We start from the raw sequence: 57,671 nt of genomic DNA, 5'->3' as shown, positions 1-57,671 counted from the left end.
ACGCTCACCCGCGTCCTGGTCGACGGCGACTGGGAGTTCTGGTTCCTGCTCGCCGTCCCGATGCCCGCCCTGATCGCGCTGGTACTGCTCCAGCGCGCCTACGCCGTCGGCCACTTCGGCGTGGCGTTCGCCGCCCTGCAGGTGGCCGACCCCCTCACCGCCGTCGCCTTCGGTGCCCTCCTGCTCGGCGAACCCCTGCCGACGGGTGCGGCGAGCGCGCTCACCGCACTGGTGGCCGCCGCCCTCGTCGCGGGCGGAACCGTCGCGCTGGCCCGTACCACCCCGATGTCCCCCCACATGACGTGACAGCACGACGAACGGAGCCTTGATGGCCATGTCAGCCACCACCCTGCAGCCCTCGGTAGCGGGTCCCGCCCTCCTGCCCACCCGGCCCCGCCGGGTGCTGATCGGGGCCGACACCTACCCGCCGGACGTGAACGGTGCCGCCTACTTCGCCCACCGGCTCGCCCAGGGACTGGCCGAGCGGGGGAACGAGGTCCACGTGGTGTGCGCCTCGGACGAGGGACCGGCCAGGACCGATCACCTGGACGGGGTGACCGTGCACCGGCTGCGCTCGGCTCCGGTGCTGGTCCACCCGACCATGCGGGTCACGGTGCCGACCCGGCTGGACCGGCTGATCGACAGGATCGCCCCCGACGTCGTCCACGTGCAGGCGCACTTCGTCGTCGGCCGCGCGGCCATCTCCGCCTCCCGGCGCGCGGGCGTCCCCGTCGTGGCGACCAACCACTTCATGCCGGACAACCTCTTCCAGTTCGCGCACATCCCCGGCCGCCTCCGCGAGGGGGCGGGAGCGCTGGCCTGGAGGGACTTCAACCGCGTCTACTCCAGGGCCGACCGCGTCACCACGCCCACCCGGATCGCGGCCGGGCTGCTCACGGCCAAGGGTTTCGGCCCGCCGGTGGAGCCCATCTCCTGCGGCATCGACCTGGCGAGGTTCCAGCCGCGCCCCGAGCCGAAGGCGTGGTCCCGCGGGGCCTTCGGCCTGCCCGACCGGGACACGATCGTGTTCGTCGGCCGGCTGGACGAGGAGAAGCGGCTGGACGAGCTCATCCGCGCCCTGCCGCACGTGCTCAACAACGTCGACGCGCAGATCGCGCTGGCGGGCACCGGAGGGCAGCGGGCCGCGCTCGCCAGGCTCGCCGACCGGATCGGGGTCGGGGACCGGGTGTCCTTCCTCGGGTTCGTACCCGACGAGACGCTGCCCCAGGTGTACGCCGCCGGCGACGTCTTCGCCATGCCGGGCGTCGCGGAACTGCAGAGCATCGCCACGCTGGAGGCGATGGCCAGTGGCCTGCCGGTCGTCGCCGCGGACGCGATGGCCCTGCCGCACCTGGTGCGGCCCGGCGAGAACGGCCACCTGTTCCAGCCCGGCGACGTCCAGGAGCTGGCCAGGCACCTGACCGCCCTGCTCGTCTCGCCCCGGGAGCGGGCCACGATGGGCGCCGCGAGCCGTTCCATCGCGCTGACCCACGACCACCAGGCATCCCTCGCCCGGTTCGAGAGGATCTACCAGGAGGTGGCGCGATGAGGTCCGGGGCGATCGCGCTCGGAGACGGTCCGCGGGGAGGCGCCGCGACGAACTCCACGTTCGAATTTCAGGAAGGCCGCGTGACGGACTCCGAGACGACCGGCCGGGGGGTGCGGCGGTGAACGAGCGCCCGCCGTCCGCCTGGCCGGGGGTGGCCGGGCCGCTGGTCGCTTTGGCGGCGATGGGCTACGCGCACCTGGTCGCGGCGGACACGGTGAACCCGATGGGTGGCCTGATCAGTGACTACGCGCTGCGTGACGGCAGCGCCTGGGCGATGGTGGTCGGCACGATCGCCCTGGCCATGGGCTGTCTGTGGGTCGCGTACCTGCTCGTCCGGGTGGAGCCGGTGCGCGGCGCGGCGGCGCGGGCGCTGTTCGTCGCCTCGGCGCTGGGACTCCTGCTCACCGCCGCGTTCCCCACCGACGCGGCGCCCGGCGTCGTCTCGGTCGCCGGGGAGATCCACCGCTGGTCGGCGGCCGTGGTCCTCACCGCGCTGCCCTGCGCGGGCTGGATGCTCGGCCGCCGGTCGGGGAACGGCCCCCTGGCGGCGGTCTCCGTCTTCTCGACGGGGCTGCTCGTCTGGTTCCTCGCCGCCCACCCGGGCTCGCTCGTCTCGGAGCTGATCGAGGGCGCCGACCACTACGGCCTGGCGCAACGCCTGCTGGTGCTCTCCCAGATGACGCTGATCCTGATGGCCGCCCTCTGGGCGGGTCACCGCGACGACGCGCCCGCTCACCGGCCGGCCGTACAGGCGCGTGACCTGGCGATTCCCGCCCAGCCCAGCCCTGGCGACAGCCCTGACGACACCCGCCGTCCTCGCCAGCCGATCGAGCTCGGCTGACGGCGAAGCGGCTCCCTTGAATCGCTCATGGTCGAGTAAACGAGACATGTGGCACGTACCGATCGCGACCTTACCTACGCTAACGTAGGTTACGGTTCCGTAGTCTTCGAGGGAGAAACCTGATGCGAGAGTTCAGTGAGACCGAGTTGCTGCTCGAACTTGAGCCTGTCGTCGCGGGGGAGCTGGACCGGCACCACAAGGTGGCCAAGGAGTGGTTCCCGCACGAGTACGTTCCCTGGTCGGAGGGGCGCAACTACGACGGCCTCTACGGCGGGGACGCCTGGGTCGAGACCGACACCAAGATCCCCGAGGAAGCCCGCATCTCCCTCATCGTCAACCTGCTGACCGAGGACAACCTCCCCAGCTACCACCACGAGATCGCCACCACCCTGGGCCGCGACGCGGCGTGGGGCACCTGGGTGCACCGCTGGACCGCCGAGGAGGGCCGCCACGGCACCGCGATCCGCGACTACCTCACGGTCACCCGCGCGGTCGACCCGGTCGCGCTGGAGCGCGCCCGGATGGTGCACATGAGCGAGGGCTTCACCAACTCCTACGAGGGCGTGCTCGCCTCGGTGGCGTACGTCTCCTTCCAGGAACTGGCCACCCGCATCTCGCACCGCAACACCGGCAAGGCCTCCGAGGACCCGAACTGCGAGCGGCTGCTCGCCAGGATCGCCGCCGACGAGAACCTGCACATGCTCTTCTACCGCAACCTGCTCAACGCGGCCTTCCAGCTCACCCCCGACCAGACCATGCGCGCGGTGACCGACGTCGTCACCACCTTCCAGATGCCCGGCACCGGCATCGAGGGCTTCACCCGCAAGGCGATGACCATCGCCAACGCCGGAATCTACGACCTGCGCCTGCACATCGACGACGTCCTGCAGCCGGTCCTGCGCCAGTGGGACGTGGCCAACATGAAGGGCCTCGGCGCCGAGGGCGAGAAGGCCCGCGAGGAGCTCTACGACTTCCTCGACCGGCTGGAGACCACCGCCTCCCGCTTCGTCGAGCGCCGCGAGGCCCGCCGCGCCCGCCAGGCCGCCGGCGCCTGAGGCGCCTTTTCTCCGGAGGGGCCGCCCCGGCGCGGTCCCTCTCCGCGATTCACCAGAGCCGCAGTCGCCAGAGCGCACTGACCGGCAACGCCTTCAGCCTGGGACCGAAACTCAGACGAGTGCTTCGTGTCCGAACAGCCGCATGATCCGTGTCCGATCAGACGCACTCACCGTGTCCGAACAGCCGCATGATCCGTGTCCCTCTGGACGCACTCACCGTGTCCGTTTGGACGTGTCTTCCCCGGCGCCGCTCAGCGGTGATCGCCGCTCGTCCCCGCCCGTCGAAGGTCCGAGGAGACGCTCACCCGCTGATCGGGCCGCCCCATCACTCCGGCAGGCCGGTCGCCGCAGCCCGGCACCCGGTCGATCGGCTAGGCGGTGGCCCGGCCGGCATCGACCGCTGTCGTTCAGTTGTCCTGACCGCTCTCTGCCGCGGCCTTCCTCGCCGTCACGGTGGGCCGGTACCGCACGTTCACGACCGACGTGGGGTCGCCCTCGCCCACTCGGTGAAGGCGTACCGGCTCACCGCCGGGGTTGTCGTACAGCCGGATGCCCTCGCCGAGCAGGACCGGCGCGATGTGCAGGTCGATCTCGTCGATCAGGCCGAGTTCGAGAAGCTGGCGGCCGATGGTCGGCGAGAGCACCTCAAGGTTCTTGCCGCCGGCCGCCGCCAGCCCGATCCGGACCGCCTCGGCCAGGTCGCAGCTCAGGAACGTGACCCCGTCGGCGGGCTCGGCGTCCTCGGGGTGGTGGGTGAGCACGAAGGTCGCCCCTTTCCAGGCGCCGCCATAGGTGTTGCCCGCGTCCGGGAAGGCGTCCCAGCCGTCTCGCCCTCCCAGCACGGCGCCCGTGGTCTCGACATACTCCTCGACCAGGTCAGGGCGGAACGAGATCCCGGTCATCATCCAGTCCATCTCGTGGTTCGGCCCCGCCACGAATCCGTCCAGGGACATCGTGAAGTGCCAGAGCACCTTCCCGCCCGCGGTCTGCGGCTCGGTGTCGCCCATTCTTCGCCTCCCGCATCTGCTTGCGATCTGCAATCGGTAGGCGAACGCTAGGCCAAACCGGTAGCAGATTGCAACCACTTCGGAGGCGGGGTTCGAGTCGACGCGTTCGGGTCGTGCGATCGATGTCGCGGCCGAGGCGACTGCGCGTACTCCCTCAGGCTTCCTCAGGCTCAAGCCCGCTCTCCGGCCGGTTCAGGCCGCCGCGACCAGCTCGCGGACCGGGGAGCGGTCGGCCGTCGGCCGCAGGCTGCGCAGGAAGACCAGCACGAGCAGGGCGGCCAGACCGGTCGTGACCGGGGGGACGAGGAAGGCGAACGTCGCACCGAAACGGTCCACGAGCTGGCCCGCGACGGCCGCTCCCGCGGCGATTCCCATGCCCACGGAGCCGTTGAGCCAGGTGAACGCCTCGGTCCTCACCTCGGCGGGCACGAGGCCCTCGACCAGGGTGTAGCCGGTGATGACGGCCGGGGCGATGACGAACCCGGCCACGGCGGCTCCGGCGTACAGCGGCGGGAGCGATCCGGCGAACGTCAGGGCGACGGTGGCCGCGGAGAGCAGCCCGAGGGCGGCGGCCAGCCTGGCCGGGGCGCCGATCCGCCAGCGGACCACGCCGTAGAGGAGGCCGCCGACGAAACTCGCGCCGGAGAAGCACGCGTACACCGGCCCTGCGGCACCGGCCTGGCCGAGCGCCGCGGTGTAGGAGGTGACGCCCACCTGGAGGCTGCCGAAGACGGTGCCCAGGGCGACGAAGGCCCCCGCGAGCACGGCCACCCCGCGCAGCCGCAGCACCCCGCGCCGGGAACGGACCCGGACCGGCATCGGCTCCGGCGCTCCGCCACGCACCCCCGCGAACACGAGCGTCCCCACCACGACCATGACCAGCGACCCCGACAGCGCCCACACCGGAGAGAACCCGGTCGAGATCGCGACGAGCAGCACCGGGGCGAGGGTGAAGGTCAGCTCGTCGGTGATGGATTCGAGGGCGAAGGCGGTGTCCAGCCTGCCCGACCTGCCGAGCACATGCGCCCAGCGGGCGCGGACCATCGAGCCGACCTGCGGCATCGTCGCCCCGGCCAGCGCCGAGACGACCACCAGCGAGACCGCGGAGGCGTGCGCCGAGGCGAGCACCAGCAGCGCGCCCAGCGCGACCGCGTGCACGACGACCTGCGGGACCAGCACCCTCGCCTGGCCGTACCTGTCGGCGAGCCGCCCGGTCCGCGGACCGACCAGCGCGGGCGCCACCGCGGCCACCGCGGCGGCCACCCCCGCCACACCGTAGGAGCCGGTGGACCAGTGCACGAGCAGCAGCACGCCGAGCTGGAGCATCGCGTTCGGCAGGCGCGCGGCGAAGGCGGGGAGGAGGAACCGCCAGGCTCCGGGCGTACTGAGCACGGCGAGGTACGACTTCAACGAATCTCCGTCCAACATCCAGACGGAGGCTCCGCCCGGCTCGGGAGCCCACCGGGGGTGGTGGGCTTCGACCGGGGTGATACCGCTCTCGCGGCCGCCGAGCGGTCATCGCTCGCGTCCCTGCGGAACGCGACAGCCATTTACCTTACGTCACGAACCGCCGCCTTCCGCAGCCGGCCTCTCTCCGGCCGAGGTCGCGGGTCAACCGGCCGAACGGCCCAGTGACCGTCGCCGGGAGGCGCCGATGCTGCCGAGCAGGGTGAGTGCCTGGGCGCTGGGACCACCGGGTTCGGCGTGGTAGATGATCAGTTGCCGGCCGGGCGCGTCGCGCACGTCGAAGGCCTGGTAGGTAAGGATCAGAGGGCCGACGTCCGGATGCATGAGGTGTTTCGCGTCCCGGGTCTTGCCCCGCACCTCGTGCGCGCTCCACAGGGCCGCGAACTCGCCGCTCCGCTCGGTCAGGGTCCGTACGAGCTCGCGGAGCCGGGGATCCTCGGGATCGAAGCCGGCCGCCTGCCGCAGGTTGGCCACGGTGGCCTGGGCGGTCCAGTTCCAGCGGGTGTAGAAGTGCCGCCCGGCGGGGTCGAGGAAGGCCATCCGTGCCAGGTTGTCGGCGGGCTCGAAGGGCGAGAACAGGGCATCGGCCAGCGCGTTGGCGGCGAGGATGTCCAGGGTGCGGTTGATGACGAACGCGGGAGTGTTCGGGTAGCCGTCCATCAGCTGGCGCAGCGCGGGACTGACCGTGTCCGGGATCCGGCCCGGCCGCTCGTCCGGCACGGCGCCCGCCAGCCGGTACAGGTGCGCGCGGGCCTCGGCGTCCAGGTGCAGGGCACGGCTGAGCGCGTCGAGCACCTGGGGGGAGGGACGGCGTTCGCGCCCCTGTTCCAGGCGGGTGTAGTAGTCGGCGTTCATACCGGCCAGAACGGCGACCTCCTCGCGCCGCAGTCCGGCGACCCTGCGGACCCCGTAGGTCGCCATGCCGACGTCTTCCGGCCGCAGGCCCGAACGGCGTGCGCGCAGAAAGTCTCCCAGCTCGTTGTTGGCCATGTCCCCAGGTTAGGCGGGCGGACGGCGGCCTGCCCGGGTGTGTCACACCCAGGACCTGCCCGGGTGCGCCGCAACGAGGACGCCCGCCGCCTGGGTGTGTCGCACCCGGGCGGCGGGCGTCCTGGTTGACGGCCCGCACCCGGCCCAGACTCGGTGCCGAAGAACAGATCACCACGTACGGGAGAAGAGCATGACGAGAACCACCGATGACGGAAAGGTGGACGTGGTCGGCATGTGGGTGACCGCGGACGGCCACATCCGCCAGGAACTGCGAGCGGACGGCCGGTACGACGAGGCACGCGGCGGTCGGCGCAGCGCGTACACCGGCCGGTACACGGTGACCGGCGGCCACCTGGACTACGTCGACGACACCGGGTTCACCGCCACGGGTGACATCCGCGACGGTGTGCTCTACCACGAGCACCTCGTGCTGTACCGGGAGAAGGAGCGGGCATGAGGGCATCGGCCAAGGTCATCGCGGTCACCGGGGCGAGCAGCGGGATCGGCGAGGCGACCGCGCTCCGCCTGGCCGCCGACGGCCATCACCTCCTCCTCGGCGCGCGGCGTACGGACCGGCTGGAACAGCTGACAGCGAAGATCACCACCGACGGCGGCAGCGCCTCGTTCCAGCGGCTGGACGTCACCGACGCCGCCGACGTGCGGGCCTTCGTGTCCACCGCGCGGGAGCGGTACGGGCGGCTGGACGTGATGGTCAACAACGCCGGCGTGATGCCGCTGTCACCGCTCGCGGAACTGAGGGTCGACGAGTGGGACCGGATGATCGACGTGAACGTCCGCGGGGTACTGCACGGCATCGCCGCAGCCCTGCCGGTCATGCGGGAGCGGGGCGGCGGGCACTTCGTGAACATCGCCTCCGTCGGCGCCTACGAGGTGTCGCCGACCGCCGCGGTGTACTGCGCCACCAAGTTCGCGGTGCGCGCGATCTCCGAGGGGCTGCGCCAGGAGTCCGCGGGCGACATCCGGGTGAGCGTCGTCTCCCCCGGCGTCACCGAGTCCGAGCTCGCCGACTCCATCTCGGACCCGGTGGCCCGCGAGGCCATGAGGACCTACCGGTCGGTGGCCATCCCGGCCGAGGCGATCGCGGACGCCATCGCCTTCGCGATCAGCCGGCCCGCCGAGGTCGACGTCAACGAGATCGTGATACGCCCGGCCGCCGGCGCCCAGTGACGGCGTCACGCCGGAGCCTGATCCGGAAACGGGCGACCGGGCTCCGGCGGCCGGGCGGGCGGGCGGATGGGGTGCACGGCGGCACCGAGGCAGAACTTCCGAGCGCCGTCCGGCCACCTCGAAATCTCGGCAGATCGAAAGGCAGACGTTCGGCAGATTGAAAGCCACCCCTTCGGCAGATCGAAAGGCAACCCTTCGGCAGATTGAAAGTGATGACCGGCAGTAAACGATCTTTTCCATCGAGCGCTCGCGTGCCAGGAAAACCTTGTACGCAGGCCGCGAGGGCGAATCGGCAGGGGCCGGACGGGCGTCATGGGGTTCGACCGCTGATCTTCTCCGTATGGTGAAGGTCACCGCGGTCCCACGGGGAGCCGGTGTGGACGGCCGTTCGCAGTGCGGGCCAGGACAGGGCCGCGAGGGCGATGGCGAGGGCGGCGACGGCCACCATCGCCCCTGACAGGCCGGTCGTCTCGGCCCAGCGCCCGACGTAGACGGGACCGGCGAGGAAGCCGAGGTAGGCCACGGTGGCCACCACGGACGTCGCCCTCCCCCTGGCGGCCTCGCCGACCTGGGCGGCGACGACGCCCATCAGCGTGGGAAAGAGCACCGCCGTACCGGCCGCGGCCAGGGCCAGCCCGAGCAGGACCACGGGAACGGACCGTGCCCCGGACACCAGCAGGGTCCCGGCCGCGGCCGCCACGGCGCCGGAGATCAGCACGACCGTGGCGTACCGGGAGCCGAGCGCGCCGGCGGCGAAGCGGGTGAGGGCGACGACGGCGGCGAAGACCGCGGGACCGGCCGAGGCGAGCGCGGGACCGGCGCCTGCCACGTCGGCGAGGTAGACCGCGCCCCAGCTCTGGTGGGCGTTCTCCACCGCGAAGGCGAGCGCGCCCAGGCCACCGACCACGAGCAACGGGAACAGGCGGATGACGTGCCGTCCTCGGGCGGCCCCCGCCGCGTCCGGGACGGCATCCTCGGCATCCTCGGCATTTTCCGCAGCCGAAGCGGTCCTCGCCGGAACCGGTGCGGTTTTCTCGTTGACCGGAGCGGCTTTCAGCGTGTCCGGAGCGGCACTCCCGCCAACGAAGGGAACCCCCGCCGCCTCCCGGACGGCTCCCTCGGCGACCGAGGCGGTTCGCCGGTCGGCCGCGACGGTGAGTGCCGCACCGGCCGAGGTCGCCGCGACCAGCAGGAACGGTACGACGACCGGCACCCCCAGACCGCCGAGCAGCAGCCCTGCGGAGAGGCTGCCGACCACCACCATCGCGGAGAAGGTGCCGTGCGCGCGGGTGATGACCGGCCTGCCCGACGCCCGCTCCGCCGAGGCCGCCGCCGCGTTGATCGCGACGTCGGCCGCCCCCGAAGAAGCCCCGAGCAGCGCCAGCCCCGCCGACAGGCTCCAGAAGTCGCGGCCCGCCACGGCCACCAGCGTCCCCACCGCGCCGAGCGTCACCAGCAGGAACGCGGCCACCCGCAGCCCCCAGCGATCGACCGCCCTTCCGGTGACGAGCATCGCGGGCAGCGCTCCCGCCCCCACGAACAGCAGCGCCGTGCCCAGCTGCCCGTCGCCGAGCTCGGCCTGGGCACGGATCGCGGGCACCGAGGCACCCCACACTCCCCAGAAAGCACCGAACGCGGCGAACCCCATGTAAGCGGTACGCGCCCGAATTCCGCCCTTTCCGCCTGCCACATGTGTAACGATACACAAATCATCTGTGTATCGATACACAGATACCCTCGGACCATGAGCGGACGGACGACACGACGCAGGGTGACCATGGCCGAGGTCGCCCGCGCGGCAGGCGTGTCGGTGATGACCGTCTCGTACGCCTACGGCCAACCGGGCCGGGTCTCCGACGAGGCGCGGGCCAAGGTCCGCGAGGCCGCCGAACGCCTCGGCTACCCCGGCCCGCACCCCGGCGCGCGCTCACTGCGCAGCGGCAGGACCGGCAACCTGGGCGTCGTTCTCGGTGAGCACCTCACCTACGCCTTCGACGACCCGCAGGCCACCCGTTTCCTGTCCGGCGTCGCCCAGGTCTGCGCCGACCACGGCATGGCACTCACGCTCGTACCTGTCACGGGAAGCCCCTCCGACGTCGACCGGGTCACCGAGGCCGCCGTCGACGCCTTCGTGGTCTGGACGACCGCCGACGACGACCCCGTCGTCGACGCCATCACCGCCACCGGTCTGCCCGCCGTGGTCCACGGCGGTCCGCGCCGCGACGGCCTCTCCTTCGTCGCCGCCGACGACCGCGCCGCGGCGGCGGCCGTGGGCCGCGAGGTCTTCGCGGGAGCGCGTCACCCGGGAGTGCTGAGCTTTCCCCTCGACCGCGCGAGGGTCTCCCGCGTCGCCTTCGGCGTCCCCGGCAGTCGTGTGCTTCCGGAAGCGGGCGACGCCCCCGGAAGCGGGCCTCCCCAGACCGCCGGCACCGCTTCCGGAACCGCCGTCAGCACTCCGGGCGTCACCGCCCCCGACTCCCGAACCACCTCGGCCGACGCGTCCCCAGGCATCGACCCCGACACCTCGACCTTCCGGGTCACCCGCAGGCGTCTGCGCGGCTACCGCGACGCCTGGGCGGAGACCGGCGGCGACTGGTCACAGGTCCGCGTGGCGGTCTGCTCCACCAACAGCGCACGAGAGGCCGAGACACTCGCGGCCGAGTTGCTCACCGGCCCGAACGCCTGCGACGCGATCGCCGCGATGAGCGACGAACTGGCCCTCGGCGTCCTGCGCGCCGCCGCCCGCCTGGGCCTCACCGTGCCCGGCGACCTCACCCTCGGCGGCTGGGACGACTCCGACGCCGCCGCACCTGCCGGGCTCACCACGATCGCCCAGTCCCTACGCGACCAGGGCGCCCGCTGCGCCCGCACCGCCCTCGGCCACCTCACCCCGGCCGACCGGGACACCGACGTCGCCTGGCACCTGATCAGCCGTACCTCCACCCGACGACCTTGAGTGGGCTTTTTCTCCCCGGACGACCCAGGAAACATGGCTTCTCTGTAGGAATGGTACGTAGGTGTCGTGTACGGATGACTGTTTTTTCTATTTTTCTTATTTCCCGACTTTTCCATCTCTTGCCCGCTACCATCGCAACCCGGAAACACCCAACAATTCCGAGGACGGAGTGTCGACGTGGGCGAACACACTGCCAACCCAATGCCGTTTAGGTAGGGGTTTGTGCTGGTAGCGTCCGCCAGGTGGCGAAGTGGATCAGTCGATACCCGTCGCGAGCTGTTCGGCGTGGAGCCGATCTGTGCCGTGCTGGAGTTCGCGCCGCCCATGTACTGGGCGGCGAAGAAACGGGAGTCGGATCCGTCGGCTCGTGTGGTCCGGGGCGAAGAGCCGAGAAAGGAGATCCTGATCGTTTGGAAAGGCGCGGGGCGTGGCTTGCATGGGGCGCGGAAGGTGTGGGGTCAGCTCAACCGCCAGGGTGTCACGGTCGCCCGGTGCACGGTCGAGCGGCTGATGCGCGAGCTGGGCCCGTGCGGGGCGGTGTGGTCGCGCAGACGGCTCCGGACCACCGTCCCCGGCGCCGATCGACCTGGTGACCTGCTGGAACGCGACTTCACCGCGGAGCGGCCGGGCCTGCGGTGGGTCGCGGACATCACCCACGTCGCCACCGCCTGCGGCTGGGTGTACACCGCGTTCGTCCAGGACCTGTGCTCCCGTTGGATCGTCGGCCGGCAGGTCGCCGATCACTTGGGTACCGATCTGGGCGCGTGGAGGCGTCGTCGATGACCTTGTTCACCATTCCGATAGGGGTGTTCAATACACTTCCATCCGCTATGCGGAACGGCTTGATAAGGTTGGTGCGGCTCGTTCTGTGGGCGGCAAGGGTGATTCGTATGACAATGCCGTCGCGGAGTCGCTGAACAGTCTCTGCAAGAAGGAGCTCATCGAGTTTCATGGCGGCCGGAAAGGCGTCATGGGATGCGACGATTGCCACCATGGAGTGGGTTGCCCGATATAATTCCGAAAGGCTACATTCTTACTACGGGAATGTTCCTCCGGCCGAGTACGAGGGGACGTTCCACCGGTCAACCCCCGACACCTGCCTGGCGATCGAAAACCAAGCGATCCAGCCTCCGACTTCGCCGGGGCGGCCCAGGTGCCAGGAGTTCCGCGAGTCGAGGGGAAAATTTATCCACAACCCACCAAGGCGCTATTTATTTAAAAGGCCCCATAAAGGCCCTGATCCACATTTGCAATATCGTGGCCTGTCGCCGATCTGCTTCCCGCAGAGGGAAGAGTTCATGCTCCTTCCGCCGCGGAGATGGCACGGATACCCGCATTTCGGAATCCACGTCATCATGCCGCCGAACTCAGCCCCCCTGCCTCGTATCAACGATCAGATCGACGCAGTCTCCATACCGAGTATCAGGCGCGACCGCTCGCGCCGACGTGGCGGTCGGCAGAGCCTGCAGGGGAGATCAGCGCGATGAAGGATTTGAACTCACAGGGGTCGGGGTGCACCCCAGGCCCGTCGACAAACCATCCGGCTGTTACCGCAGGCACCGATCAGCTGCGAGAACTGCTGGAGCAGCATTACCCGTCCTACTACCTTCAGATTGTCAAGTCACACCCGCACGGCGCTCGATACCAGCTTCTCCACAGAGGAAAGATCGCTCTGTACACCGCGTCGTACGGGGCAGAGATTCGTACCGGGACGTCGGAGTCGTTTAACTTCTACGCGATCATGCCGTTGCGAGGGGGCGGCGAGGTGACACTCAACGGAGGGGACGTCACCGCACCGATCTCCCTCATAGGCCCCCAGCAGAAGATCGACATGCATTGGAGCCTCGATCACGAAGTGATAGTGATGCAGATTCCTTCGGCATTCCTGCAGGAGGCGCTTGAGACCTACCTGGGTGATCCTCCCAAAGAGCGACTGCGGTTCGAACCAGGGGTGAATACCACCAGCGCGCTCGGTCACACGTTCAGAATGCTGTCGTCGGCCGGTACCGGCGGTACGCTGCCCTTCGCGGCCTCGAAGCTGGCCGAGCACCACTTCGAACAGTTCCTGCTGCACACCTTGCTCTCCTCCCAGTCCCACAATTACTCCCACGAACTCGGCGAGCTCCCCGCCTCGTGGATCCCCGCCGCTCTTCGGCGTGCGACCCGCTATTGCGAAGATCACGCCGGCGAACCGATCTGTCTTGGTGACATCGCCGCCGCGGCCAGGGTCAGCGTCCGCACCCTCCAGCTCGGCTTCCGCGAGCATCTGCAGACCACCCCGATGGCCTACCTCCGTTCCGTACGGCTGGCTCACGCCCATGCCGATCTGGTCCGTATCGCTGAGACGGACAGCCAGACAACCGTCACGGATGTGGCCCTCCGGTGGGGATTCACCCATCTCGGCCGTTTCGCGGCCCTGTACCGGCAGACCTACGGCCGACCGCCGTCCAGCACCCGGCAAGGACATCGGTGAGCGTGACAGCCGCTCCACCCGAGCAGGCCGGTCGGCCGGTGGTGACAGGGAACTCGGCGATCAGCGGCTTCATCCGCCGGGCACTTCGATCCGGTCGAGGCTGATCACCGTGCTGCCGGAAGCGGGGGCCTGGTTTGCTCGTTCGAGGTTGATCGTTACCGCTGCGATGGTTTGCCGCACCCTGATCATGGCCGCGATGTCGCCCAGTTGTTCGGCTGCTTTCAGAGCGAGCCGCTGGATGTCGGCTTTCGTGTGCCAGTCGCTCTGGTGATCGCACCAGGGCGTCAACGCCGCCGCCAACTGGATGACATGGGAGGGGAAGTCGTTCGTCAGCGCCTGGCGCAGAACGGTGGACAGGACCGCGTGCTCGGCCCGAAACCAATCCAGCGCCTGCCGGCGGTGCACAAGACGCTCCGGCCGTACGCCTGGCGCCGGAGGGTTGGGAACGATCAGGAGCGCCTCCGGCGCCAGGAGCCGCGCGGCTCGGCATGCGGTGTGCAAGTAGTGCTCGATCACCCGCCGTGCCGCCTGCTGACGGATCTGGACGCAGGCCAGATCATGCGCGTAAGTGCGAAGCAGGTTGTGCAGCATGAACCTGCCGGGAACGGCCTCGGCCACCAGGTGCGCTTCCAGGAGAACATCCAGAAGCCGGTCGGCCTGCAACCGGTCGACGGCCGCCAGACTGGCCACAGCCGCTCGGGCGATGTCCGGCCCCGGATGGATCGCCAGCAACGAGAACAGGCGGGCCGCATCGGAGGGCAGGAGGTCGTAGGAGCGCGAGAACACGGTGCGCATGTCGGTGCGGGCATCCCGGGTGGCCAGCACACTGACATCGGTACGGACACGACGCAGATCGGCCGAGAGCGCCGCGAGCGGGACGGACGGCGTCGCGGTCGCGCGGCCCGCCGCGATGGCCAGGGGCAGGGGAAGCCGCCCGCACAAATCGATGATCTCATCGGTGGCGCGCGCGTCGGCCTCGATGCACTCACGGCCCAGCCGGCGGGTGAGCAACTGCCGGGACTCGCGATAGGTGAGAACGTCCAGCGTGAGCAACGCAGCCGCGTGCTGGCTGACCAAGCTGCTGAGCCCCTGCCGGCTGGTGATCACAACCATGCATTCGGTACCCCCGGGCAGCAGCCACCGTACCTGCTCGGCATCGCGGGCATTGTCGAGCAGCACCAGCGCGCGCCGGCCTGCCAGCAGTGTCCGATACAGCGCGATCATGGCCTGTGGATCCACCGGGATCTGGGGTTTGGGCACGCCCAAGGTCTGCAGAAAACCGGACAGAGCCTCGTGCGGGTCCAGTGCGCTCTCGCCCGGCCCGAATCCCTGGAGATCGACGTACAGCTGGCCGCCCGGGAAGCGCTCAGTGGCCAGGTGTGCCCAGTGCACGGCCAGGCAGGTCTTGCCGACGCCGGCGGTGCCGGTGATGACGCAGACCCTGCTGCTCCCGCTGGGCAACCCGTCCAGCCGCTTCAGCTCCTCGTCCCGGCCGGTGAACTCGGCTACGTCCACCGGGAGCTGGCGTGGCGTGATCGGCACCCCCCACACCGCCCGATCCTGCAGCAGGTCGGCGTGAATACGCTGCAGCTCCGCGGATGGGGCGGTGCCCAGTTCCTCGCTCAGCCTGCGCCTGAGCCGCTCGTATGCCGACAGGGCTTCAGCTCGTCTGCCACAGCCGTCCAGCGTCAGGAGCAGGCGCCCCCACAACGGCTCGTGCAGTCGATGATGGGCTGCCAGCTTGCGGGCCTCGGGCACCAACGCGCTGTGGCGCCCCGCGGCCAGTCCCAGGTCGATCCACCGCTCCGCAGCCGACACATGAAGCTCCAGCAGGTGCGAGGCGTCGGCACCGTGCAGTGCCGGGGAGTCGATCCCTTCGAACGGCTGCCCCCGCCACAGGGCCAACGCCTGCTCCAGGGGCGCCAGCTCGGCTTCGGTGCCCCGCACCGGCGTCGCCTCGGCAAGCAGCCGGCGAAACAGCAGCGCGTCGACCTGATCATGGGCCACCTGCATCTGGTAGCCCAGTGACGTCGTCTTGATCACCTCGGCGCCGAGCGTGTTGCGCAGCCGGGCTATATAGGTATGGACGCTGCGCCGGACGTTGTCCGGCAGACCCCCCGCCCATACCACCGAGGCCAGCCGGTCCACCGACACCGTCTCGCCTGCCGACAGTGCCAAGACGGCCAGCAGCGTCCGCAGGCGGTTCGAACCCAGTTCGACCTGGTCCGCCCCTATTCGCACTTCAAAGGGACCCAGTACGGCCACGTGCAGCCCCCTCCCAGCGCCCGTGTTCATGCGAACCGGCCTTTCGGAATTCGACGACCCTCGGTCATTCGGTGGACGAGCATCCACTCATTGCGGCTCTTCGTCCCCAGGTGGTACGGGCGACTCTGTGGTCTTGACGGACGGTTACGGCCTCGCACGGGTGGTCGGCCTGCTGGAACTGCAGGACCGGAACCCGCGCCAGGCGCGCGAGAGACAGGGCAGGGCGGCACCGTGTGAAGAAATCCTTCCGCGAAGTCCTCGTCATGGAACAGCACACCCGCGCGTTCCGAATCCGGTGGTGGCGGAACGGATGCGGTCCCGATCGCGCGGGCCGTGCACCTCCTGCGTCGATTTCCGCCTCATCGTATGAGGTGCGCGGATAAGCCTAATTACGCACAATCACAGGAAATATCCATGTCACGTGCTATCCGCTGCGCGTTCGGGATAGCGGAAGCATCACCGGGGACGCTTTCAAGACGCACATGGTCACGCCGGTCCGCAGAGGTCGTCGCGCCATGTCACACGGAACCCGCCCCCCTGGCGACCCGGCAGCGGTCTCCTGCACGGGCGCGGGTAGGAGATGTCCTTTTCCTGGCGTTCGGATTCGCTTCATGGATGGACGGATTCACGCCTTCAGCAGCCTGGTCGAAGCAGGCGAGGGCGGAGGGGGAAAATCCAGGGTGCGGCAACGTCACGTTGCGCGGCCAGGAGGCGATCGCCGACACCGGTCGCACCGACCAGGGTGTGATCGGTGGATCAGCGGATGTGTTCAGCCTGCCGATCCACCGATCCGGGCCGTGCCAAGCCCGTACCGGGGCCGTCAGAAGACAGGCAGGGCGGGGGCCATGCCGAGGCGGACACGTCCGGCGGATTCGAAGAAGCCGGCGGAGTGGTTGTGGTGCTGGAGCGCCACCATCCCGTCGCGGAAGAGCCGCTCGACGGCGTTGCCCCGATAGATCGAGGTGGAGCCGCCGAGCTCGTACATGGCCGTCAGCACTTCACGGCTGACCTGCGCGGCGTGACTCATCGCGGCGCGCAGTGCGGCTCGTCGCTCGAGGGTGACGGGCTCGGCGTTCTCTCCGGCGAGGTCAAGGTCTCGCGCCGTGGACAGCAGCAGCAGCCGGGCGGCCCGCAGCGCGGCTTCGGACCGTGCGATGACCGCCTGGGTGTGTGCCGACTTGGCAAGCGTGCCGCCGGTCATCGTCCTTTTGGAGAGCGCGAGGGCCACCGTCTCCTCGATGGCGGTCTGGGCGACCCCGAGGACGACGGCAGAGCAGCCGGGGACGACGAGCGAGGGTATGTAGCCCTGGTAGCGGGGCCGTTGGACGCGGGCCGGCACGTCCACGCGCACGACCAGTTCGTCGGACACCATGGCGTCCTCGACCACGACATCGTGGCTTCCCGAGCCGAGCAGGCCGCCGGCATGCCAGGTGTCCTTGACTGACAGCTGCTCCCGGCGCAGCATGAAGAACCGTACGTCGAGCATGCCCTCCTCTGTCAGGAGCACGTCGTCGCCCTCTTTGATGTAGGCGGCCGCGGCGAACCAGTCGGCGTGATTGATACCGCTGACGAGCTTCCAGTAACCGGATAGCCGGTAACCCCCTTCGCACGGGACGGCGATCCCCAACATGCTCGATGCCGCGAAGACCGGCTCGGGACCCGGTCCCCAGATCCGGGCGTTACCCGGCTCGTCGAGCAGCGCGCCGATGAACCCCCAATTGGCATTCCACACGATCCACCCCGCGGAGGCGTCGAGCCGGCCGAACCCCTCGTACACCTTCAGTACGGTCTCCAGCGGGGCCTCGAAGCCGCCGAGCTCCCGCGGCGTGAGCAGGCGGAAGGCGCCGCTGTCCCGCAACTCCCGCACCAGCTTCTCGGGGAGATCCCGCCCGGCTTCCATCTCGCCGGTGGCCGCGCTGATGGCGGGCTCCAGTTGCGCGGGAAGATCCAGCAGGTGGGCTGTCTGCATGGTCATGTGCTCACTTCATTCGTGGGGGACGAAGAACATCTTCTTGTTGACGAGAGAGCCGAATTCCAGGGAAAACAGCGGATGAGCGACAGCCTCGCCGCCGCACCAGAGCACCTGAATCACACCGAATGCGCCTCGATCGGTTCTCGCGGGCGGCGGAACGGGGCGATCGGCCGCGTCACCGCCTTTTCACGACGTCAGGGCGCGGATCCCACGTTGTCCTGGAGGGTACGCGCCAGGATGTACGCCAAGTAGGCCTCGTCGGCTATCGGCAGGCCGAGCCGGTTGTTCGTCATGTGGATGTATGACGCGAGCAGGTGCGGCAGCAGGATCTCGGGATCGGAGATCACCTTGGGCGCTCTGGAGGTGCCTGCCTTGACGAAGGTGAGCTTGCCGGCGGTCCCGAGTTCCAGCACCTGTTCACGCAGGGTCTCCCAGTGTCGCGCCCACATCGCCCGGAAGCCGGTCAACCGGTCCGGCTCTCCTCGCTGGATGCTGTTGTGCGTGTCCATGAACCGGGTCGTGAGCACGTCCTTCATCGAGTCGTAACACACGCGGTAGCTGGCGGTACTGTCTTCGACGATGCGGGTCGTCGAGCTCCAGTAGTCGAGGCCGAACGACGAGTTCCAGTAGTCGTGATAACGCTCCAGGAAGCGCGCCATCTGACGGGTGTCCCGCATGAAAGTGGAAACACTGATCATCATGAGCTGGGCGGCCAGGCCCAGCAGCACCGGCCGGACATGCACGTTGGCCGTCTGCAGCAGTTTGATCACCAGGTCGCTCGAGAATTCGAAGTGCCGCTCCGCGAGAGGTATCCCGACAGGCCCGCCGTAGCGATCGTATTCCGGATGATAGGGGCGGTAGTGGAATGTGTTGTTGCCCTGGACGGGTATCCGGCCGTCCGGGTACATCCGGCGTCGTTCATTCTCGTCGGGATATTCCATGATGAACAGGTCTTCCTGCGCTTTCAGCATGTCCTGGTCGAACTCGTAAAGCGCCGGCCGGCTCGACAGGAACTCCTGTACGGCGGTCTCGGCCGCCGCGCGGACCGCGGGTGTGGCCGCCTCCGTGGCCGGCTTCAGCCGCAGCCGGACGTGCGGGCCCTCCATCCAGTAGTTGATGAAGAAGTACCTCTCCAGCAGTCCGCGATCACGAAGGTCACGCACCAGCGGTGCGACGCAGTCGGTGAGGATCGGCTGGGAATTGGCGCTGTAGAAGATGTGCAGCGCCTGCCACTCACCCGGCGAACGGGCAGGTCGCGCCCGAGGATCGTCGACGATGTACGGCTCTGATGTCATCCGTGTCTCCCCTGTCTGATCAATGACCGCGCAGCGGCCGGTTCGTGCCGGTGATCTCGATGGTCTGCTCGGCCACGTACCGCCCTTCAGCCGATTTCAGCCAGATCTGCTCGATGTCCGGCAGCATCTCTTCGAGGACGATCAGGCGATTGCCTTCACGCGCCAACCGGTCCAGCAAATGGAGTGAGAGAACGCTGCCGAAGTCGACGTACTGGGGTTTGAACGTCGGCATGGCGTTGCTCGCGTCGGGCCTGAGCGGCACTGCGCCGAGTGAGGCGAAAACCCGCTGCGGCAGACCGTGGTCCCGCCGCCAGCGCCGCCAGGCGAGGAACGACTCCGCGTCGCCGTCCGCGGTGGTGCGTGCGGGGAGGAAATCAGGGTGTACGGTCCACCTGCGTCTTGACACGATCAGGTCGCCGAAGCGGACTCTCGGCTGGCTCCTGATCGTCTTGATCCGCTCGTGCGCACGCGTGCCGCCCCACATGTCGATCGTGGCGAATATGGTCCGGGAGAACAGCAGCATCGCCCGCTGCACTTCGGGCAGTGCCGGTGGAATGATGAAGCCCAGGTAGACCGGGATGACCTCGCGGCCCAGGCGCCAGGAGTACAGCCGCAGCCTGCCGGTCTCCTCGTCGTGGAGCACGCTGAGCTCGTCCACCATGATCTGTTCGGACTCGCTCCGGAAACTCACATCGCCGGGACAGACCAGTTCGTACGGTGTGATCGCTGGATGCAGGTTCAGGTTCGTGGTGTCGTACCCGCCCGTGACCTCGGCGAACACCGCGTCGGCCGGTTGCAGCTTGGCGAGTTCGTCACGCAGTTCAGCGGCCAGTCCACCGCGTTCGACGTCGTCGAAGCAGTGCACGAAGCGAGAGAACAACAGGGTCAGACCGCTGTATGTCTGGTTCACCACGGCGAACGGTTCACCGTCGTCGTCGCCGAGCTGAACGAAAAAACTCCTCGGCTCCAGGTCAAGCAGATGATCGGGCACCAGGCCGGAGACCTCGTCGACGAACTCATCGTCGAGCATCACGTCGGTGTCGGATGCCGCTGCCAGTTTCATGCGGCGTATCAGTTCTTTCCGCGCTTCGGCCATCGCCTCCACCTCGGGCAACCGCAACCAGTTCGGGTCGGGGACGAACGCACCGTCCTCGTCGAAACTCGGCCGCGAGGTGACCTTCAGGTAGTAGGTGTAGTAGTCCTGGTGGAATTCGTGCACGAAGCGCAGCACGTCATCACAACGTCCACCGACTCCGTAGCGAGCGGTGAAGAATCCGTGCAGGCTCAGCCGTTGCGGCACCGTGGAGTCGAACAGCGGCAACAACCGCGCTACCTGGCACAGGGAGGGGGTCAACGACCGCTGCCACGCCTCCGGGTCGGCCACCGCGCCGGTGCCGGGGACGCACACGTCCTCGTACACCAGGTTGCTCGGCATGCTGGGCTTCACCGCGCCGAGCTCGCGTTGCGCCTCTTCCAAGATCGACCGGATCGCGCCGATCAGCTTTCTGCGGGCCTCGTGATCGGCTGACGGGTACTGCTTCACCAGCTCCGAGACGTCGCCGAGCCTGTCGGCAACCGCGTGCGCCCATGGCGTTTCCAGCCGTACCAGGCCATGCCGGAACGATTCCACCGGGTCGGTGCTGTGGACGTCCAAATGCACGGTCGGCGCCACGAGCAGGCCGAGCCGGAGCAGGCGCCTCAGATACTCGCGCACGTCCTCAGGGGAACGGTTCGGCCGGTCGGCCGCGCTGAGCAGCTCGGCCAGATGCCCGAAGGACACCTCTGTCCGCTCACCCAGGATGCGCATGACCTCCTGCAGCAGGTTGCCCTGAGGGAGGTAGAAGAGGTTCTCGCGCATGCTGTCCACGCCCATCGGGGTGTCGTCGTCACCGACCACCCGGACCCGCCGCACATAGCGCACCCGCTCCGTATCCGCCCGCGAGCCCGACGTCAGGCGCACCGGAAGTTCCGGACGTAGGGCGAGCTGGTCGACGATGACGTCTATCAAGCGCGCCAGCGCCGCGACGTTGAGGCGGGCGTGGCTACGCCAGACGACATCGAGGTCGATCTCCGGGAAGAGGGACCCGCTGCCGGGCACGAACCGCCCGAGCGCGACCGCGGTGAACGTGCTGAAAGGGCTCGTCTTGCAGGCGGTGCGGTACACGTACTCCAGCAGCGACCGCTCGATACGGCGCGCACGTTTGTTCAGCGGGCCGGCCCCGGCGTCGAGATAGGCCGGCAGGTAGCGGTCCAGCGAAGGAGACGCCAGCAAGACGCCGTTGCGCAGTCTCGGATCGCGTGCGAGTTCACGCAAGTGAGCGCGCGCCAGTTCGGTTTCCTCGGCCAGGACGGCGGTGCCTTGCCGGAGTTCCTCGTCATAGGCGGCGCGCTGATCCAGCCAGCCGAGCAAGGCGGCGCGCCCCTGATCGCCGAGATGCTCGGCGAGCGCCCTGGCCGATGCCATGTTCTTGGGGAGCCGTCGGTTGAAGACATCGCGCCTCAGCGTAAGGAGCTGACGACGCTGATGCTCGTCGTCGTTGTCCGCGATGGAATCCTGCAGTGCGTCGGCGATCACCTGCTTCGCCGTGTCCATGGCGGTCTCGGCCGCCAGCACGGCGTCGGCCCATCGCACCCCCCGCGGGTTGCCCAGAGGGGCCACGGCATCGATGGGCATCCCGGCCACCCGCAGCATGAACTGCGGTGTGACTATCCACTGCCTGCCGTTCTCCCGGCCCACCGGGGCACCAATGCCAAGCCTGAAATCACGGTCTATCACCGGCATCACCTCTTCGGGTCGGCGAGATCAACTGAGGCGGAAGTGGAAGTCGGGAGCTTTCCGGCGCTCGTGCCCCAGCATCACGATCAGCAACGGCCACTCCTGGTCGTCGTCGTCGCGGCTCAGGTCTCGCTGCCTGTCCATGTGCTCGACATACGACACGTTGTCGAAGCCCAGCGCGGCCCCGCAGCCGATGTTCGCCGCGGCCGCGGCGAGATACATGGCTTGGGCGGCGGCGCCGACCTCCGCGTTGAGGAACCGATAACCTCGCTGGCCGGTGGCGTCGATCACCGCATGCGGCCGTGCCAGCACCGTGACGACGGCGGCGACCTGTTCCATGTTGTAGTTGTTCAAGAAGTAGTTGCGCTGCAGGAATGATGTGCTCACCCCGACGCCGAGGGGGAGCAGCGTGTTGGTGGCGACGTCGTAGTCGTATGCGTCCGCGGGGACACCGTCGACGTGGTTGACGAGAACGGCCAGCCTGGTCAGCTCCGGTGTGCCGTCTGAATGTTTGACATCCGACACGAGCCGGGCTCCGAGTGTGCCCGCACGCAACACCGCACCCAACTCGGCCTGCCCAAGACTGTATTGCGCGCTGAATCTGCCGAAGCTGCTCCGACGACTGCGCAGGGCTTCCCGTACGGTGGCGTCGAGCGGAAGCGGATCGGCCAGCTTGATTCCGTCGCCCCTGCCACCGTCGTGGCCTGGCCTCGCCGCCTTCAACCGCTCAGCCGGTGAATCACCGGGCGACCGGGTGGTGACGGTCGAGGCGTGTACCCGCTCGACCGCGGGATGCCGGACGACGGTGCGTGACCTCTCCCTGGGGACGGCGGTGACTCGAAGTTCGTGCCGGCCCTCCGAAGAGGAGCCTTCGCCGCAGGGCAGCGGCACCACGGCGAACACACTTTCCTCGTGCGTCCGCACGCCCAGCAACCGGTTGAGTGCTTCCTCATCGAAATCGAGCAGCGGGCGCAGCGGAATTCCCGCCGCCCGTGACCACAACTGCCAGGTCCCCAGCGCCGTGCCCACGTCCATGGTGACCGCGTGGTAGCTGAAGGTCCGGTATTTGAAAGTGTTCTTCCAGAACTTGACGGTCACGAGCAGGAACTGGTCGCCCGCGGCCTCCGCCGGCGCGATCGCCCGACGCACCTGACTCGTCACGTCACCGATCAGCAGTCTCTGGACACCGTGCTGTGCCGGCGAGTAGTTGTAGACGCCCGGCAACATCGGTCCGCCAGGGCCACAGACCCAGTAGATCTCGAGCGGATACAGGCCGCCGCCGGACGCCGTGCCACGAGACCAGACCGCACGCGCGTAATGCGGCAGAGCCACTGTGTCGTCGTTGACCGTCACCGCCAGTCGCCGCCCGCCGTACGCGTAGGAGTCCCGCAGCATCTCGTAGAGCATCGGCATGGTGAACGCACCGCCGTTCTCGGGCACCTGCCCGGCCAGACTCCCTTCGAGAGAGGCGAGCGCGACCTTCGCGGCCGGTAACGGGATGGGGGTGACGCCGGGATAGACGTTGTGCATTCGTGGCTGGTCAGCCCAATCGGGTTTGAGGCCCCAGTCCTCCGTCGGCGATCGATTGCGGCGCATGATCGCGGCGACATAGTCGCTCGCCGTTTCGATGGCCTGCTCCGTGTCCATACATGACTCCTCAAGTCCGCGCCGTACCGGCGAGCCGGTTCATTGGAATGGATGCGGAGCCCTGTTGAGCTCCGAGGTTTCGAGATCGCTGTCGCGGAGTCCGACCCGGCGCAGGACGGTGCGGGTCCGCTTCATGTGCAAGGCGCGCTGGCGGCTCCACCCGAAGTCGATCGGCAATATGCCGGGGATCACCACGCTCGCCGTGCGAAGGGGGATTTCTGCTTGCTCCGGTGATGTCTGGTCCACCACGATCACGTCGAAGCCGGCCTCGACCACGGACCGAACGCAGAGCCTGAGGTCGTCGAGCAGATCGAGGGTTCGCGGCCGGTCGTGCTGCCAGCCCCGGAACACCGCCTCCACCGAGGGCAGATCGGCGGGACGGCCGTTGTCTCCGAGCAGATGCGCGGCATACCGGGCCATGTCGGGCAGCCCGTAGAGCGGGGCGTGATCGGACAGCGAAAGAACCCTGTCGAAGTCGGCCGCCTTCGTGGTGAGCTCTTCGGCGCGCAGCTTCGTGTAGTCGGCGAAATCCGGAATCGCGGACGCGACCTCGTACAGGCCGGAGGCGATCGCCTCCTCGGGATCAAAACCGGCCCCGGCACCGAAGAGCAGCCTGCCCATGCCGCCGTCTCTGCGTTGGGCGACAGCGACCACGACCGGTATCGGAAATTCGATTCTGGCGTCGAACAGCCGGATGTCGTACCCGTACATCGAGATTCGGTCCATCATCAGACGGCTGCGGACCGTCGCGCTGCTGTACGGGTCGATCTCGCGCAGCCGCAGCTTGGTGTACCAGGCGATCAGGAACGCGTCACGCTCGATCAGTTCGAGGATGGCATGGAGGATCGCCTCTTCCAGGCAGCTACCGGATGCGCACCCGTTTGAGCATTCCTGGACGAATCTGCCGATTTGGTCGATCAGGTGGTAATAGGTGATCGCCGCGGGGACCAAAAGGGGACGCTCATCGCGCAGCGAGAAGCCCCACACCCACGGAATCGCCAGATCAGGATGGTAGGGCGTGTAATGCCGGGTACTGGCGTAAAACTCTGCGGGGTACAGGCCACATTCGGCGGGATCCAGTGCTGAGCCCTGCAGGTTCCGGTACGTGTCGACCACCGGCTTCGAAAATCGTCGAGGCTGTGTGCCGGCGATCCGCTCGTGGGCTTCCAGTAGTCCCAGGATCGTGCTGCGGGCGTAGCTGTCGGAGTGACCGGCCCAGAACGTTTCATGGACGTACTCGCCACCTGGAATGTCGATACGGCCTTTCACATTCGCCGTCGTCGTGCTCGTCATGCTCAGGTCCGCACCGGTGCCGGCCATCCCGCAGACAGGGTTCGCGTACGCGTCCGGTTCCAGGTCGTAGTCAGCGGCCGGGTTGATCCGGAAGTCATTGATCGATCGTTTTGGTCGGCTGCGCAGAACGATGCGAGCGGCGTAGGCACTGTCTTCGGCCGGAACGCCGCATCGAGGGCACTGCGAGTCCGCGACGATCGAATGACGTCGCACTGTCAGGTCTTTCAGCCGTAGCTCGTGCACGAACGGATGGCCATGCCGGTCGGTGGGTTTTCGCCCTGGCGAAACCTGGACGATCCGCTGGACGGTCTGCCAGATCGCCTCCAACGCGAACCGTGCGAGGAACGGGGACGCGTGGTGCGCGACGACCGATCGTCCGCTCCCCAGCGCATCGCGTTCCACTCCGGTCCGCACCTGTTGCCACCGTCTTGCCAAGCAGTGGAAACAGGGGCGCTCGCTGTCGAACGGGCCGAGCAGTACGGCACCGCCGTGCAGATGGACAGGCAGTAAGCCTGCCGTGTCCGTATCCGGTGCGTCGAGCTGCCGCAGCATGTCCTGTGCGCCGAGGAGCGCCACGCGGATCGTCACGGGACGGTCGAGTTGCCCGGCGGTCCGGGTCAATCGGTCGTGAAGGTAGTCGGCGACCAGTCGTTGACCGTGCGCGAGCACCTGTGGGACCCGGTCATTCACTCTTGCATCGCCCCAGGAGGACCCGGCAGGTCACCACAGCCGCCTGAGACCTGAGCTCTGGGGGCGTGGTGTCGACGACGAGAACGTCGCGGCCCTCGTCGGTGAGTTCGCCGACGAGGGCGGCGACGTCGCCGGGCGGGTTGTCCGTCGTGGCCGGCAGCGGATCCTCGGATGCGTGCACGGCCCGGGCGTCGAATCCGGGCAACAGCGGCTCACCGAGGTCGACTTCATCTATCTTCGCCAGATGATGCATCTGAACCAGTCCGGCAAGATCTCTCAGGGCTCCGACGAGCGCGGCCCGCTGGGACAACGCGGCTTGTACGGTCCACAGGGGCCTGTCCGCGGAGTCCGGGGTTCGAGCGAGGACGACGCCGGCGTTCCGCCAGCGGGAGATCTCAAGCACCTCCGGCCAGACGTTCAGGTTGCCGAAGGTCCTCAGCAAGAACTCCAGCTCAGAACCGGTTTCAGGATCCCCGCAGTGGATCGGACGGGGTTCACCCCGTCCCGAAACGGCCTCACGCAGAGCCTCGAACGCGATCGCTGACAACAGGCCCGTCCGGACGGCCTCACCGATGCTCTCTCCGGCTCCATCACCCGCCCCGCTTCGTTCGAACAACGAGTCGGCGTTGAGCGCCGACATCGGGTGAACCGCTGCGGCGGGCACCAGCCGCTGCTCCCCGGTCACCAGAGAGGTCGCGGGAAGCCACGGGAGCGTCTCGCGTCCCTCGACCGCGAGCCCCGTGAAGGTGGACAGGCCGGCAGGGGCGAGCGTGTGCTGCGTCTCCATCGAACCGGTGACCGCATGCCGGACGTTCGCCACCTGGCCGACATAGGCGAGCAGCGCGGCGCGCAGCGCGCTTCGGCGCGCGACGGGCACATAGTGCAGATCGAACGCCGTGATCAGCCGGGTGCGCATGTCGGATCCGGCCTGGGCTCCGAGGCGGACCCTGCCGACCTTGAGCGGCGACTGGTCCAGTGCCACATCGTCGAACGACGACAGCACACCTGTGTAGAGGCCGACCAGTTCATCGGCCTCTTTCAGCAGTGTTCTGAGCCGCTCCTTGTCATCGTGATCGCCACCGAACGATCGCGGCGCCTCCTCGTGGACGACGGCCGGCGTGACGGGCGTGGCGACGTCGAGGTCCTGATGCTCCGCGCAGGAGGGGCAGAGCGGATGAGGCCACAGCCGCTCGCGCCTGGCCTCCAGCGTTGAGATGTCCTGGATCAGGACGCCGTGGTCCGTCTCCGCGTCGAAGCAACCGGTGACCAGCCGGAACAGGTCGAAGGCGAGCATGTTGCCCACCATCGCCGCGAGCTGCGGATTGAGCCTTGGAGCTTCTGGACCGAAAACTCCGCACGCGATGCCGCGCCACAGGGCGGCCGCATCGCGCGGCTCGGCGTTGGCTCCGTAGCGGAGCATGGAGCACATCCAACATCCCGCGGTCGCCGGGCGGGTGACCGGACCGATGACCACCTTCGAACCGATCGAGGTGGCGGGCAGCACCACTGGACCGCCGTTCACTCCGGCGTCGACCAGTCGCCGCAGCGCGGCCATACCGATGTCGTCGCCGGACGCGACCACGAAGTCGTATCCGATCAGGGCGTGCGGCGCGAGGGCGTCGTCCAGGGTGAGGTCCGACAGCCGAACCTGCGGGGGACATCCGGCCTCGGTCAAGTCCGCAACGCACTCGGCCAGTCCTGCCATGGCCACGGCGGTGTCCCCGGCCGCGCTCTTCGGCGAAGACGCGACCAGGCTCAGTGAACCGAGTCCGTTGCGCAGCAGACTCTCGGCCGCCGCCCGGTTCACGCGGCCGGTACCCAGCATCAGCACCTTTGCCGTACGGAAGCGCAGAAACCGCGCCTTGGCCTCGTCGACATAGTGCTCCACATAATTCAGCTGCGAGGCGAACACCTGCTCGACGGTGGGGTCCATATCGACGTCGCCCGCCCGGCGTACGTTTCGCGCGAAACCGCTGTCGATCAGCGAACGCACGAGTGAGACGACCATTTCCTGCCGTTCAGGCGCAAGGTCCGCGCACAGATCGGCGACCGTGTATTCGCCTGTCAAATACGGCGCGAGCGAGCACATGAAACGGTACGCCGACTGTCCTTTGACGACGTACACCTTCTCGGTGTTGCGCACCACGACTTTGTCTCCGACGTCGTAGAAAAGCACGTCATGGCCCAGCCTGGGCCGGACGGAGAAATCATCGGCCCTCGAAGGATTCCCCTGTCCCCCTCCTGGCCCGAGCTCGGTAGCAGTCATCGTCGAGATCACTTCCTTGGCATTTGATGTCGGGCGCCGTACGTCCCGCATCAGAAGTATGGCCGCAGGTCCTTTCACTTCCCTTTCCGCTGTCTCCGCGGGTGACAGCGGCGTGAAAGCAGCCGTTGTAATACTTTGCCTGTTCAGCCCAACCGTGCGAACGAAAGGAAGTCCACAGTGCGGACCATCGTCGAGAAGCCACTATCGGACTTGTTCCAGGAGCTGGAACAGCTGGGGTCGGAGACCTTCGAGGTTTCGGACTACACCGACGTCGACATTCACCTGTCCCCTGTCGCAGCCGCCACGAGCTGTTGCGGGTCCACCAGCACCACGAGCACGAGCTGCAGCAGCGGGACCCAGAGCGGAGAGTGCTAGTAATCTCTAGCAGGGCCGCCTGCGACACGGAATCAGTGCGACGTCGCAGATCTCGTCTCTGCCCGTTGAATTCTCGCTGATTCCCGTCGGCTACCTGTGGACTCCACAGGTAGCCGACTCTGCTCAATCATGGCGCCGGCGGCGGCGTACGCCGGAAGAACTCGTTTTTTCTCGTGTGAAAGGCGGAGCAGGTGGCATTATCGGCGGAGCACGACAATGAGGCCTGCGAATCGGCGCCGGGCAGGCTTCTACGCTATCTGAATTCGCGGCCGAGAAAGGGAGCGCTGCCCGACGTGGCGGTACTCGGCCTGCGCGACGCGACTCACCCGTACCCACCGGAAGTGGAAAAGGGTCACGGCCTCGTTCCGATCTATTTCGCTGCGGGGTCGGCGATCCTCGGACCGGTGGTCGCCGGACGTAGCCGCTCAGCCCCGTGCGGGCAATGTCTGGCCCTGCGATGGCAGCGCCTGCGCGCCGCACCGGAACGTGATGCGATCGAGCGTGGGCGGCAGCCGCGGTCGATGGCTTCCTCGCCATACCTGACGCCGTTCGCACTTGAATCGATCTGGCAATTATGGAACCTTTTGCAGACGCACGCCATGGAAAGCCGAAGTCAGCGCCCGGGGATCGCCCCTGTCTACGAGCTGAATCTGCGGACCCTGCGAGTGTCCCGGTTCGACCTGCTGATGGACGCCGCATGTTCCGTATGTCTACCGCGTGAACCGGATACTGCGACTCGCGCCGTCCTCGACCTGCGCTCGATATCGAAACCGGCTCCGGACCGCTACCGGGAACATCGCCTACAGGACTACGACCTGCCGATCTCGGCACTGACAAATCCAGTCTGCGGCGCGGTCGGCCGCTATGCGCACCGCGACGACCTGTCTCCTACCATGTCGCCGAGTTTCGGCATGTTCCGATTTCACGATGGTAACGGCCTGCAGGAGATCCAATGGAGCGGCCAGACCAGTTCGTTCGAGACCAGCGAGATCAGTGGGCTGTTCGAAGCACTTGAACGTTATGCCGGACTTGAGCAACGGCGTTGGACCACGGTCACGGTGAACACCTATGCCGAATTGTCCGCGGAGGCGCTCGACCCCCGAGAGTGCGGGGTCTACGCGGACAAGGTCTACGAATCGGGTGCGTACTCGAGATTCGACCCCGATCAGCCGATTCCATGGGTCTGGGGCTACTCACTGCGTGACCAGCGGGCGGTTCTGGTGCCGCAGCGCACCGTCTACTACGGCGGGGCGGATCGCACCCACAACTTCGTGATGGAGTGCTCCAGCGGCTGCGCGAGCGGCGCGAGTGTCGAGGAGGCGATTCTGCACGGGATGCTTGAGCTGATCGAGCGCGATTCTTTCATGCTCGCGTGGTACGGCAGAGCATCGCTGCCCGAAATCGATCCGGCCACGTGTCACGGAGAGTCCCTCTTCATGATCGACCGTCTGCGGCTCTGCGGCTACGACGTGCGCCTGTTCGACATGAGAATCGACCTGTCGGTGCCTGCCGTGCTCGCGGTGGCGGTTCGCCGAGATGGCGGTCCCGGTACGCTGACCTTCGCGTCCGGCGCGTCCCTGGATCCGGAGCAGGCTGTCGCGTCCGCGCTGTCAGAGGTCGCCTCTTTCGCACCGACCATGCCTGATCAGTTCACCACACGTGCTGACGAGGTCCGGGCGATGACCGAGGACTTCGGCAAGGTCCGCACGCTGATCGACCATCCGGCACTCTTCGCGTCGCCGAGGATGGCGCACCATGCCGGCTTCCTGTTGTCGAACAGACACCTGACCCCGATGGCCGAACTGTACCGGGAGTGGGAACAGACTCGGCCCGGGGGCACGGACCTGCTGACGGACCTGCTGTACTGCCGCGACCGGTTGGTCGATGCCGGTCTGGACGTGCTTGTCGTCGACCAGACGGCACCGGAACAGGAACTGCTGGGCCTGCGGACAGTGCGCGTGATCGCGCCGGGACTACTGCCCATGGACTTCGGCTGGTCGCGGCAGCGCGCCCTGCACATGCCCCGAACCCGTAGTGCGTTCCGCCGCGCCGGATGGCGAACCACCGACCTGGATGATTCGGAGCTGCATCAGGTGCCACACCCGTTCGCCTAGTGTGAGCTTCCCCGGGCTCGATGGTCTCGGAGGTCCGGCGGGAGGCTCGGTGGTCGTGGCCACCTCCGAACCCCCACGCCGGGACCGCGCTCGGCGCCATCCGCGAGCTCATCGATGCCCGCCACACCGTCCCCGCCGAACCGAGCGGGATCACCTGACTCCCCCGGCCGGTCCGGCGTGCCGGGCGGACGAGGTGAGGTTCATCCGCCGTGGTAAGGCGGGGCGACTCCCCAGCCCCAGCGGGGGACCGGTGCCTGAAGTGGCGGGGTGGCGCCCGGCTGGGAGTTCTCCACCGCGAGGCGGGTGCCCCACTCGATGTATCCGGCGAACGCCGCCCGGAACTCGGGGTCGGCCGGGAGCCCCACCTCGTCGGCCGCGTCCATCAGCAGGCTCACCCATCTGCGGCGCTGCCGCTCGGTGAGGCGCTTGCCGAGATGCTGGGAAAGCATGTGCGGATAGCCTCCGCGTTCGCGGGTGTAGCGGTCGGGGCCGCCGAAGACCTCCGCCAGCCACAGCGCGACGTACCGGGGATGGTCCGGGTCCATGTGCGCGAACAGCGGGCCGATCACCTCGTCCTCGCGGACGTGGCCGTAGAACGTCTCGGTCAGCCGCTCGAACGCCGACGCGCCGCCCGCCCAGTCGAACAGCGTCGGCTCGGTCTTCGTGAGCACCGGCTCGGTCTTTCCGATCACCGGTTCGTAGTGCCGCATCTCCTCGATGTCCGCCACGTACGGCTTTATCTCGGCGAAGAACTTCGTGAAGTGCTCGCTGCCCCGGAAGCCCTCCAGGTGACCCTGCGCCGAGGTCCAGACGATGCGCAGGATGTAGACGCCCGGCTCGTCGGCGCACTTCGACAGCTCGTAGTCCAGACACTGGGGCGCTCTATCCAGCGGCACCACCGCGCGGCGGTAGGCGGCCTCGAACTCGTCGGGCCGGGGGACGCGGTACCGGACATACTCAACGATCATCGTCTCCGCCTTCGAGTGATCAAGTAAGTATGTAATCATCATACGCGTCGATGATCGATCGGTGGAGAGCCGACATCCGGTTCAATCCGGAACCTACCTTCCTCCCGCGTTCTCTCACCCGCGCCGTTTCCGAGCGGTTATGGTGCGCCGTACTCGATTTGATCTAGGTCGCAGGAGCGTGCGCCGGTGAACGTGAGTGAGCCCGACTGGGCGTACGTGACCAGGTCCCTCGTCAAGGTCGTGGCCGTCGCCTCGGCGCTGTTCCTGGCCCTCGTCGTCGCCGATCGAGTGCTGTGGGTGTTCGTCGGTTTCGACGACGAGCGGACGGCTCTGGTGTACGGCACCGCGGCCCGCGTCGTGAATCCGGACAAGCGCCTGACCTACGGTTACAGCGATGGCGGAGGACAGCTGGGGACGACCTACACGTTGCGGGGCGAGCCGCGCCGAGCCGGTCCCGGCGAGGACCGGAAGGAGTACGAGATCACGGAGGACCTGTTCGGCGCCGTCCGGGCCCCCTCCTTCGACGGACCGTCCGGCAGCCTCGCCGACACGGTCGATTCGGTGGGATGGGAAGAACTCGGCGCCGACAGGCAGCTGACGGAAGAGGCCAGGAAGGCCATCGACGCGCTCCCCCAGACGCTTCGGGCCGTCGCGGTCCTGGAGTTCACGCACTCGATGACCACCGAGCAGCTCGTCGCCTTCAACCGGAGGCACGAACTCTGCGGAGGAGGGGACGTCTCCTACATCTACTCCCCGTACTACTACGACGACTCCAGCGGCGATCCCCCGTTGAGCGCGGTCGTCTGGAACCGTGGCATGCCCAAGGAGCCATGGGAGGACTTCACCTACGAGTGCGTGACCGAGCCGGAGGCGGCGCTGGCGGAGTTCCGCAGGTGGGTCGGGCTGCTCAGGTCGGGGGACGACCTCGAGGAGTTCGGGCTGAGCCACGGTTCGCTCACCGAAACGGCCAAGGAGGGCGTCGTGTACGGGCTCGTCATCGACGGCTGGACACTCGCCGACCTGCGCAAGCTGCTCGACGACCCGGAAGTGCGGACGGTCAACCTCACCGACGTCGCCTTCGACCTCGGCTGACGGAGGGAACGACCGGTCCAATGAGTCCCGTCCAATGAGTCCCGACACGATGAGATGACAGGCGGTCGCCGGCTATGAGCACCTTCGTTTTGATCCATGGCGCGGGAGACGTCGGCTGGTACTGGCACCTGGTGGAGGCCGAGTTACGGGCCCGTGGGCACGACGTGGTCGCTCCGGACCTTCCCTGCGACGACGACTCCGCGGGGCTGAACGAGTACGCCGACGTGGTGATCGAGGCCGTCGGTGACCGTGAGGACCTCGTCGTGGTCGGTCAGTCGTTCGGAGGGTTCACCGCTCCCCTGGTCGCCGCTCGGTTGCCGGTCGGTGTGCTGGTCCTGGTGGCCGCGATGATTCCGGCGCCCGGCGAGTCGCCGGTGGAGTGGTGGGAGAACACCGGCTTCCAGGACGCGAAACGGGAGCAGGCACGAAGTGACGGTGAAAGCACCGGCGGCACCGGGGATCCGTACGCCGACTTCTATCACGACGTGCCGCGTGAGCTGGCCGAGGAGGCCATGCGCAGGGAGCGCCCGCAGGCGGAGGCCCGGATGGGTGAGCCCTGGCCCCTCGACGCGTGGCCGGACGTGCCGACGAGATTCGTGCTGTGCGAACAGGATCGTTCCTTCCCGCCTGACTTCTTCCGCCGCCTGGCGGCCGAACGCCTGAACATCACCCCTGACGAGATCGCCGCCGGGCACTGCGTCGCGCTCAGCCGGCCGAGGGAACTGGCGGAAATCCTGGAAGGCTATGCTGCGGCTCGTCGAGCCGGCGGATGACGCCAAAGGTCACGCCTCGCCCGTCACCTCCGCCGGTACGGGACGGGCACGACGGTTTCGACGGCGCCGCACCAGGGCGGGCGTCCAGGGAGCGAGACCGATGACGAGCAGCAACGCCAGCAGTGGTGTGCGCCACCACGGCGAGATGGTCGCCGGGGGCGGTGAGGGTGATGGCGTCACCCATGGGCGGGCGGTCTTCGCCCAGGCCAGGAAGGCGTCGCCGATCGGGAGGAGGCCGAAGGCGTACCTCTTGGTCCAGGGGGTGTCGATCGGCAGGCCGGCCAGCTCGCCGTAGTTCGCCAGGGCCTCGGCGAGCGGGGCGTCGCCGTGGATCTGGGCGGTGCCGAGGGCCACCGCGGTCGCCGACAGGCTCACGCCGAGCGGGAGCGGGCCGGAGTCGACGTCACTCGGGCCGTCCATGCCGACGGGGTACTCGCGTACGGCCGGTCCGAGGCCGAGCGGGGAGACGACGTAGAGGTCACGGAAGCGCCGGTACTGCTCGGCGGCGAAGGCCGGGTCGATCTCGACGAGGAAGCGCTGGCCGAGGCTCTGCGAGCTGCCTCTGGCCACCTCGGCGGGGGCGCCGGTGCCGGGGTCGGCGCGGTGCGGGAGCAGGCCGGTGCGGGGGTCGAGCCGCTGGCGTACCGCCTGGAGCCATCGGTCGGCGGTACCGGCGAACCGGGGTGGCAGCAGCGTGTCGTGCAGCCGCAGCGACGCCATGGCCACGATCGAGTCGACCGGCCACGCCTGCCCGGGGTAGGCCTCCAGGTAGGGCGACTCGGAGGCGCCGAACGCCTCGCCGAGCGCGGCGGAGTCGTCGGCGAACCGGCGCAGCTCGGCCGGGTCGCGCCGCTCGGACGGTTGCAGGGCGAGCGTCCCGCCGCGCAGCCAGTTGGTCCAGCCCCGGTAGAAGACGCCGTGCGGCGGGGTGAGGTCCGCGCTGAACGGGGCGCGGCCGGACGGGGACTCCAGCCGGGCCAGCGCCCAGCGCGCCTCCCGCAGCGCCGCCGACCGCTCGCCGGCCGGTTCGCGCATGCCGAGCTCGACCCAGCTCAGGCCGTACAGCACGTGCAGGAAGACGTAGCCCTCGGGGAACAGGTTCTGCGCCTGGTCTCCGGCGCCGCCGTCGAGTGCCGCGCGCAGGAACGTCAGCTGCCGCCGGACCCCGGGCGGCTCGTCGGCCGGGCCCGCCGTGGCGGGCACGACGAGCCGCACCGCGCCCAGCAGCGCGCAGACACCGACCGCGACGGCGATCACTCGTCGCAGCACCCGGCGCACCGGTGCACGCGTTCTCTGAGGCGGTGTCACCCGCGCTGCGGAGGGCGGCCTGAGCATTCGATGATCTTAGTTCGGCGCGGGGCGGAATGTCCGTCCAGGCGAACGTCCCACCGAGGGTGACCGCCCGCGCTACGAAACGTCCCTCAGGAGACTGTTCGGGGCGTCATCCGAAGTCCCCGAACGCGGGGTAGCCCGGCAGCGGGGGGACGTCCCAGCCGTCGGCCACGTCCCGGAGCAGCAGCCGCATCGTCTCCGCGAAGGCCGGGAACTCCTCCAGGGTGCTCGCCGTCTCCCAGCGGTGTCTCAGCAGCTGCCGCAGCGTCGGGACCGGACGCCGGGTCCTGTGGGCCGGCTCGTCCTTCGCCATGCGCGGGATCAGGTTGGCCGTCATATACACCGTCCAGAGCGCGACCGCCCGCCGGATCCCTGGCTGCCAGATCTCGTCCTCGACCAGCTGCGGGTACACCTCGACGACCTCCGCGCGGTAGGTCTCCTCGATCTTCTCCGCCAGACCGGCGGGCAGCGTGAAGACGCACCAGCAGGTGGCGAAGGGCATCCGGCAGTACGCGGCGGTCATGAAGACCGGCAGGTAGCAGGCCGACTCGAAGTCGATGAGTCGCAGGCCGTCCGGGGTGAGCAGGTTGTTGTCCGGGCAGGTGTCGCCGGGGGTGAAGGCGAGATACTCGTCCGCGCCCGTCGCCGCGATCCGTTCCAGCTCCCCTGCCAGCTCCGGCGGCGCCTCGACGCCGATACCGGCGAGCGCCGCGGGGAATTCGGCCGCGTACCGGAGGAGCCACGGCTCCTCGTCCCAGGACGGCACGCCCATGCCGTACCCGGCGGACAGGGCGGCCAGGTCGGCGCGCCGGTGAACCGACGCGGCGGCCAGTCGCCCGAGCCCGCTTGCCCAGGCCGACAGGCCGTCCAGTGCGGCCTGCGGATCGTCGCCGAGCAGCACGTCCGCCAGTGTCGGCGCGGACCCGAGGTCCTCCATCACCAGCAGCGGGATCGAGTCGTCCACGCCCAGCAGCTCGGGACCGGTCAGCCGCAACGAGAGCCCGGCCGCCTCGGCGGTGAACGCGCGCAGGTCATCGGGCTCCGTGCCGTACTTCTTGACGACGACACTGCCGCCGGAAGCCGTCCGGCAGCGCAGGACGACGCTGCGCGGGCTGCCTCCGAGGTCCACCGGCTCTGACAGCTCGGTTCCCAGCACTTCACCGGCGGCCCGCAGGATCGCATCCATCCCGACATCCTGCACCATCCGTCTCCGGACCGGTCTCATCGCGGCGGTCGAGGTCGCCGGTGTGAGCGGGCAGGGGTCAGCCCCTCCCTGGGGTGTGGCGCTCCGGCCTTCGGGCCGGCCTCATCGCGGCGGTAAGGTCGCCGGTATGAGCGGTGTACGGGTGGTGCTGCTCGGGGGAACGTCGAACGTCGGGAAGTCGACCATCGGCCGGGCGGTGGCCGACCGGCTCGGTTTCGAGTGCCTGTCGACGGACAAGCTCGCGCGGCACCCCGGACGGCCCTGGCGGACCCCGGAGTGGGAGGTGCCGGCGCACGTCGCCGAGCACTACAGAACGCTCACGGTCGACGAGCTGATCGCGTCCGTGCTCGGCCACTACGAACGGCTGTGGCCTCGCATCGAGGAGCTGATCACGGCTCGTTCGTCCGGCACCGGCACGGGCCTGGTCCTGGAGGGGTCGGCGCTCTGGCCCGCCCGTGTCGCGGAGCTGAATGTCTCGCGCACGGCCGCCGTGTGGCTCACCGCGGACGACGCCGTCGTGCGTGCTCGGGTGCGCGCGGCCGGCCGCTACGAGGTGGCGACCGGCGACGAACGACACTTGATGGACAGTTTCCTGGCCCGCACGGAGCGTTATCAGCTGCTCATGCTGGAGGTCGTCGACAGGCTGGGGCTGGATCGCATCGACACAGGTGGTGGTCGGTCCGTCGCGGAGCTGGTCGACTCGGTGCTCTCGGTGGTCAGCGCCCAGGGCGCCGTGGGGCGATCGTCCTCCGAACGCTGACCATGCCGGCGCGGTGAGCCGATCGCCCCGCCGGACGGTCACGGTGGACCGCTCGCCCCGCGGGACGGCGACCGCGCCGACGCGGTTCTCCGCGTGGACGCGGGGCGGGACGTGGACATGGGACGGAGCGGGTGTTGACCAGGTGTGCCGAGAGGGGTCACCCCCGCGTCACACGGGTCCGGGAGTAGGCGTACGGCCGCGAGGGCGGCGTGGCCGGGGTGCGCCGGGCGGGCGGCAGGTCCCAGCGGGCGAAGACCACCTTTCCGCCGCCCGGTGAGGGGTGGTGGCCCCATTCGTCGGCGCACATGCCGACGAGCAGCAGGCCCCGGCCGCTCTCGTCGTCCTCCCCCGCCTCGGTGACCTCGGGCGAGTCGTCGGAGCTGTCCCATACCTCCACGCGCAGGCCTTCGGTGGTGAGGTGGAGTCGCAGGAGGATCGGATACGGGCCGGCGGTTCGCGGGTGGCCGCTGCCGGGCGGCCGGTCGGAAGTGTGCGGGTGGCCGGGCACGGGTGAGTGGCCGGAGGCGTGCGGGTGGCCGGGCACGGGTGAGTGGCCGGAGGCGTGCGGGTGGCCTGGAGCCGGCGGGTGAGTGTAGCCGTACGGGACCGGCGGGGTCGCGGTGGCCTTGATGGCGTTGGTGGTCATCTCGGAGACGACCAGGACGCAGAGCTCGGACAGCTCCTCCAGGCCCCATGTCCGCAGTTGCGCGCGGGTGAAGTCGCGTGCCTGGGAGGCCGCGACCGGCTGCGCCGCCAGCCGCAACTCGTTCGTGTCCAGAGAGTCCAGAGAGTCCGGGGAGTCCGGGGAGCCTTGGGAGTCCGGGGACAGGTGGTCGGCGGCGTCCGGATCAGGGTGAAACGGTGAGTGCATCGGTCCCAGCCGTTCGACGGGGAGCACGGTCATTGCTGGCTCCAGGGAGGTTCAACGGAGATTCGGTCGCGCGTCCCCGGCGCAGGAAGGGACGCCCCCGCCCGAGCGGTGAGACCACATGGATCCGACGGCTCCGGCGTTGTCTCAAGCCTGCTGCACGGAGTGTGCAGGAAACAGGCGACGGCAGCGAGTCTGTTCGTCACCCTGGGGGGCCGTCTCGTCTCGTAGAGCGACGACGCGGCAAGTAGCGGCGATCTGGTCGCCGGTTTCTGTACTCGGTAGTCACCGAACGTGATTGACCAGTAACGTTCAGCCCGAAGAATTGCCGCCGGAGAACCCGCCGGGAGGGGCTGAGACGATGCCACGTGCACCGCGCAGCGTCAAGCAGCAGATGGACGCCTTCAGCGCTGAGCTTCGCGAACGTGGTTGCACGTGGGCCGAGGTCGCCGCTGAGTTCAAGCTACGTTGGCGCCTGAACTCCCGCCAGGGCTTCCGTGAGGCGCATCGCCTGACACAAGCCAAGGTCTGCCATCTATGGAACGAATACTGGCCGAACGAGCCACTGACGACCCGGAAACTCGGGTCGTGGGAAGCGTGGCCCGGCCCCACCGGCAACGAGCCGCCGATCGCCGGGCTCAACCGGCTGGCACGCATCTACCAGTGCCGCACCGCCGACCTGGTCGACGGTGAAGATCACCGCGATGCCGACGAGCACAACGCGGCGGCCGTCCGGTCCCGGGGGCGGGCGCTGGTGGCGGCCGGGGCGGCGGGCAGCCTCGATCCCGAGGACATCCAGGGGGTGCTGGCGGCCCTGCCCGCCCTGCCCATGGGACCCGTGTCGTTCGGGACGCCGCGCGACGAGGAGTACGACGCCCTGGTGCAGGCGCTCGCCCGGTGGGCGGCGGCGATGAAACGGCGCGACGTCCTGGCCCTGATCAGGGCCGCCGCCGCGGCCGCTGCGGCCTCTCCGCTGCTGGACAGGCTCAACGGCGACGAGCTCGACCGGCTCGCCCTGATCGCCGCGGAACCGTCCCGGGTGGACGAGGCCACCGTCGCTCACATCGACGCCGTGCTGCACCACTGCATGCGCCAGGAGGACACCCTCGGCCCGCAGTCGGTGCTGGGGACCGTGCTCGCACAGCACCACCTGGTGCGTTCGCTGATCCCGGCCGCGTCGACCGACGAGGTGCGCGACCGGCTGCTGTCGCTGCTGGCCAACATCTGCAGGTTCACCGCCTGGGTGCTGTTCAACCTCAACGACTTCAACGGGGCGAACCACTACTACGAGCAGGCCAAGTCGGCCGCGCACCAGGCCGACAACGACGCGATGAACAGCTTCGTCCTGGCCAACTGGTCGCAGCTCGCGACCTGGCGGGGCGACCCCAGGCAGGGTGTCGAGCACGCGCTGGGCGCGCTGGCCTGGGGGCAGCGCGCCAACAGCAAGCTGCTGGTGTCGTACGCGTGTGACGTGGGGGCCCGCGCCTACTCGGCGGTGTTGCGCCGCTCGGGCAAGAGCGACCGTCAGAAGGACCATGCCCGGTGCATGACCAGCCTCGACCAGGCCCGTCGCGAGCTGGGTCACGCGGGCGAGGGCGACGTGGGGGCCGAGTTGCTCTACTTCTACGGCGACGGGCAGTATCTGTCGACCAAGACCAAGTGCCTGCTGGACATGGACGACGCCCAGACCGCGATCGAGATGGCCGCCCGGTCCCTGACCCGGATCGATCCGGCGTTCGTCCGCAACATGGCGTTCATCCACCTGGATCTGGCACGCGGGCACCTGCGGCTGCGCGCCATCGACGAGGCGTGCGAGCAGATCGGTGAGGCCGCCCGTCTGACCTGTAGAAACACCTCGCCGCGGCTGGCGCGCTCGGTGGTGGAGGTCCGCGAGACGCTGAATCCGTGGGCGAGGACCCGTCAGGTCGTCGCCCTGGACGAGAAGCTGCACGCCTTCCAGCTCATCGCCTGACGGCTTCCCGCCCATCGGCTGACCGCTTTGGTCCTTCGCCGTACGACTCGCGCGGTTCTTCGCCTGACGGGTCGGGTTCATCGCCGCACGGCCTGCGGCTCTCCGTCTGACGGGTCGGGTTCTTCGCCTGACGGCTCGCGGTTCTTCGTTCGACGGCCTGCGGTTCGGTCGCGGTCGATCAGCGCGTCACGGGCGTTCACGGTCGATCGACGTACGCCGGGCGTCCGTGATCGATCAGGATGTCCGGGGCATCTTCTCCAGCACCAGGATCTCGAAGACGGGGGCGGGGATCGGCGGGTCCATCAGCTTGTGGGACACCTTCCGCCATCCCCACCTCCGGTATATCTCGCGGGTCCTCACGGCCTTGGGCTGCACCGAGAGGGTGGCCCGTTCGGTCCCGGAGGCCGAGAGCAGTTCGTCGTGGATCCGGCGCCCGACTCCGGCGCCCCGCCACTCGGGCAGCACTCCGTAGTCGATGAGGGCGAACGTCCTGGTCCCGGTCTCGGCCGCGAACTCCTCGTCGACCGGGTCGGCCAGCGTGCTCCACCAGCGGGTGTCGGCGGGCAACGGGTATCCGTACCCGAACCCGATGAACTCCGGTCCGGATCGCGCGGTGGTGAGCCGGAACCCCGGCCGCTCGGCCAGCTTGGGAAAGTAGGAGCGCTGGTTGGCGAACTCGGCGGCGTCCCCGTCGAAGGGCGGCAGCGAGAACACCGCCTCGTACAGATCACAGATCGTCTCGGCCAGGGCGAGCGCCTCTCCGCGTCCGTGTGTCTCTATGGTCATCTCGTCGGTGGTGGGCGTGTCGGCCATGCCTGTCTCCTCTCGCCGCCCTCCCCCGAAGGGCTCTTTACCCGTGGACGCGCACGGTAGCCACTCCGGTTCACCCGGAGGGAAGCGCTCACGCCCGCACGGTTATTTCATCACTTGTTGACTTCCTGGTTTCTCCGGCTTAACGTTGTGGTGACGCATTAGTTGCAGTGATGCAAGGAGTTGTCCGATGGACCCCGTGGACGGTGCGGAGCGCGATCGGCTGGCCGACGACATCGGCGATCTCCGGCGGGCGCTCATCCCCGGCCTGCTGCTCAACCTGCTGAGCGGGTTCGAGGGCGACGAGCCCTCCATGATCCAGGTCGCCACGCTCTACACCCTCGACGTCCCGGCTCCCCCGACGCTCCGCGAACTCGCCGGGCGCGTCAGCCGGTCCGTCTCGGCCACCAGCCGCCTGGTCGACCAGCTCGTACGGCGCGGGCTGGCCGACCGCCGGGAGGACCCCGGTGACCGGCGGGTGCGGCGGATCGCCCTCACCCCGGCCGGAGCGGAGTTCCTGCGCACGTTCGAGCGCGTCCGTGCCGACGCCCAGCTCGAAGTCATGGCCTATCTGACCGCCGGAGAACGCGAGCTCGTGATGCGGGCCACGACGCTTCTCGGCGAAGCCTCAAGGAGACGCGCCCATGCCCGATCCCCTCATCCTGACGTTTGACGACATCGGGGCGGAGATGCTGCCCCTCGTCGGCGGCAAGGCCGCCAATCTCGGCGTGCTCACCACCGCCGGGCTTCCCGTTCCCCCCGGTCTGTGCGTCACCACCGAGGCGTACCGCAGGGTCACCGAGCGAGCCGGGCTGGAGGACGTGCTCGCGGCCCTCGCCACCACGTCCGCCGGGGACGTCCCCGCCCTGAACGCCCTGGCCGCGAAGGCTCGTGAGCTCGTGCTCGCCGCGCCGGTCCCCGACGACATCGCGAGCGCCGTACGCGACAGTGCGGCCGGTCCCGTCGCGGTCCGCTCCTCCGCGACCGCCGAGGACCTGCCGGACGCCAGCTTCGCCGGGCAGCAGGACACCTACCTCAACGTGATCGGCGCCGACGCCGTGCTGGACGCGGTCCGGCGCTGCTGGGCCTCCCTGTGGACCGACCGGGCCGTCGCCTACCGGGCCGCGAACGGCATCGACCACGGCGCGGTGCGCCTGGCGGTGGTCGTTCAGGAGATGGTCCAGTCGGAGGTGGCGGGGGTGATGTTCACCGCCAACCCGGTCACCGGGCGGCGGCGCGAGGCGGTGATCGACGCCGCTCCCGGGCTCGGCGAGGCCGTGGTCTCCGGCGCGGTCAACCCCGACCACTTCGTGGTCGACACCGCCACCGGCGAGATCACCGAGCGTCGCCTCGGCGACAAACGGCTCGCCGTACGGTCGCTGCCGGGCGGCGGCGTCGAGCACGTCGAGGCGCCGCCCGTGAATCCCGCGTCCCGGGCGGGTTCCGCCGAGGACGCCTGCGTCACGGACGCGCAGGTGCGGGCGCTGGCCGAACTCGGCGACCGGGTCGAGCGGCACTACGGAGCGCCTCAGGACACCGAGTGGGCGATCGACGCCGATGGTGTCCTGTGGCTGACCCAGTCGCGTCCCATCACCACGCTCTATCCGATCCCCCGTCACGCGGAGCCGTCCGCGAGCCCGCCGCCCGTGGCGGGTCGCGCGAACGCCGGCGGTGCGGGCGCTGGAGAAGGCGGCTCCCCGGACGAGCCGCCCGGCGAAGGCACCCGGATCTACTTCTGCTTCAGCCTCGCCCAGGGGCTCTACCGGCCGATCACCCCCATGGGCATGTCGGCCTTCAGGCTGCTGTCGTCGTCGGCGATGGAGATCGTGGGGATCCCGGTGACCGACCGGGTGGCCGGTGCCCCCGTCGTCGCGGAGTCGGGCGGGCGGCTGTTCTTCGACATCACCGGCTTCATGCGCGGCAGGGTGGGCCGCGTCGCCTTCCCGAGGTTGCTCGACGTGATGGAGGCCAGGTCGGCGAAGGTGCTGCGCGGGCTGCTCGACGATCCCCGGTTCAGCGTCACCCAGCCCTCGCTCCGCCCGCCTCTGCGCCGGGCGGTGCGGATCGCGTCCCGCTTCCGCGCCCCGCGACGCGCCGTAAAGGCCCTGCTCAACCCCGCGTCGGCGCACCGGGACGTGGAACTGCTGAACGCGCGCCTGCGCGGGGAGCTGAGCGCGCCCGGGGGCTCCACCCCGATCCAGCGTCTCGACCACGTCGAGCGGGTGCTGAGCCGCCAGATCTTCCCGCTGCTGCCGACGATCGCTCCGGCCGCGGTGGCCGGGTTCGCGATGCTCGGCCTCGCCGCCAAGGCGCTGGGGGAACGGGCCAGGCCGGGCGAGCTGCAGACGGTCCTGCGCGGGCTGCCGCACAACGTGACCACCGAGATGGATCTCGCGCTGTGGCGGGTGGCCGTCCGCGTCCGCGAGGACCGCGAGGCCACCTCCCTGCTGCTGGGCACTCCCGCCGCCGAGCTGACCGAGCGTTTCCGTGCCGGATCGCTTCCAGGCGTGGCGCAGAAGGGCCTGGCGGACTTCCTCTCCGTCTACGGCGTCAGGGCCGTCGCCGAGATCGACCTCGGGCTGCCGCGCTGGTCGGAGGACCCGACCCACATCATCGGCGTTCTCGCCAACTACCTGCGGCTGGAGGACCCGGCGCTCGCCCCCGACGCGCTGTTCGCCACCGGCGCCGCCGAGGCCACCCTCATGATCAAGACCTTGAGCGGGCGCGCCGGAGGGCTTCGCGGGCGCTTCGTCCGCTTCGCGCTCGGCAGGACCCGGGCACTGGCGGGTCTGCGGGAGATGCCCAAGTACGCCCTCATCACCGCCCTGGCCGCGATGCGGGCCGAGCTGCTCGCCGTCGGTGTCGAGCTGGCGGCGCGCGGGCTGCTCGCCGATGCCGACGACGTCTTCTTCCTCACCTTCCGCGAGGCCAGGCAGGCCCTCGACCTCCCTTCGTCCGGCGGGGCCACGCGTCCCGCACCGGCGGAGCTCGTGGCGCGGCGGCGCGAGGAGGCCGCCCGTGAGCTGCGCCGCAGGCACGTCCCCCGCGTCCTGCTGTCGGACGGCACCGAGCCGGAGGCCGTCGGCGTACCGGCACCGGTGGACGGCGCGCTGACCGGCACCCCTGCCTCGGCCGGCACCGTCACCGGTGTCGCGAGGGTCGTCCTCGACCCGGTCGGCGCGCACCTGGAACCCGGGGAGATCCTGGTCTGTCCCTCCACCGACCCCGGCTGGACCCCGCTCTTCCTCACGGCGGGCGGCCTGGTGATGGAGATGGGCGGCGCCAACTCCCACGGTGCCGTGGTGGCCCGCGAGTACGGCATCCCCGCGGTGGTGGGGGTGAGGGGGGCGACCGAGCACATCGTCACCGGCCAGGAGATCACCGTCGACGGTGCCTCCGGCACCGTCCTCGCCGTCGCGACCGTCACCTGAGCGCGGGCTCGGCTCCAGCCGGGGGCGACTCCACGGGCCGTCGCGGCGACCGGCGGGAAACGCCCCGTCGCAGCCGTGCTCCGGCGGGGGCACAGCCGGGAGCCGAGCCCCGGGGGGCGGGTGCCGAGACCGCGTTCCGGGATCAGGGCACGGCCGCGGGGGGGATCTCCCCGGAGCCTCGGACGATCAGCCGGGTGGGGACGACGACCGTCCTGGCCCTGGAGCGCTCGCCGTCCAGCCGGCCCTTCAGCAACCCGGCGGCGGCCCTGCCGATGGCCGCGGGGTCCTGGGCCACGACGGTGAGGGCGGGCTTCAGTACCTCGGCGAGTGGCAGGTCGTCGAAGCCGACCAGGGCGACGTCCCCGCGGCCGAGCCGGGCGAGTCCGAGGATCGCGCCGGTCGCGGCGACGTTGTTCGCCGCGAAGACCGCCGTCGCCGGGTCCTCGCCGCCGACCAGCCTGGTGACGGCCGCCGCGGCGGTCTCGTGGTCGTGCCCGGTCTCCACGAGGGTCCGGTCGAAGCCGATCCCGGCCGCGGCGAGCGCGTCGCGGTAGCCCAGGAACCTCTCCCTGCGGGTGTGGAGCGCGGGCAGGTCTCCGACGAAGGCGATCCTCCGGTGACCGTGGGCGATCATGTGCGCCACCCCCGTACGGGCGCCCTCGCGGTTGGAGCTGACGACGGAGTCGGCGGTCAGCCCCGAGGCGAGGCGGTCCAGGAACACCAGGGGCAGCCCCGCGGCCCGCTCCGCGCGCAGGTGGCTGTGGTCGCTTCCCGCGGAGGGCACCACGATGAGCGCGGTGACCCTCCTGGCCAGGAGGGTCGAGATGAGCGCGCTTTCCCGTTCGGCGGTCTCGTCGGAGGAGCCGACGATCAGGGTGAGACCCCGGGCCCGTACCTCGTTCTCCAGACTTCCCGCGACCGTGCCGAAGAACGGGTTGCCCATGTCGGGGATGACGAGCCCGACCGTGGAGTCCCGGGCGCCCACGCGCGTGTTCCTGGCCATGAGGTTGGGCTGGAACCCGAGCCTTCCCATCGCCTCCAGGACGCGCTCTCTGGTCTCCCTGGCCACCGGGCCGTCGTCGTTGACCACCCGTGAGACGGTCTTCGCCGTCACGCCGACCTCGCGGGCCACGTCCGTCATGGTGGCGCGGCGAACCTTGGGCATGGATCACCGCTCCTCGTGTTCGGCTCGTCGGTCTGTCGGCGGCACGGCGCCGCGAACAGGCTAGCCCCGTTTCCCGCACGTACCGCGTCGTCGCGGGTGAGCGGCCGTGCCCTGTCCGGGGCGACGGGTGATCGCACCGGGCCGATGGAGATCAGGTACGAAACAGCGAGCCGGCCGCGCCTTTCCCCCACGGCCGGCCGACGTGGTCGTGACGGCGCGAGCACCGGTCTCGAACACCCCGCCTGTCGCCGGGCTTCGATGTCAACGTCGACACATGTCAACGTTGACATCCATTGCCACGGATGATGGACTCCCCGGCGGGAAACGTCAATCCCACCGCCGCGACGAACCGGCGATCCGGCCGAAGCGCCCAGGCGAGTCTCCTCGAAAGCGTCTCCAGAAAAGGCAGGGACCATGCCCTCCACCCAGATCGCCGTGCTCGGCGAGTGCGTCGCCGACGCGTTCACCACCGCCAGTTCGGAGAACGAGCTCACCCTGCGCGTTCTCCCAGGTGGCGGGCCCGCGAACACCGCGGTGGCCCTGGCGCGCCTGGGCACCCCCACCCGCTTTCTCGGACGCCTGTCGGGCGATTCCTTCGGCGCCCTGTTCCGCGCGCACCTCACCGCCTCGGGGGTCGATCTCGACGGCTGTGTCGCCGCCGTGGAGCCGAGCACCCTGGCGGTGGCCACCCTGGACGAGTCGGGACAGGCCCGCTACTCCTTCCACGCCAACGGTGCCGCCGACTGGGGGTGGAGCGCGGCGGAGCTCACCGCGGGACGGATCGGCGACGTCTCGTGCCTGCACACCGGCTCGCTCGCCCTGGTCCGTGCGCCGGGCGCGGAGGCCGTCGAGGAGGCACTGGCGGCGGCCGCCGCCCGCGCCACGATCTCGATCGACCCCAACGTGCGGACCGCGCTCGTCGACGCGGCCGTCTACGCCGAGCGGATGCCCCGGTGGTGCACGCTGGCCGACATGATCAAATTGAGCGACGACGACCTGGAGCACATTCACCCCGGCGAGCCCGTCGAGCGGGTCTGCGACACCTGGCACGACGCCGGGGTCCGCCTGGTCGTGGTGACCCGCGGCCCGCGGGGGGCGCTGCTGTCCGTCGACGGTGAGCGCGCCACGGTCCCCACCCCGCCCACGAAGGTCGTCGACACCGTCGGCGCCGGTGACTCCTTCACCGCCGGGCTCCTGCACCGGCTGGACGCCTCCGGCCTGCTCGGCGGGCGGCTCGACCGGCTCGATCTCGACCTGGCGGTGGACGCCGCGACCTTCGCCGCCCGGGTCGCCTCGCTCACCTGCTCGGTGGCCGGCGCCAACCCTCCGTGGGCGGGCGGGCCCGACGGGCTTGTCGCCTCTCGCCCCTGAAACCCTCTCGTCCCCGAGACCCTCTCACCTCTGAAACCCCCTCGCTCCTGAAACCCTCCGCGCCAGACCCCCGTGAGCACGACGAGGCCGAGCGGGGGCGGCGACCTGGGATCCGGCGGCCGAGTCCACACCGCGGTCGCCGGACGACCAGGTGGCTCCAGCGAGCGGTTTTCCAACGGTCATCACCGAATGTCATTTACAGACTCGCAAAAACCTCGTAACCCTCGCAGGCGATCCCGCACGATCTGATTCGGGCCGTACATGCAAAAACCCCACCAACAGCGGACGTAAGCACCGCCTTGGGGGCATTGCGCTCGAAGGGAAAGACATGCGCTTACATGCGCAATTCAGGACACGGACTCTCGTCGGAGCCGTGACCGCCGCGATGATCTCCACCATGCTCTTCGCGGGCTCCGCCCACGCCGACCCGCCCGTCTCCGGAACCGGTGAGGACGGCGCCTGGTCGATCGAGACCCTCGACGGTGGCTACAAGATCACACTTCGACTCGCCGAGCCGCTTCCGGTACGGGACGCCATACCGGAACTCGCCGTCGACGGCACCTCCCTCGGCCCCGCCGTGGAGTCGCCGGACGGCACGACCCTGACGGTGACCACGACCGACCCCGGCGTCTCCGGTGCGACGTCCGTCGACGTGGCCTGGAACGGAGAAGTCCCCTCGGAGCCCGCCCCCACCGGGAGGATCGCTCCCGAACCGGCGCCCTCCCGGCCGGGGAAGCCGGGTACCCCTGCCCCGCCGGTCGACCCGGCGGCTCCCGGGCGCTACACGGTCGTCCACGACGAGTACGACCTCGGCGACACCGCCATCACCCTGGCCGGCCTCGGCGGCAGGCAGGCCGAGATCCGCGCGAAGACGTATCTGCCGAAGGAGGCCACCGGCAGGCTTCCCCTGGTCGTCTTCCAGCACGGCCGCCACTCCGCGTGCTACAACCCCGTCACGCGCCAGACGTCGAACACCACCTGGCCGTGCCCGGCAGGGCAGCAGCCGATCCTCAGCTTCACCGGGTACGACGGCCCCGCCGACGTGCTCGCCAGTCACGGGTACGCCGTCGTGTCGGTCAGCGCCAACGGCGTCAACGCCGCCGACAACCCGTTCAGCGAGGACCGGGGCGCGCTCGCGCGCGGCGAGGTCGTCATGCGCCATCTCGACCTGCTCGCCGACGCGACGAAGGGGAAGGGCGAGGCCAAGCTCGTCGAGCTTTTCAAGGGCCGTCTCGACATGGACGACGTCGGCCTGATGGGCCACTCGCGCGGAGGTGAGGGTGTTGTCAAGGCGGCGCTGCTCAACGCCGGGCGCCCCAAGCCGTACGGGATCAAGGCGGTCCTTCCGCTCGCGCCCACCGACTTCGCCCGTGCCACCCTGCCCAACATCCCGATGTCCGTCTTCCTGCCGTACTGCGACGGGGACGTCTCCAACCAGCAGGGACAGCACTTCTACGACGACTCCCTGTACGCCTTCGAGAAGGACGAGGCGTTCCGTTCCTCACTCATGATCATGGGAACGAACCACAACTTCTTCAACACCGAGTGGACACCGGGCGTGGCCGTCGCGCCGGCGTCCGACGACTGGAGCAACCGGAACGACCCGGTGTGCGGCAGCACGGCCGCCCCCGGCCGGCTCACCCCGGCCGAGCAGTACGCGGTGGGCACGGCCTACATCGCCGGGTTCTTCCGTCTCGTCCAGGGCAAGGAGCACGCGCTGCTCCCGCTGTTCGACGGCAGCGGTGCCGTTCCCGAGTCCGCCGGGCGTGCGGTCGTCCACACGGTCGCGCAGGCCGAGTTCGACAAGCGCGTCGATGTGGCTCCCTTCACCTCGCCGTCGTCCCCCTTCACCGTCTCCGGCGCGGCGACCGGCGTGATCTGTGCCGGCATGCTGGACCGCTCGCCGCAGAGCGGCCTGCCCACCTGCGCCACCAGGCTGACCACGTCGCAGGCACCGTCCTGGACACCCGCGACGTACGCCGGAAACGTCACCGCCACGCCGGTCCTGCGGTTCTCCTGGACCGACACCAGCGGCGAGGTGAGCGTTCCGCTGCCCCCGGGGTCGCGGAACGTCAACGGCCGCGACGCCCTGACCTTCCGCGCGGCCCTCGACGAGAACGCGACGGGGAACGTCGACCTGGCGGTCACCGTCGTCGACGGCCGCGGCAGGACCGGCACCGTGCCGGTCTCCGGCGTGAGTGACGCCCTCACGCCGTTCCCCGGTACGACCTCGCCGCTGCCCAAGACGTGGCTGCGGACGGTGCGCATCCCGACGTCGTCCTTCGGCGAGGTCAACCTGCGTGACGTGCGAGAGGTCCGCCTCACCGGCGTGAGCCCGACCGGCGGCGTGTACCTGGGCGACCTCGCGTTCTCCGACGTCCGCGTGGGCAAGTCCGAACTGGACGAGTTGCCGCAGGTCTCACTGCAGAGTCTCACGGTCCCCGAAGGGAACGGCCCCGGCGTCGCCACCATGACGCTGACGCTCTCGGGGCGGAGCAAGAAACCGGTGACGGTCAACGTCCAGTCGATCGTCACCGGCGTCGCGCCGGTGATCACGGCGCTGGCCCAGCAGGTCGTCATCCCCGTCGGGGCGAGGTCGGCCACCTTCCAGGTGCCGATCGTGGGCGACACCACACCGGCGACGACCGCCCAGTCATACCAGGTGGTCGCGTCCGTGCCGACGAACGCGACGATCGGAAACGGGTTCGCCCGCCTCGTCGTCACCGACGACGACGCGCTCTGACCTCGAACACAACCGGTACCAACGAAGCGGGCACGGCCGTCGGGCCGTGCCCGCTTCTTTCGTGCCCGCTTCTTTCGTGCCCGTCCTCGTGGGTCCGGCGGGCACCCTGCCCCGCGGGGCCGCTGCGACGTTCTCGGTCGGCCCGTCCCCTCGGCGGCTCGACGCGGTGCGGGCGCCGGGACCGCGGGGGTCTCAGCGGCTCCACGTGGCCCGGCCGGAGCCGGGACCGTCCGGCTCGGAGGAGACGCGCGGCGAGAAACGTAACAGTACGTAACATGAGGTAGCTCTCTCACCTGCGCATACGCGAAGATGTCAACTCGTTACCTCGCAACAAGGTGCACACCGGACACTCGCGTGTTACAAACCTCATTAGTTGATTGCCGAGACAAAAGAAGGCGGTGGCACGCGTGACCCACGGGTACAGCGTCACCCACGCGACCGGCACCGCCTTGCCGACCAGCTCCCCCATGGTGCGCCAGACAAACCTCTCCCTGGTCCTGCGCCACCTGCGCGACAACGTGTCCCAGTCCCGGGCCGACATCGCGGAGGCGACCGGCCTGCACCGGGCCACGGTCTCCAACCTGGTGTCCGAACTGCTCGACCGGCGGCTGGTCCGCGAGGTCGACACCGAGCACGTCGGCGCGATCGGCCGCCCACGGCGGCCCCTGGCCCTGCACGGCACGCACGTCGGCGCGCTGGGCCTGGAGATAAACGTCGACTACATCTCGGTCCACGGATCCGACCTCAGCGGCCGGGTCCTGGTGGAGCGCCGGATCGGCTTCGACGCGATCGCCGGCGGACCGGATCACGCGCTGCGCATGCTCGGCCGGATGGCCCTGGAGGCCATCGAGGCGATGAGACTCGCCGGAGCCGTCCCCGCCGGTCTCGGGGTGGCGGTCCCCGGCCTGGTCGACGTGGCGCGTGGCGTCGTCACGTTCGCCCCCAACCTGGGCTGGCACGACCTGCCCCTCGCGGAACGCCTCTCCGACGCGCTCGGCACGGGGAACGTTCCAGTTTCGGTGGACAACGACGCCAACCTCGCGGCCGTGGCCGAGCACACCGTCGGCGTCGCCGCCGGTACCCCCCACCTCGTCTACCTGACGGGCGAGGTCGGCGTGGGGGGCGGCATCTTCGTCGACGGCAAGCTGCTGCGCGGCGCGGACGGCTTCTCCGGCGAGGTCGGCCACCTGCCGGTCGACCCGGGCGGCATCCGCTGCGGCTGCGGGCGGCACGGCTGCTGGGAGACCAAGGTGGGCCTGGCCGCGCTGGTACGGGCGACCGAGCCAGATCAGGCACGCAGGCCGGCCGACCTGCCGGTATCCGACCCCGAGGAGCACGCCACGGAGATCGCCAGAGGACTGGTCGCGGGCGACCGGCAGATGACGGACGCGGTCGCACAGGTGGGGCGGTGGCTCGGGCTCGGCGGCTCGATCCTGGCCAACCTGTTCAACCCGCGAGTGATCGTCGTCGGCGGCTACTTCGCCACGCTCGCCGAATGGCTGTTACCCCACGCCCAGGCGGAGCTGGAGCGGCTCGTCGTGGCCGGCTCCGCCAACCGGTGCAGGTTCGTCGCCTCCGACCTCGGCTTCGGAGCCGCCTCACGAGGCGCGGCGAACATGGTGGTCAACCGGCTCATCGACCATCCAACCATGATCACGGATCCGTTACCCCAGCTCTCGACCGGCTAACGGATCCCCACAAGCCTGGAGGCGGCACCCTCCAGATCACCGCAGTACCCAACCTCATCCCCATGTAACAAGTGGCACCAGCGCGGCGGCGCGCGCTTTGCCTGACGACCCCCCAGTCAGGAAAGGGATCACCATGTCACCACGTTCTCGAACGTGGGCCGGGCTCTCCAAGAGCCTGCCGTTAACAGAAAACCGCTCCCTACGTCGGACGGCTGCGATGATGGCTCTGGCCGTTGTCGCGCCCCTGCTCCCTGTCTTCACATTCCTGACATCACCGGCGAACGCCACCACCGGCTCCGCCTCGACCAGCGCGACATCGGCGGCCAACGTCGCCGATCCCGACTTCAAGGTCCTGGTCTTCTCCAAGACCAGCGGCTTCCGGCACGACTCGATTCCCGAGGGAATCGCGGCGGTCCAGCAGCTCGGCCTGGAGAACAACTTCGCGGTCGACACGACCGAGGACAGCGCCAAGTTCACTGACGCCAACCTGGCTCAGTACAAGGCCGTCATCTTCATGTCCACGACCGGCGACCCCGTGAGCACGCCGGACCAGAAGGCCGCCTTCGAGCGCTACATCAAGGGTGGCGGCGGCTACGCCGGCGTCCACGCGGCCTCCGACAGTGGCTACAGCTGGGAGTGGTACGGCAAGCTCGTCGGCGCGTACTTCAAGTCGCACCCGGCGATCCAGCAGGCCACCGTCAAGGTCGAGGACCCCGCGCACCCCTCGACGGCGCACCTGCCGACCTCGTGGACCCGCACCGACGAGTGGTACGACTACACGACCAACCCGCGTGCCAACGTGCACGTGCTCGCGTCGATGGACGAGAAGACCTACACCGGTGCCACCATGGGCGCCGACCACCCGACGGTGTGGTGTCAGGACTACGACGGTGGACGCTCCTGGTACACCGGCCTCGGCCACACCAAGGCGAGCTTCGTCGAGCCGAACTTCCTGAAGATGCTCCTCGGCGGAATCAAGACCGCCGCGGGCGTCGAGAAGGCCGACTGCTCTGCCTCGCAGAGCGGTAGCTTCGAGAAGATCACGCTCGACGACAACACGTCGAACCCGATGATGACCGACATCGCCAAGGACGGGCGGGTCTTCTACATCGACCGCCTGGGCGACGTGAAGGTCATCAAGACCAACGGCTCGACCGTGACGGCCGGTCGTCTGAACGTGTTCACCGCCAACGAGAGCGGTCTGCTCGGCCTGGCGCTGGACCCGAACTTCGACACCAACAACTGGCTGTACCTCTTCTACTCGCCGGTGGGCCAGAACGTCGACCGGCTGAGCAGGTTCACGGTCAACGGCGACTCGCTCGACTTCTCCAGCGAGAAGGTCGTCCTCGACGTGCCGGTGCAGCGGGCCGAGTGCTGCCACCACGGTGGTGGCATGCTCATGGACCACAAGACGGGTGACCTGTGGCTGGCCACCGGTGACAACACCAACCCGTTCGCCTCGGACGGCTACACGCCGATCGACGAGCAGTCCGGCCGGTCCTCCTGGGACGCCCAGCGCACCTCGGGCAACACCAACGACCTGAGCGGCAAGCTGCTGCGCATCACCCCGAAGCCGGACGGCACCTACACCGTGCCGAGCGGGAACCTGTTCCCCGCGGGCACGGCCAAGACCAAGCCCGAGATCTACGCCATGGGCTTCCGTAACCCGTTCCGCATGGGCCTGGACCCGAAGACCGGCTTCCCGATGGTCGCCGACTACGGACCCGACGCCGGCTCCGCGAATGCCAACCGTGGTCCGCGCGGCACCGTCGAGTGGAACCTGGTCGACAAGCCGGGCAACTACGGCTGGCCGTTCTGCGTGGGCGACAACACCCCGTACAACGACTACAACTTCGCCACCAGGACGTCGGGCGCCGTGTTCAACTGTGCCGCGACGACCAACGACTCGCCCAACAACACCGGTCTGACCACGCTGCCCCCGGCGATCCCGGCGAAGATCTGGTACACCAGCGCCACCAACGCCAACTCCTTCCCGGAGCTCAACGGCGGCGCGCCGATGGCCGGTCCGGTCTACCGCTACGACGCCGACCTCGCGTCGGCCGTCAAGTGGCCGGCCTACTGGGACGGCAAGGCGATCTTCGGTGAGTGGAACACGAACAAGATGTTCTCGTTCCAGCTCAACGAGGCCGGCACCGCCCAGATCAAGATCAACCAGATCCTGCGGTCCATGAGCTTCAAGCGCCCCATGGACATCAAGTTCGGTCCCGACGGCGCGCTGTACCTGATCGAGTGGGGCTCCGGCTTCGGCGGCGACAACGCCGACTCCGGCATCTACCGCATCGAGTACACCAAGGGCGTCCGCCCGCCGACGGCCCGCGTCTCCGCGGACAAGACCGACGGCCCGGCCCCGCTCACCGTGCAGTTCTCCAGCCAGGGATCGAGCGACCCGGACGGCAAGCCGCTCACCTACTCGTGGGACTTCGACGGTAACGGCACCGCCGACTCGACCGAGGCCAACCCCTCGCACACCTACACCCAGGCCGGGCAGTACAGCGCGGTCCTGACCGTCAGCAACGCCGACGGCGTCACCGCCACGGCGAACCTGCCGATCACGGTGGGCAACACCCGTCCGACGGTGACCCTCGAACTGCCCCCGAACGGCGGGTTCTTCGAGTTCGGCGACCAGGTGAAGTACAAGATCGTCGTCACCGACCCCGAGGACGGCACGATCGACTGTGACGACGTCCAGATCCAGGCGTACCTGGGCCACGACAGTCACGGTCACCCGCTCGACCAGCACGAGGGCTGTGAGGGCACCATCCAGACGCTGTCCGACAGCGGCCACGGCATCGACGACAACCTGTTCTACATCCTTGAGGCGAGCTACACCGACAAGGGCGGCCAGGGTGGCGCTCAGTCGCTGACCGGGCGGGCCGAGGTCATCCTCCAGCCCAAGCGCAAGCAGGCCGAGCACTTCTCGTCGACCGGCCGGGTCGCGGACGGCACGGGAACGGACGCCGCCGGCGTCCAGACCGAGACGACCACCGACCCTCAGGGCGGCGCCCAGAGCATCGGCTTCACCACCGACGGCGACTTCTGGTCCTACAGCCCGCTCAACCTGAGCGGTATCTCCAAGGTCCGGTTCCGCGCCTCCTCGGGCGGTGCCGGCGGCACGGTGCAGATCAAGGCGGGTAACGCCGACACCGGGACCCTGCTGGGCTCGGTCGACATCGCGCCCACCGGCGGCTGGCAGACGTTCCAGGACGTCACGGTCGACCTGAACAACGTTCCGACGACGACCGGCCCGGTGTTCTTCATCGTGCGCAAGCCGGCGAGCGCGGCCAACGACGCCTACCTGCTCAACTTCAACTGGGTCGACTTCATCGGCCAGGGCGTCACCGACAACCAGCGTCCGACGGTGGACGCGACGGCCACCCCGACCACGGGCGTCGCCCCGCTGAAGGTCGACTTCACCTCGACCGCCACCGACCCCGACAACAACACCCCGCTCACCTACAAGTGGAACTTCGGCGTGAACGGCTCGCCGCAGCCGACCACCGCCAACGCCAGCTACACCTACAACGCCCCCGGCACGTACAACGCCACGGTGACCGTGACCGACTCCAAGGGCGCCGCGGCGAGCAAGACGCTCACCATCAAGGTCGACCCGCCGACCACCGTGTGTCTGAGCGGTCGTTCCGACGACTTCCTGGGCACCGAGCTCGACAGGAACCGCTGGTCGGTCGTCCGTGAGGACCAGAACCTCAAGGTCGCCGGCGGCAACCTCGTCCTGCCGACGTCGCTCACCGACATCTACGGCACCGGTACCGGAACCACGACCAACATCGTGCTCCAGCCGATGCCGCAGGGTGCCTGGACGGCCACCACCAAGGTCACGCTGAACGCCCGCGACATGTACCAGCAGGCGGGTCTGATCATCTACGGCAACGACGACAACTACGCCAAGATGGTGCTCCAGGCACGGGGGACGAACGACCACGCCAACCGCGTCTTCCAGTTCATCCGTGAGGAGAACGGCACGCCCAACGAGGTGACGCAGAGCAACACGGCCGCCCTCGGGGACGCCTACCCCGACACGGTGTACGTGAGGTTCATCAGCGACGGCACCAACATCACCGCCCACTACTCCTCGGACGGCACCACCTTCACGGCGATGCCGCAGACCAAGGCCCTCGCCGGGATCACCAACCCGAGGATCGGCCTGATCTCCCTGGCGAACACGGGCACCCGCCCGATCGTCGACGCCTCCTTCGACTGGTTCCAGATCAGCCCCGACGACACCGCGGGCAGGCCGGCGCCGAACGACGAGTTCAACGGCTCGTCCCTCGACACCTGCCGCTGGGACGCGATCGTCCGTCCCGACAGCCCGACCCTCCGGGTGACCGGCGGCAACCTGGAGATCGACACCACCACCGGTGACATCTACGGCAGCACCAACGGCACTCCGAAGAACTTCATCCTGCAGACGGCGCCGAGTGGCGACTGGACGCTGGAGACGAAGGTCGACGGGTCGGCGCTGAACGAGCAGTACCAGCAGGGCGGCCTGATGGTCTACGCCGACGACGACAACTACGTGAAGCTCGACTACGTCACCGGCAACACCGCGGGTTCCGCGGTGTCGCGCCGGATCGAGCTGCGCAGCGAGATCGGCGGGACCGTCCAGAACCCGCAGCCGCAGACCGGCACGCTCACCCAGGGCGTCTGGCACCTGCGTCTGAAGAAGGAGGGCACCACCTTCAAGGGCTCCTACTCCGCCGACGGCACCACGTGGACCGACCTCGCGCAGACGGTGGCGAACACCGCCGTCGGCAACGGCAAGATCGGCGTGTTCACCATCGGCACCGCGCAGCAGGCGTCCAAGACGGTCAAGTTCGACTACTTCCGCCTCACCGGCGGTGGAACGGCCGACACGACCGCCCCGGTGACCACGGCCACCCCGAACCCGGCCCAGCCGGCGAGCGGGTGGTTCACCGGTCAGGTCCTGGTCACGCTGGCCGGCGCCGACGAGGCGCAGGGCAGCGGCGTCGACAAGACCGAGTACCAGCTCGACGGCGGCGCCTGGACCACGTACACCGCGCCGGTCGCCATCACCGGCGACGGCTCGCACTCGCTGGCCTACCGCTCCGTCGACAAGGCGGGCAACGTCGAGGCGACCAAGACGCTCGCCGTCAAGGTCGACGCCAAGGCTCCGACGACGACCTCCACGGTCGGTTCGCAGGACAACGGCGGGGTGCCGGTCACCCTCTCCGCGACGGACGAGACGTCCGGTGTGGAGAAGATCGAGTACTCCCTGGACGGCGGCGACTGGACGCCTTACACCGCGCCGGTGAACGTCACCGGTGACGGCGACCACGAGCTGCGTTACCGCGCCACCGACAAGGCCGGGAACGTCGAGGAGATCAAGACCCAGACCGTCACGGTGTCGGCCGCTCCGACGGTCCAGCTCACCGTTACGGCTCAGGGTCGTTGCATCGGCACCACGGTGCACCTGGCGGTCACGGCCGTCAACAACGGCACTGTGCCGGCCAACATCACCCTGACCACCCCCTACGGCACCAAGACGGTCGCCAACGTGGCCCCGGGCAAGCAGGCCTACCAGTCCTTCAACACCCGGACCGGACAGCTCGCCGCCGGCACCGTCACCACCAGCGGCACCGCCACCATCGGCGGCCAGCCGGTTACCACCGACTACGAAACCGCCTACACCGCGCTCAACTGCGGCTGACCTGACCGGCGGCGACCACGGCGTACGCGCCGCGGTCGCCGCCCTGATCAACCGGGGCCGGCCGACAGACCGGCCGGCCCCGCCCCCCATAAACGGAGCAAGCCCATGAAAACCACCCGCACCACCCGGGTCATCGCCGCGTCCCTGCTCGGCCTCGCCCTCGCCGCCACCGCCGCCCCCGCGATGGCCTCCGCCGACCCCGACGAGGGCATCGAGGTCTCGGTCAACATCGCCCCCGTCCAGACTCCCGGCGAGGTCTCCATGACCGTCGCCGACAACAACGGCGTCACCCTCACCGAGAACGGCACCAACGCCGCCGCCCGCCAGTTCACCGGCACCCTGCCCACCGTCACCGTCACCGACACCCGCCAGCCCGAGGAGATCCCCGCCGGGGACTTCTGGGCCGTCGTCGGCCAGGCCAGCCAGTTCACCGCCACCGGCGGCACCGCCACCATCGGCCCCGAGTACCTCGGCTGGGCCCCCCGCCTGATCAGCGAAACCGAAACCGGAGCCGTCGCCGCCGGCGAACCCGTCTCCAGCGTCATCTCCGACGGCACCGGCGCCCCCAACGTCGGTCTCCAGGGACAGGAACTCCTCGTCTCCACCGCCAACTCCGCCGACGAGATCGGCACCTGGGAGGTCAACGCCGACCTCGCCCTGCGCACCCCCGTCGACGTCACCGCCGGCGAGTACAACTCCACCCTCACGCTCTCGCTGTTCAACCAGTCCTGAACCAACGGCGGAGGCAGGACGCCACCGCCCGCTGTGCGTGTCCGGGACGTGTGCGAACCTGGCGTACGTCCCGGATGTTCACGATGAGACATTCGCGCTTCGGTGGCGGGCACCCGCCGTGCCCCGCCGCCACCCCCGGAAGGGAATCACGACCCGTGAACAAGGCCCTCAGATACGCCGCGGCCATCATGCTGGCCGGGCTCGGGCTGCTGCTCGGCGCCCCGGCCGCCTCCGCCGCACCCAAGTCACCCCTCAAGCTGGAGGTCGTCGGAGACGGCGGCCGCAACGTCAACGTGCTGGTCACCTGGAAGAAGGACAGCCGCCCGGTCACCGAGATCGTCGCGGCGACCCTGCTCGCGACGGCACCCGACGGCCGTACCTTCGGCCCGATCCCGCTGAAGTCTGCACCCGAGGGACAGAACCTCTACAACGCGGCAGAACCGCTCCCTGTGGGTGAGTGGAAGGTCGCCGTGACCGTCACCAAGCCCGCCAAGGTCAGCAAGTCGGCGAGCGTGAAGGTACAGGACATCGTGCTTCCCCCGGACATCCAGCCGGCGTCCAGCACGGAGCTGGCCCAGCGCGCCCAGCTGGCCGAGCGTGCCCAGGAGAGCTCGTCGGACGACCTGTTCCTCCAGATCGGCGTCATCGCCGCCGCCGCGCTGGCCGCCATCGGGGTCATGTTCGTTCTCGTACGCCGCAGGAACGTTTCCGGCTGACCCTGCAGGACCTGAGGGTCTGAGAGCCGAGGACAGCGCGCGTCGGGAACGTTCCGGCCCAGGGGCCGTCAGCCCCGCGGCCCGGGGGGCCCCGCCCCCGGCGGGGGTCGCACCGGCAGG

At 69.2% G+C, this 57,671-nt stretch carries 40 protein-coding genes (1 of these 40 cut by a window edge); 23 read left to right on the top strand and 17 right to left on the bottom strand.

Features of this window, described 5'->3' with window-relative positions:
- The 4 genes from AB0B90_RS26410 to AB0B90_RS26395 all read left to right on the top strand — a co-directional run.
- Window positions 1-306, top strand: the final stretch of a protein-coding gene (locus AB0B90_RS26410; RefSeq protein WP_362925280.1) for a DMT family transporter. 513 nt of this gene lie to the left of the window's left edge; 306 of the gene's 819 nt are visible here — the last part of the coding sequence; the start codon falls outside the window, past its left edge; its stop codon occupies window positions 304-306.
- Between the two features lie 22 nt (window positions 307-328).
- Entirely contained in the window at window positions 329-1,549 is a 1,221-nt protein-coding gene (locus AB0B90_RS26405; protein ID WP_350948623.1) for a glycosyltransferase, read from the top strand.
- Between the two features lie 118 nt (window positions 1,550-1,667).
- Window positions 1,668-2,390 carry a DUF998 domain-containing protein gene (locus AB0B90_RS26400; protein ID WP_362925277.1) on the top strand — a complete coding sequence of 241 codons (723 nt, stop codon included), beginning with the start codon at window positions 1,668-1,670 and terminating at the stop codon, window positions 2,388-2,390.
- Window positions 2,391-2,512: 122 nt separating this feature from the next.
- Window positions 2,513-3,445 carry an acyl-ACP desaturase gene (locus AB0B90_RS26395; RefSeq protein ID WP_350948625.1) on the top strand — a complete coding sequence of 311 codons (933 nt, stop codon included), beginning with the start codon at window positions 2,513-2,515 and terminating at the stop codon, window positions 3,443-3,445.
- 407 nt (window positions 3,446-3,852) lie between these two features.
- Here AB0B90_RS26395 and AB0B90_RS26390 read toward each other — a convergent pair whose 3' ends face one another.
- The 3 genes from AB0B90_RS26390 to AB0B90_RS26380 form a co-directional block, all read right to left on the bottom strand.
- Complete coding sequence (locus AB0B90_RS26390; protein WP_362925275.1) at window positions 3,853-4,452, bottom strand: dihydrofolate reductase family protein; 600 nt, start codon at window positions 4,450-4,452, stop codon at window positions 3,853-3,855.
- 192 nt (window positions 4,453-4,644) lie between these two features.
- On the bottom strand, window positions 4,645-5,862 hold the full coding sequence (locus AB0B90_RS26385) for an MFS transporter (protein WP_362925273.1): 1,218 nt from the start codon (window positions 5,860-5,862) through the stop codon (window positions 4,645-4,647).
- A 201-nt stretch (window positions 5,863-6,063) separates the two neighbouring features.
- Window positions 6,064-6,909 (bottom strand): helix-turn-helix transcriptional regulator, encoded by an 846-nt coding sequence (locus AB0B90_RS26380; RefSeq protein WP_350948628.1) that lies wholly within the window; start codon window positions 6,907-6,909, stop codon window positions 6,064-6,066.
- 190 nt (window positions 6,910-7,099) lie between these two features.
- Between AB0B90_RS26380 and AB0B90_RS26375 the strand changes: the two genes are divergently transcribed.
- Both AB0B90_RS26375 and AB0B90_RS26370 read left to right on the top strand, forming a co-directional pair.
- Window positions 7,100-7,366 (top strand): Atu4866 domain-containing protein, encoded by a 267-nt coding sequence (locus AB0B90_RS26375; RefSeq protein ID WP_350948629.1) that lies wholly within the window; start codon window positions 7,100-7,102, stop codon window positions 7,364-7,366.
- The gene (locus tag AB0B90_RS26370) at window positions 7,363-8,097 is read left to right on the top strand and encodes an SDR family oxidoreductase (RefSeq protein WP_362925270.1); all 735 of its coding nucleotides are present in this window, start codon (window positions 7,363-7,365) and stop codon (window positions 8,095-8,097) included. The genes AB0B90_RS26375 and AB0B90_RS26370 overlap by 4 nt, the downstream gene beginning before the upstream one ends.
- Window positions 8,098-8,407: 310 nt before the next feature.
- On the opposite strand, the gene AB0B90_RS26365 is transcribed toward AB0B90_RS26370, so the two are convergent.
- Complete coding sequence (locus AB0B90_RS26365; protein WP_362925268.1) at window positions 8,408-9,787, bottom strand: MFS transporter; 1,380 nt, start codon at window positions 9,785-9,787, stop codon at window positions 8,408-8,410.
- 54 nt (window positions 9,788-9,841) lie between these two features.
- On the opposite strand from AB0B90_RS26365, the gene AB0B90_RS26360 reads away from it, so the two are divergent.
- From AB0B90_RS26360 to AB0B90_RS26350, 3 genes are all read left to right on the top strand, one after another.
- Window positions 9,842-11,053 carry a LacI family DNA-binding transcriptional regulator gene (locus AB0B90_RS26360; RefSeq protein ID WP_362925266.1) on the top strand — a complete coding sequence of 404 codons (1,212 nt, stop codon included), beginning with the start codon at window positions 9,842-9,844 and terminating at the stop codon, window positions 11,051-11,053.
- A gap of 324 nt (window positions 11,054-11,377) precedes the next feature.
- Window positions 11,378-11,836 (top strand): IS3 family transposase, encoded by a 459-nt coding sequence (locus AB0B90_RS26355; RefSeq protein WP_362925307.1) that lies wholly within the window; start codon window positions 11,378-11,380, stop codon window positions 11,834-11,836.
- A 700-nt stretch (window positions 11,837-12,536) separates the two neighbouring features.
- Window positions 12,537-13,526 (top strand): AraC family transcriptional regulator, encoded by a 990-nt coding sequence (locus tag AB0B90_RS26350; RefSeq protein ID WP_362925264.1) that lies wholly within the window; start codon window positions 12,537-12,539, stop codon window positions 13,524-13,526.
- A 69-nt stretch (window positions 13,527-13,595) separates the two neighbouring features.
- Here the strand turns inward: AB0B90_RS26350 and AB0B90_RS26345 are convergent, their stop codons facing one another.
- The 7 genes from AB0B90_RS26345 to AB0B90_RS26315 form a co-directional block, all read right to left on the bottom strand.
- Window positions 13,596-15,791 (bottom strand): AfsR/SARP family transcriptional regulator, encoded by a 2,196-nt coding sequence (locus AB0B90_RS26345; RefSeq protein WP_350948635.1) that lies wholly within the window; start codon window positions 15,789-15,791, stop codon window positions 13,596-13,598.
- Between the two features lie 820 nt (window positions 15,792-16,611).
- Complete coding sequence (locus tag AB0B90_RS26340; protein WP_350948636.1) at window positions 16,612-17,766, bottom strand: acyl-CoA dehydrogenase family protein; 1,155 nt, start codon at window positions 17,764-17,766, stop codon at window positions 16,612-16,614.
- 191 nt (window positions 17,767-17,957) lie between these two features.
- On the bottom strand, window positions 17,958-19,058 hold the full coding sequence (locus tag AB0B90_RS26335; protein WP_350948637.1) for a lantibiotic dehydratase C-terminal domain-containing protein: 1,101 nt from the start codon (window positions 19,056-19,058) through the stop codon (window positions 17,958-17,960).
- 19 nt (window positions 19,059-19,077) lie between these two features.
- On the bottom strand, window positions 19,078-21,834 hold the full coding sequence (locus AB0B90_RS26330; protein WP_362925261.1) for a lantibiotic dehydratase: 2,757 nt from the start codon (window positions 21,832-21,834) through the stop codon (window positions 19,078-19,080).
- 27 nt (window positions 21,835-21,861) lie between these two features.
- Window positions 21,862-23,481, bottom strand: coding sequence for a SagB family peptide dehydrogenase (locus AB0B90_RS26325; RefSeq protein ID WP_362925259.1), 1,620 nt, complete (start codon window positions 23,479-23,481; stop codon window positions 21,862-21,864).
- A 39-nt stretch (window positions 23,482-23,520) separates the two neighbouring features.
- On the bottom strand, window positions 23,521-25,464 hold the full coding sequence (locus AB0B90_RS26320; protein ID WP_362925257.1) for a TOMM precursor leader peptide-binding protein: 1,944 nt from the start codon (window positions 25,462-25,464) through the stop codon (window positions 23,521-23,523).
- Window positions 25,457-27,640 carry a TOMM precursor leader peptide-binding protein gene (locus AB0B90_RS26315; protein ID WP_362925255.1) on the bottom strand — a complete coding sequence of 728 codons (2,184 nt, stop codon included), beginning with the start codon at window positions 27,638-27,640 and terminating at the stop codon, window positions 25,457-25,459. The genes AB0B90_RS26320 and AB0B90_RS26315 overlap by 8 nt, the downstream gene beginning before the upstream one ends.
- Window positions 27,641-27,907: 267 nt before the next feature.
- On the opposite strand from AB0B90_RS26315, the gene AB0B90_RS26310 reads away from it, so the two are divergent.
- Entirely contained in the window at window positions 27,908-28,105 is a 198-nt protein-coding gene (locus AB0B90_RS26310) for a thiazolylpeptide-type bacteriocin (RefSeq protein ID WP_350948642.1), read from the top strand.
- Window positions 28,106-28,296: 191 nt separating this feature from the next.
- Window positions 28,297-30,219, top strand: coding sequence for a TOMM precursor leader peptide-binding protein (locus tag AB0B90_RS26305; RefSeq protein WP_362925253.1), 1,923 nt, complete (start codon window positions 28,297-28,299; stop codon window positions 30,217-30,219).
- A gap of 200 nt (window positions 30,220-30,419) precedes the next feature.
- Here AB0B90_RS26305 and AB0B90_RS26300 read toward each other — a convergent pair whose 3' ends face one another.
- On the bottom strand, window positions 30,420-31,187 hold the full coding sequence (locus tag AB0B90_RS26300; RefSeq protein ID WP_362925251.1) for an antibiotic biosynthesis monooxygenase: 768 nt from the start codon (window positions 31,185-31,187) through the stop codon (window positions 30,420-30,422).
- A 186-nt stretch (window positions 31,188-31,373) separates the two neighbouring features.
- Between AB0B90_RS26300 and AB0B90_RS26295 the strand changes: the two genes are divergently transcribed.
- Window positions 31,374-32,279, top strand: a complete 906-nt coding sequence (locus AB0B90_RS26295; protein ID WP_362925249.1) for a hypothetical protein — start codon at window positions 31,374-31,376, stop codon at window positions 32,277-32,279.
- Between the two features lie 74 nt (window positions 32,280-32,353).
- Window positions 32,354-33,052 carry an alpha/beta hydrolase gene (locus AB0B90_RS26290; protein WP_362925247.1) on the top strand — a complete coding sequence of 233 codons (699 nt, stop codon included), beginning with the start codon at window positions 32,354-32,356 and terminating at the stop codon, window positions 33,050-33,052.
- Between the two features lie 9 nt (window positions 33,053-33,061).
- On the opposite strand, the gene AB0B90_RS26285 is transcribed toward AB0B90_RS26290, so the two are convergent.
- On the bottom strand, window positions 33,062-34,321 hold the full coding sequence (locus AB0B90_RS26285; RefSeq protein ID WP_362925245.1) for a hypothetical protein: 1,260 nt from the start codon (window positions 34,319-34,321) through the stop codon (window positions 33,062-33,064).
- Window positions 34,322-34,493: 172 nt separating this feature from the next.
- Window positions 34,494-35,570, bottom strand: a complete 1,077-nt coding sequence (locus AB0B90_RS26280; RefSeq protein WP_362925243.1) for a hypothetical protein — start codon at window positions 35,568-35,570, stop codon at window positions 34,494-34,496.
- A 145-nt stretch (window positions 35,571-35,715) separates the two neighbouring features.
- Here AB0B90_RS26280 and AB0B90_RS26275 point away from each other — a divergent pair, with 145 nt between their 5' ends.
- Window positions 35,716-36,348, top strand: a complete 633-nt coding sequence (locus tag AB0B90_RS26275; protein ID WP_350948648.1) for a hypothetical protein — start codon at window positions 35,716-35,718, stop codon at window positions 36,346-36,348.
- A gap of 157 nt (window positions 36,349-36,505) precedes the next feature.
- Here the strand turns inward: AB0B90_RS26275 and AB0B90_RS26270 are convergent, their stop codons facing one another.
- Window positions 36,506-37,252 carry an ATP-binding protein gene (locus tag AB0B90_RS26270; RefSeq protein ID WP_362925241.1) on the bottom strand — a complete coding sequence of 249 codons (747 nt, stop codon included), beginning with the start codon at window positions 37,250-37,252 and terminating at the stop codon, window positions 36,506-36,508.
- A 325-nt stretch (window positions 37,253-37,577) separates the two neighbouring features.
- Here AB0B90_RS26270 and AB0B90_RS26265 point away from each other — a divergent pair, with 325 nt between their 5' ends.
- A complete protein-coding gene (locus tag AB0B90_RS26265; protein WP_362925239.1) occupies window positions 37,578-39,188 on the top strand; it encodes a hypothetical protein in 1,611 nt (536 codons plus the stop codon).
- A 234-nt stretch (window positions 39,189-39,422) separates the two neighbouring features.
- On the opposite strand, the gene AB0B90_RS26260 is transcribed toward AB0B90_RS26265, so the two are convergent.
- On the bottom strand, window positions 39,423-40,001 hold the full coding sequence (locus AB0B90_RS26260; protein WP_362925237.1) for a GNAT family N-acetyltransferase: 579 nt from the start codon (window positions 39,999-40,001) through the stop codon (window positions 39,423-39,425).
- Window positions 40,002-40,188: 187 nt separating this feature from the next.
- Between AB0B90_RS26260 and AB0B90_RS26255 the strand changes: the two genes are divergently transcribed.
- Entirely contained in the window at window positions 40,189-40,671 is a 483-nt protein-coding gene (locus AB0B90_RS26255; RefSeq protein WP_350948652.1) for a MarR family transcriptional regulator, read from the top strand.
- Window positions 40,643-43,429, top strand: a complete 2,787-nt coding sequence (locus AB0B90_RS26250; protein ID WP_350948653.1) for a PEP/pyruvate-binding domain-containing protein — start codon at window positions 40,643-40,645, stop codon at window positions 43,427-43,429. The genes AB0B90_RS26255 and AB0B90_RS26250 overlap by 29 nt, the downstream gene beginning before the upstream one ends.
- 142 nt (window positions 43,430-43,571) lie before the next feature.
- Here AB0B90_RS26250 and AB0B90_RS26245 read toward each other — a convergent pair whose 3' ends face one another.
- Window positions 43,572-44,594, bottom strand: coding sequence for a LacI family DNA-binding transcriptional regulator (locus AB0B90_RS26245; protein WP_362925234.1), 1,023 nt, complete (start codon window positions 44,592-44,594; stop codon window positions 43,572-43,574).
- Between the two features lie 414 nt (window positions 44,595-45,008).
- Here AB0B90_RS26245 and AB0B90_RS26240 point away from each other — a divergent pair, with 414 nt between their 5' ends.
- The 6 genes from AB0B90_RS26240 to AB0B90_RS26215 all read left to right on the top strand — a co-directional run bounded on the left by AB0B90_RS26240 (window position 45,009) and on the right by AB0B90_RS26215 (window position 57,551).
- Window positions 45,009-45,965: a carbohydrate kinase gene (locus tag AB0B90_RS26240; RefSeq protein WP_362925232.1), complete on the top strand. Its 957-nt coding sequence runs from the start codon at window positions 45,009-45,011 to the stop codon at window positions 45,963-45,965.
- Between the two features lie 373 nt (window positions 45,966-46,338).
- Window positions 46,339-48,708, top strand: coding sequence for a hypothetical protein (locus AB0B90_RS26235; protein WP_362925230.1), 2,370 nt, complete (start codon window positions 46,339-46,341; stop codon window positions 48,706-48,708).
- 398 nt (window positions 48,709-49,106) lie between these two features.
- Window positions 49,107-50,396: an ROK family transcriptional regulator gene (locus AB0B90_RS26230; RefSeq protein ID WP_350948657.1), complete on the top strand. Its 1,290-nt coding sequence runs from the start codon at window positions 49,107-49,109 to the stop codon at window positions 50,394-50,396.
- A 220-nt stretch (window positions 50,397-50,616) separates the two neighbouring features.
- Window positions 50,617-56,103, top strand: a complete 5,487-nt coding sequence (locus AB0B90_RS26225) for a ThuA domain-containing protein (RefSeq protein WP_350948658.1) — start codon at window positions 50,617-50,619, stop codon at window positions 56,101-56,103.
- 105 nt (window positions 56,104-56,208) lie between these two features.
- The gene (locus AB0B90_RS26220) at window positions 56,209-56,835 is read left to right on the top strand and encodes a hypothetical protein (protein WP_362925227.1); all 627 of its coding nucleotides are present in this window, start codon (window positions 56,209-56,211) and stop codon (window positions 56,833-56,835) included.
- A gap of 155 nt (window positions 56,836-56,990) precedes the next feature.
- The gene (locus tag AB0B90_RS26215; RefSeq protein ID WP_350948660.1) at window positions 56,991-57,551 is read left to right on the top strand and encodes a hypothetical protein; all 561 of its coding nucleotides are present in this window, start codon (window positions 56,991-56,993) and stop codon (window positions 57,549-57,551) included.
- The last annotated feature ends 120 nt before the right edge of the window (window positions 57,552-57,671 follow it).

Source organism: Streptosporangium sp. NPDC049078 (assembly GCF_040648855.1).
Taxonomy (GTDB): Bacteria; Actinomycetota; Actinomycetes; order Streptosporangiales; family Streptosporangiaceae; genus Streptosporangium.
The sequence above is the reverse complement of the archived record's forward strand: the minus strand, read 5'-3'. Positions and strand labels throughout refer to the sequence as shown.

Bases quoted from the DNA above. Each gene is read 5' to 3' on its own strand.
- AB0B90_RS26290 (WP_362925247.1), top strand. From the start codon at position 32,354: ATGAGCACCTTCGTTTTGATCCATGGCGCGGGAGACGTCGGCTGGTAC.
- AB0B90_RS26225 (WP_350948658.1), top strand. From the start codon at position 50,617: ATGGCTCTGGCCGTTGTCGCGCCCCTGCTCCCTGTCTTCACATTCCTG.
- AB0B90_RS26240 (WP_362925232.1), top strand. From the start codon at position 45,009: ATGCCCTCCACCCAGATCGCCGTGCTCGGCGAGTGCGTCGCCGACGCG.
- AB0B90_RS26370 (WP_362925270.1), top strand. From the start codon at position 7,363: ATGAGGGCATCGGCCAAGGTCATCGCGGTCACCGGGGCGAGCAGCGGG.
- AB0B90_RS26250 (WP_350948653.1), top strand. From the start codon at position 40,643: ATGCCCGATCCCCTCATCCTGACGTTTGACGACATCGGGGCGGAGATG.
- AB0B90_RS26325 (WP_362925259.1), bottom strand. From the start codon at position 23,481: ATGGACACGGAGCAGGCCATCGAAACGGCGAGCGACTATGTCGCCGCG.
- AB0B90_RS26265 (WP_362925239.1), top strand. From the start codon at position 37,578: ATGCCACGTGCACCGCGCAGCGTCAAGCAGCAGATGGACGCCTTCAGC.
- AB0B90_RS26300 (WP_362925251.1), bottom strand. From the start codon at position 31,187: ATGATCGTTGAGTATGTCCGGTACCGCGTCCCCCGGCCCGACGAGTTC.
- AB0B90_RS26355 (WP_362925307.1), top strand. From the start codon at position 11,378: ATGTACTGGGCGGCGAAGAAACGGGAGTCGGATCCGTCGGCTCGTGTG.
- AB0B90_RS26360 (WP_362925266.1), top strand. From the start codon at position 9,842: ATGAGCGGACGGACGACACGACGCAGGGTGACCATGGCCGAGGTCGCC.
- AB0B90_RS26340 (WP_350948636.1), bottom strand. From the start codon at position 17,766: ATGACCATGCAGACAGCCCACCTGCTGGATCTTCCCGCGCAACTGGAG.
- AB0B90_RS26280 (WP_362925243.1), bottom strand. From the start codon at position 35,570: ATGGATGCGATCCTGCGGGCCGCCGGTGAAGTGCTGGGAACCGAGCTG.
- AB0B90_RS26395 (WP_350948625.1), top strand. From the start codon at position 2,513: ATGCGAGAGTTCAGTGAGACCGAGTTGCTGCTCGAACTTGAGCCTGTC.
- AB0B90_RS26350 (WP_362925264.1), top strand. From the start codon at position 12,537: ATGAAGGATTTGAACTCACAGGGGTCGGGGTGCACCCCAGGCCCGTCG.
- AB0B90_RS26255 (WP_350948652.1), top strand. From the start codon at position 40,189: ATGGACCCCGTGGACGGTGCGGAGCGCGATCGGCTGGCCGACGACATC.
- AB0B90_RS26380 (WP_350948628.1), bottom strand. From the start codon at position 6,909: ATGGCCAACAACGAGCTGGGAGACTTTCTGCGCGCACGCCGTTCGGGC.
- AB0B90_RS26270 (WP_362925241.1), bottom strand. From the start codon at position 37,252: ATGACCGTGCTCCCCGTCGAACGGCTGGGACCGATGCACTCACCGTTT.
- AB0B90_RS26220 (WP_362925227.1), top strand. From the start codon at position 56,209: ATGAAAACCACCCGCACCACCCGGGTCATCGCCGCGTCCCTGCTCGGC.
- AB0B90_RS26245 (WP_362925234.1), bottom strand. From the start codon at position 44,594: ATGCCCAAGGTTCGCCGCGCCACCATGACGGACGTGGCCCGCGAGGTC.
- AB0B90_RS26375 (WP_350948629.1), top strand. From the start codon at position 7,100: ATGACGAGAACCACCGATGACGGAAAGGTGGACGTGGTCGGCATGTGG.
- AB0B90_RS26390 (WP_362925275.1), bottom strand. From the start codon at position 4,452: ATGGGCGACACCGAGCCGCAGACCGCGGGCGGGAAGGTGCTCTGGCAC.
- AB0B90_RS26335 (WP_350948637.1), bottom strand. From the start codon at position 19,058: ATGACATCAGAGCCGTACATCGTCGACGATCCTCGGGCGCGACCTGCC.
- AB0B90_RS26275 (WP_350948648.1), top strand. From the start codon at position 35,716: ATGAGCGGTGTACGGGTGGTGCTGCTCGGGGGAACGTCGAACGTCGGG.
- AB0B90_RS26260 (WP_362925237.1), bottom strand. From the start codon at position 40,001: ATGGCCGACACGCCCACCACCGACGAGATGACCATAGAGACACACGGA.
- AB0B90_RS26405 (WP_350948623.1), top strand. From the start codon at position 329: ATGGCCATGTCAGCCACCACCCTGCAGCCCTCGGTAGCGGGTCCCGCC.